Consider the following 56945-nt stretch of genomic DNA (forward strand, 5'->3'; position numbering starts at 1 on the left):
CGGCCGCCCACGCAAAACGCTCGGCTGGGAAACCCCGGCCGAGCGTCTGCGTCAACTCCTCTGAACGTCCGGCGGAGCGGTAGATCAGGCACCTGCCGCGCATGCCGGACCTAAGCTGATGGCATGGCAGCGTCAGAATGGGAACGACTCACCCGCGCCCGCGGAACCCGGCGCCTGAAGATCATCGTGCGACACATCATCCGACGTCCCGTGCTGATCACCGGCCTCGCCGGCCTGCTCATTCTGTTCAACCTGGTGAAAGACAGCTTCCCCCTGGCCTACGGCCTCGCGGCCCCGGCCGGAGCCGTTCTGATCATGGCGAGCATGGGCCGCTTTCGCACCCCCACCGAAGACCCGACACACGAAGGTGCTTCACTTCCCACCGACACCGACGGGAAGTGAAGCAAGAACTCCGCAGCCGGCGCCACACCACTACCAGCGTGTTGCAACGACCGCTGGAAACCGCCGACTCTGCTCATCGATGGTGGTGCAGCGCACACGAACGAGCCCTCCGGCCTGTTGCCAGGTCGAAGGGCTCGTTGTTCAGGGTGAGTGACGGGACTCGAACCCGCGGCATCCTGGACCACAACCAGGTGCTCTACCAGCTGAGCTACACCCACCATGACCGGCGGTTCATCCGAAGGTTTCACCGACCGGCCGAGAAAAAGTGTACAGGGTCCGAAGGGGTGCCCGCGCACGCGTTTCGGTGGGGGCGGTTCCGGAGCCGACCGGGCCCCGGTGGCGGGGCTACCGACCGGGCAGGACGTGCTTCGCGGCGATCGTGCGGGCCGTGTCCGAGTCGGGGCCGGGCTGTGGGACGAAGATCGCCTCGCGGTAGTAGCGGAGCTCGGCGATGGATTCGCGGATGTCGGCGAGGGCCCGGTGGTTGCCGTTCTTCTCCGGGCTGTTGAAGTACGCCCTCGGGTACCAGCGCCGGGCCAGCTCCTTGATCGAGGAGACGTCGACGATGCGGTAGTGCAGGTACTCCTCCAGCGTCGGCATGTCCCGCAGGAGGAAGCCCCGGTCCGTGCCCACCGAGTTGCCGCACAGCGGTGCCTTGCGCGGTTCCTTCACGTGCTCCCGTACGTACGCCAGGACCTGCTCCTCGGCGTCGGCGAGCGTCGTGCCGCCGGCCAGGACGTCCAGCAGGCCGGACGCGGTGTGCATCTCGCGCACCACCTGCGGCATCGTCTCCAGCGCCGAGTCCGGCGGGCGGACGACGATGTCGACTCCTTCGCCGAGCACGTTCAGCTCGGAGTCGGTGACGAGGGCGGCCACCTCGATGAGCGCGTCGTCCGACAGCGAGAGGCCGGTCATCTCGCAGTCGATCCACACCATGCGATCGTTCATGTGTCTCACCTTACGGCCCGTGACAGCCGTACGGCCCGGTCCTGCACCAGGGTGATCACGGCGTGATCGGGTGCGGGACCGGGCCGTACGGCCGGTACGTGAACTACACCACTACGCGGCACACGGCTGCCACGCTACGGCGCGCTGCGCTGGCCCGGCAGGCGGCCCGTCGCGTACAGCTCCGGCTTGGCGCCCTCCGTGGACATGGACGCCGACGGTGCCAGGGCGCTCGCCGCGGCCGTGCGCCGCGCCTGCAGCGGTACCGGCGCGTGCTCCGGCGCCATCGGGGACGGCCCCGGGACGCCGTGCGGTCCGTCGTGGTGGTCGCCGGGCTTGTCGTTCTGCGGCCGCCGGGCCCGGTACGCCGCCCGGTACGCCGCCGGGGACGAACCCAGCTGCCGCCGGAAGTGCCCGCGCAGCGCCACCGGCGAACGGAAGCCGCAGCGGCCCGCGACCTCGTCCACCGAGTAGTCCGACGTCTCCAGCAGACGCTGCGCCTGCAGCACGCGCTGAGTGATCAGCCACTGCAGGGGAGCGCTCCCGGTGAGCGAGCGGAACCGGCGGTCGAACGTACGACGGCTCATGTACGCCCGTGCCGCGAGCGTCTCCACGTCGAACTGCTCGTGGAGGTGCTCCAGCGCCCAGGCGACGACCTCGGCGAGCGGGTCGGCGCCGATCTCCTCGGGTAAAGATCGATCGAGGTAGCGCTCCTGGCCGCCCGATCGACGGGGTGGTACGACGAGACGCCGGGCCAGGGCCCCTGCCGCCTCGTTGCCGTGATCTGTCCGCACGATGTGCAGACAGAGATCGATTCCGGCCGCGGTACCGGCCGAGGTGAGTACGTCCCCGTCGTCCACGAAGAGCTCTCGTGGGTCGACGTGGACGGACGGATAGCGCTTGGCCAGCGTCGGCGCGTACATCCAGTGCGTCGTCGCGGGCCTGCCGTCCAGCAGGCCGGCGGCGGCCAGCACGAATGCGCCGGTACACAGGCCGACGATGCGGGCACCCTCTTCGTGCGCTCGGCGCAGTGCGTCGAGCGCCTCCTCCGGCGGCGGTGAGGTGATCGAACGCCATGCGGGCACGACCACCGTGCCCGCCCGCGAGATCGCCTCCAGGCCGTTCGGTGCGGTGAGTTCCAGGCCCCCTGTGGTCCGCAGCGGGCCTTCCTCGCCCGCGCACACCAGCAGGCGGTAGCGCGGTACGCCGGCGTCCTGGCGGTCGATCCCGAACACCGACAGTGGTATGGAACTCTCGAAGATGGGACCGCCGCTGAACAGCAGCACCGCGACGATCTCCTTGCGGCGTCGCCCGGACAGTTTCCGGGCCGCGGCTTCCGGCGCGGCGGTGGAGTCGTGGCTCATACTGCTAAGCCCCCCTCGGTGGTCGCGGCTCCTCGGTTGTGTCGCTCCTGCACGTTTCCCCTTGGTCCTGCACGAGTCCCCCGCCGTAAGACAGTCATGATCGAATCTACTGTGTCCCGTGGTGCCGGCGTGACCAGATCGCCAACCGGCACATTGTCGACATGGCAACTTGGCGTAAAGCATTCGATCACGAAGCGTTGCACTCGCGGGCCGCGCAGGGAAGTGCGCCTTGTCCCAGTGGCCGGTCCACGTAGGGTGCGCGAGGCCCCAGGACCCCTTTCAGTGCAGGTCGAACGGGGGGTGGAGGGGTGCTCGACCAAGGAACGCGCAGGTGGCCGAAGTTGGCTGAAAAGATACGGGGGTGTGCGCGGAAACCGGTCAGTCGACCGGCGTACTCATGCCGGAGTTCCGTCCGCCCCCGTGCGCCCCTGAGGTCGAGTGCCCGCGTCGGCCGCGCGCGGAGGTGCGATCTTCGGCCATCGAACGGGCGGCGGCGGCGCGGGAAGCGTGGGCCGCTCCGCGCTCGGACTGGCGGAGCAGGGCGCGGCATACGCCGGTGACCGCGGCGAGGCCGAGGGCCGCGCCCGTCGCGCCGGCGAGCGAGGTGCCGTACCAGACGAGGACGACCGGGACGAGAACGCAGCTGAACGCCGCCCAGCGGACCACGTCCGTGGCGGTGTCGGCGGGGACGGGCGCGGGGGCGGGGCGGCGCCGGGATCGAGCCCCGGCGGTGCCGTCGGGTCCGGCTTCGGCCTCGGGGGCGGGGACAGGGGGCGGACGGACTGGGGCGCGGTGGTGCGGGGTGCGGTCCGGTGTGCTGTGCGGTGGGCGGGCACTGCGGGCTCCCTCCTGGCTCCCTCGGGGTCGGCTTACGGGGGTTCAACGCGTGTTCGACCCGTCGGTCACTGGTGCTGCCTGATCGGGTTGTCGTCGATGCTGCCTGATCGGATTGCCGTCGGCGCTGCCCCATCGGGCCCCGTCGGTGCCGCCCGCGCCCGGCAGCCGCCTTCCTGTCCAAACCGGCTGTACGTGGCAGCAACCATTGCGTTACGGGGCTGTGCTCGTGCATGCTCCCTGGAACCCCGCGCAGCCGGTGCGGGGTCTGGGCGGAGGAGGCGTGCGGTCGTACCCTTGGGGGTATGGGGTTGGGAAGATGTTTCCCGGACACGGCTCCGCCGCGCACCGACGTCCCATCCACGTCGTCCCATCCACGAGGATCCGAACGCCGAGACACCCATGGCCGGTCACGAATTCTTCGACTCCGCGGACCGCAAGCGTCGGCCCGTCGCCGATCCCACGGCGGCAGAGCCCCTTGCGGCGGAAGAGGCGCGTCCTTCCTGCGACCCTGCCTTCAAGCACGGCGTCGTCGTCGGCTTCGACGGTTCGACGTCCAGTGAGCGTGCCCTCGCGTACGCCGTGGGCATGGCCCGCCGCTCCGGTTCGGGCCTGATCATCGTGCACGTCGCCAACCGGCTGCCCACGACCGTGTGGGCCGGTTGCGAGCCGCCCGTCTTCGTCGACGTACCCGATCACCGGACCGAGGTCCTCGGGCTGGAGCTCGCCTGCGCCGACTACCTCGTCGAAGTGCCCTGGATCCTCGTCGAGCGCGGTGGCGACATCTGCCACGAACTCGAAGAGGTGGGGCGGGAGTACGAGGCCGACGCGATCGTCGTCGGGTCGACGCACGGGATCGTCGGGCGGATCTTCGGGTCCGTCGCCGGGCGGCTCGCCAAGCGGGCGCAGCGCCCGGTCATCGTCATTCCCTGACCAGTTCGAGTTCGAGTTCGAGAACGCGCAAGTCTACTGGCGCGTAGGGGTGTTTGTGGCCTTGTGAAGGGCATAACCCGCGTGATGCCGCACGGAGTGGTGTGACGGCCACGGTAGTTGGCAGCGGCGCCGGGATGTTGGGCGACCCCGGCGTCATGGAACGGACCCCCTTGTGAGCGGTGGCATCACGTGGGGGTCCGTCTTCGTCGTACGGCCTCTTTACTCGACGGTGACCGACTTGGCGAGGTTGCGCGGCTTGTCGATGTCGCGGCCCAGGGCCAACGCCGTGTGATAGGCGAGGAGTTGGAGGGGGATGCCCATCAGGATCGGGTCGAGCTCGTCCTCGTTCTTGGGGACGACGATCGTCTGGTCGGCCTTCTCCTGCTCCTGGTGGGCGACGGCGAGGATCTGGCCGCTGCGGGCCTTGATCTCCTCCAGGGCGGCGCGGTTCTTCTCCAGCAGGTCGTCGTCGGGGACGATGGCGACCGTCGGGAGGGCGGGCTCGATGAGTGCCAGCGGGCCGTGCTTGAGCTCGGAGGCGGGGTAGGCCTCCGCGTGGATGTAGGAGACCTCCTTGAGCTTCAGGGAGGCCTCACGGGCGACCGGGTAGCCCCGGACGCGGCCGATGAAGAGCATCGAGCGGGCCTCGGCGTACTGCTCGGCCAGCTTCTTGATCTCCTCCTCCTGCTCCAGCATCTCGGAGATCTGGGCGGGGAGCTTGCGCAGGCCCTCGATGATCCGCTTGCCGTCGCGGACGGAGAGGTCGCGGGTGCGGCCCAGGTGCAGCGCCAGCAGGGCGAAGGCGACGGTGGTGTTGGTGAAGCACTTGGTGGAGACGACGCAGACCTCGGGGCCCGCGTGGACGTAGATGCCGCCGTCCGCCTCGCGGGCGATCGCCGAGCCGACCACGTTCACCACCCCCAGCACCCGCGCGCCCTTGCGCTTCAGCTCCTGGACGGCCGCCAGCACGTCGTAGGTCTCGCCGGACTGGGAGACGGCGATGTAGAGGGTGTCGGGGTCGACGACCGCGTTGCGGTAGCGGAACTCGGAGGCCGGCTCGGCGTCCGCGGGGATCCGGGCCAGCTCCTCGATCATCTGGGCGCCGATCATGCCCGCGTGGTACGAGGTGCCGCAGCCGAGGATCTTGACGCGGCGGATCTGGCGCGCCTCACGGGCGTCCAGGTTGAGGCCGCCGAGGTGCACGGTGGAGAAGCGGTCGTCGATCCGGCCGCGCAGCACGCGGTCCACGGCGTCGGCCTGCTCGTGGATCTCCTTGTGCATGTAGGTGTCGTGGCCGCCCATGTCGTACGAGGCGGCCTCCCACTCCACGGTGGTGGGCTCGGCCGTGGTGCGGGTGCCCTCCGTGGTGTAGGTGCGGAAGTCGTCGGCCTTGAGGGTGGCCATCTCGCCGTCGTCGAGGGTGACGATCTGGCGGGTGTGGGCGACCAGAGCGGCTATGTCCGAGGCGACGAACATCTCCTTCTCGCCGATGCCGAGCACGACGGGGGAGCCGTTGCGGGCGACGACGATCCGGTCGTTGAAGTCGGCGTGCATCACGGCGATGCCGTAGGTGCCCTCGACGATCCGCACCGCCTGGCGGACCTTCTCCTCCAGGGTGGTGGCCTGGGAGCGGGCGATGAGGTGGGTGAGGACCTCGGTGTCGGTCTCGGAGAGGAACTCGACGCCGTCCGCTTCGAGCTTCTTCCGCAGCTCGGAGGCGTTGTCGATGATGCCGTTGTGGACGACGGCGACCTTGTTGTCGGCCGACATGTGCGGGTGGGCGTTCACGTCGGACGGGGCGCCGTGGGTGGCCCAGCGGGTGTGGGCGATGCCGGTGGTGCCCTTGAAGCGCGCGGGGACCTTGGCCTCCAGGTCCCGGACCCGGCCCTTGGCCTTGACCATCTTCAGGCCGGCCGTCTTGGGCGAGGTGACGACTATGCCCGCCGAGTCGTAGCCCCGGTACTCCAGGCGCTGCAGGCCCTCCAGGAGCAGCGGCGCCACGTCGCGCTTGCCGATGTAACCGACAATCCCGCACATATATACGTATCCCCTAGCTGTGGATGTTCAGCCGTAGACGATGCGGCGCAGCTGCCTGAGCGTGAGCTCCGGTGGTGCGACCGCCCGGTATTTCAGGTCCGCCTCGATCTGTTCGAAGATCGTCGCGTTGACCAGACCCTGGGCCTGGAGCTCGCGGTGGCGGCGACGGACGAACTCCTCGGTCGTCTCGTCGAAGTAGGCGAGCACGTCCTGGATCACACGCAGCGCCTCGCCCCGGCTGAGGGGCGAGGATCGCGTCAGGTGATCAACGAGTTCGTCGTGCACTCGGTAGATCCTGGGGTACCGGAGGGCGTTTCGCAAGAATCCTGCCCGATATCGGGCAGGATACTGTTACCGACCCTGAGGGTACGCTGAACGTGTTATGAGGGGCTGCTCGTGCGCCGTCCACCGGGAGGCTCGTGTCTCGTCGCCTGAGGCGACGACTTTTGGACACCATGGACATTTCTCGGACCCCGGCGGCGGTATGCCGCGCCAGGTGACCCCGGTGACCGGGCGGGCGGTCCTCGCGCACGTCAGAGGCGTTTGAGGACCGCCTGCTTGGCCAGGGCGAACTCCTCGTCCGTGAGCACTCCGGACCGGTGGAGGTCGCCCAGTTCGCGCAGGCGGCGCAGCAGGGCGTCGTGGTCCTCCTCCGGGGCGGGCCGGTCCGCGGCCGGCGCGGGCGGCTGCTTCGGCGCCGGGGTCGCCGGGTGTGGGAGCCGCGCCTGCACGGCCGCCGCGACCAGGGCCATCAGCGGGTCCTTCTTGAAGCCCCACAGCTCCACGGAGTTGGGGTCGTACTTGGGCGGGGCCTTGGTCGGCGCGTTCCGCACGGTGAAGCGGAGGTAGCCGTTCTCCAGGCCGACCGAGGGGTGCCACTCGACGCCCGCTATGTCCGCCAGGGAGAGCGTGCGCGCCCCGGCGGCGGCCTTCGCGTCCTCCGTCTTCCAGTTCCACTCCAGCCGTACGTGGTCGCCGTCGAAGCTCGCGGTGCCGTCCCCGGCGGAGACGGAGAGCGGGACGGCCGGACCGGCGAGGAGGTAGGAGTCGACCGCGTCGGTCGGGACCTGGTCCAGGAGCAGCGCGTTGCGGATCTCCTCCACAAAGTACTCGGCGACGCCGTACCGGTCGGCGTCGACGCTCAGCTGGTACGGGTCGTTGGTGTCGGTGAGTAGTCCGCCGGTGGCCTGGAGGAGCGGGTCGGAGCCGTCGCGCAGCCGGAGCCGCAGCCGCCCGGACCTCCTGCCCTGCTCGAAGGAGATGCCCGCCAACGCGCCCAGCGGGACGGCCAGTTCACCCAGGGTCTTGCGGAGCAGGCTCACGCTCTTGTCGCGGCCGGGGGTCAGCCGCAGTGTGTCGCCGTCGAAGGTCCACGTGCCGTCCTGTTGGAGGATTTCCGCCATGCGGGGATTCTTTCACCGGCCGCGGGAAGAGGTGGTCTAGACCTGGAGGGGGTGGAGAGGCGATGGTGGGGAGCGCACCGTTCGATACGTGGAGGGAGCTCGTCGTGAGATCGCACCACAGGTCGACCCGCCTTCTCGGCTCGCTGCTGGTGGTGGCGGCCGGGATCTTCGCCGTGGGAGCCGCACCCGTGTCCGAGAACGCCCCTGCCGACGCCGCCCCCGTCCCGCTCGGGCAGGTGATCCCGGCCCCCGCCTCGGTCCGGGCCGACGGATCGCCGTACCGGCTGACGAGCGGTACACGCATCGTCGTGGACGGCGGGCCCGAGGCCCGTCGGGTGGGGGAGTACCTCGCCGGGATCCTGCGGCCCTCGACGGGGTACCGGCTGCCGGTCACCGAACGTCAGGAGGCCGGAATCCACCTCCGGTTGGCCGCGGGGGAGACGGGTCTCGGCCAGGAGGGCTACCGGCTGCGGAGCGGGAGGTCCGGCGTCACCCTCACCGCCCGCGCGCCCGCCGGGCTCTTCCACGCCGTCCAGACCCTGCGCCAACTGCTGCCCGCCGCCGTCGAGGAGGACTCCGTGCGGCCGGGCCCCTGGCTGATCGCGGGCGGCACGATCGAGGACACCCCGCGCTACGGCTGGCGCGGCGCGATGCTGGACGTCTCCCGCCACTTCTTCACCGTGAGCCAGGTCAAGCGCTACATCGACCAGTTGGCGCTCTACAAGTTCAACAAGCTGCATCTGCACCTCTCCGACGACCAGGGCTGGCGCATCGCGATCGACTCCTGGCCGCGTCTCGCCTCGTACGGTGGCTCCACCCAGGTCGGCGGCGGCCCCGGCGGCCACTACAGCAAGGCCGACTACCGCGAGATCGTCCGCTACGCGGCCTCGCGCCACCTCGAAGTCGTCCCCGAGATCGACATGCCGGGCCACACCAACGCGGCGCTCGCCTCCTACGCCGAGCTGAACTGCGACGGCGTCGCGCCCCCGCTCTACACCGGCACCGAGGTCGGCTTCAGCTCCCTGTGCGTCGACAAGGACGTGACGTACGACTTCGTGGACGACGTCGTACGGGAACTGGCCGCGCTGACACCGGGGCGGTATCTGCACATCGGCGGCGACGAGGCGCACTCCACCAGCCACGAGGACTATGTGAAGTTCATGGACCGCGTGCAGCCGGTCGTCGAGCGGTACGGGAAGACCGTGGTCGGCTGGCACCAGTTGACCGGGGCGACGCCGACGCGGGGCGCTCTCGCGCAGTACTGGGGACTCGACAGCACGGGCGCGGAGGAGAAGGAGCGGGTGGCTGCTGCCGCGCGCAACGGGACGGGGGTCGTGCTGTCGCCCGCGGACCGGATCTACCTCGACATGAAGTACGACAAGGACACGCCGCTCGGGCTCGACTGGGCCGGCTATGTGGATGTGCGGCGGTCGTACGACTGGGATCCGGGGAGCTATCTGGAGGGGGTGCCGGGTTCCGCGGTGCGCGGGGTCGAGGCGCCGTTGTGGACGGAGACGATCGATTCCTCGGCGGATGTTGAGTACATGGTGTTTCCGCGGTTGCCGGGGGTTGCGGAGTTGGGGTGGTCGCCGGTCTCCACGCATGGGTGGGACGGGTATCGGGGAGGCTTGCTGCGCAGGGGCCGCGATGGGAGGCGTTGGGGATGGGGTACTTCCGGGCGCCCGGGTGCCGTGGCCTGCGGCGCGGTAGGGGTGGGGGTGCCTGTGTGTCGGCGGGTGCGGGTGCGTGGGGCTTCTCGCGCAGTTCCCGCACCCCTGAAAAGCCGGGGCTGCGCCCCGTGCTTTTCGGCCCGCAGGGGCCGTTGCTTTGAGGGGCGCGGGGAACTGCGCGACCAGTCCCCACCGGGCCGCAGCTGAGCGATCGGCGGGACAGCGACGGGCACCTCGGAGGACCGTACTCCGAGGTGCCCGTCTGTCCGGGTGGGGCCGTGCCGGGGGCTACAGGCCCGCGATGGGGTTCCGCAGGGTGCCGATGAGCTGCAGCGCGCCCGCCGGGTCGGCCAGGTCGACCATCTGCTTGTTGTTGCGCAGCTGCAGGCGGTTGAGGCAGGACAGCGCGAACTCCGGGGCGAACATGTCGTACTGGGCGAACTTGTCGGCGAGTTCGGGCATCGCGTGCTGGTAGTCGCGGACGGTCTCGGCGACCGTGCGCCAGAAGTCCTCCTCGTCCAGGACGCCCTCCTCGGCGAGGTTCGCGGCCAGGAAGCGGAAGAAGCAGTCGAAGACGTCCGTGAAGATCGACAGGAGCTTCTTGTCCTCGGGGACGTCCACGCGGAGGCGTTCGACCGTCGGCGGGAGCACCGCGTCCGGGTCCATGACCGCGATCTCCTCGGCGATGTCCTTGTAGATCGCCCGCTCGACGACACCGTCCTTCAGGACGAGGATGACGTTCTCGCCGTGCGGCATGAAGACGAGGTCGTAGGCGTAGAAGCTGTGGAGGAGGGGGGTGAAGTAGGCCCGAAGGTAGCGGCGGAGCCATTCCGTGGGGGTCAGGCCCGAGCGGGCGATCAGCGCCGCCGCGAAGCCCCTTCCCTCGTGGTCGACGTGGACCAGGGAGGCCATCGTCGCCAGGGACTCGCCCTCCTGGAGGGACGACACCGGGCTCTCGCGCCACAGCGCGGCCAGCATCTTGCGGTACGGGGAGAACTTGTCGGTGGCGGCCTCGTACTCCAGGTGCCGGTAGCCGACGGCCGCCCGCTCGCGGATGATCGACAGGCCGGTGGACTTCAGGACCGGGTCGTTGTCGATGAGGCCGGCCAGCCAGTCGTTGATCGCCGGGGTGGCCTCCATGTACGCCGCCGACAGGCCGCGCATGAAGCCCATGTTGAGGACGGAGAGCGCCGTCTTGACGTAGTGCTTCTCGGGGGCCGAGCTGTTGAAGAAGGTGCGGATCGACTGCTGGGCCACGTACTCGTCGTCGCCCTCGCCGAGGCACACCAGGTTCCGCTGGGCGACCTCGGCGGCGAAGGCGACACTGAGCTTGTTCCACCACTGCCAGGGGTGGACGGGGATGAAGAGGTAGCCGGCGGGGTCCAGCTCCAGCTCCGTGAGGACGGAGTGAAAGCGGTCGACGGTCTCCGCGCCCAGCTCGTCCCGGAGGAACGCCTCGTACTCGATGCCGACGCCCGCCGTGAACGCCGCCCGTGAGCGGTGCGCGGCCAGCCAGACCAGGCGGACGGGGCTCGCCGTCTCGGGGGCGTACGACAGGTACTCGTGGACGCCGAAGCCGAGGCGGCCGTTGTTGGCGACGAAGCAGGGGTGGCCCTCGGTCATCCCGGTCTCGATGGCCTGGAACCCGGCGTCCACCAGCTCGGCGACCGGCGTCTGCGGCTTGGTGAGCTTGTAGCAGGTGCCGGCCAGGGTGGAGGAGATCTCCTCCAGGTAGACCGGGAGGATCTCGTCGCTCAGGCCGAGGGACCGCTTCAGCTCGATGAAGAAGTCCAGGGCGGCCAGAGGGAGGTCGACGCCGTCCCGTCGACGGGTGATCGAGTCGGCGTCGACCTGCCAGTGGTCGAGGGCGCGTCGGACGGCGGTGAACCCGTAGCGGGTCGCGCCGTCGTCGCTGCGGACCTCGAAGCGGCCGTCGGCGGTGGCCTCCGGCGTGATGAGCCGCTCGTGGGCGAACTCGGCGAGGGCCTTGCGGATGAGCAGGCGGTTGGCCCGTGCCCAGCGGTGGGGGGACAGATGCGCTACGGCGTCGGACAGGGTCATACGGCTACTCCTCGGGCAGCCAGGCTCTGGCTGCGAAAGAACTGCTCTCGCGTGCAGAAGCTCAGCAGTGCGCGCTTCTCCGGCTTGTCGATCTCGCGGTCGGGGACGAAACCGACGACTTCGTTGAGGGCGTGGACCGCCTTGTTGGACACGTCCGGCTCGACGACGACCCGGTGGGTGGCCGGGTCCTCGAAGAGGTGCGCCATCACGGCGGTGATGACGGACCGGGTGAAGCCGTGCACCGGGGTGTCCGTCGGCGGCACCAGGAAGTGCATGCCGACATCGCCCGGCTCGGGCTCGTACAGGCCGACGAGTTCACGGTGGGCGGGGTCGTACTGCTCCATGAGGAACGCGGGTTCGCCGTCCAGCAACCCCAGCAGGGCGTGGTGGTACGGGTCGGCCGCGATCTCCATGTACGCCCGCTCGACCTCCTCCAGCCGGGCGTCCTGCATCATCCAGTACGCCGCCTTGGGGTGCGTGACCCAGCGGTGCAGCAGCTCGGCGTCGCTCAGCGGGTCCAGAGGGCGGAAGGTGAAGTGCTCACCACCGGTGTCGCTGACGGGGCTCATACGGCGAACTCCTGGAACGCGATGGTCTTCTCGACCGGGTAGTACTCGGAGCCGAGCAGCTCGCGGATGATGGACGCGTTGCGGTACGCGCCCATGCCCAGGTCGGGCGAGGTGATGCTGTGGGTGTGGACGCCCGCGTTCTGCAGGAAGACCCCGCGGCCGGTGGTGTCGATCGCGTAGTTGCGGGCCACGTCGAAGCGGCCGTGGCCGTCGAAGACGAGCCGGTCGTTGATCGGGGAGAGGAAGGCCGGCGGCCGGTAGTGGTAGCCGGTGGCCAGGATCAGGCCCTCGGTCTCGATCTCGAAGTCCTTGCCCTGCTCGTCCTGGCGCAGACCGAGGGTGTACCGGCCGTCCTCGTAGGTGGCGCTGTTGAGGGACGAGTTGGTGAGCAGCCGGGTCGGGACCGGACGGCCGCCGGCGGTGACGTTCTTCTGGTAGAGCAGGTCGAAGATCGAGTCGATCAGATCCCCGTTGATGCCCTTGAACAGGCCCTTCTGCTGCTTCTCCAGCCGGTAGCGGGTCTCCTCGGGCAGCGCGCGGAAGTAGTCGATGTAGTCCGGGGACGTCATCTCCAGCGTCAGCTTGGTGTATTCGAGGGGGAAGAACCGCGGGGATCGGGTGACCCAGTTGAGCTGGTAGCCGTGGGCGTCGATCTCGGAGAGGAGTTCGTGGTAGATCTCCGCGGCGCTCTGGCCGCTGCCGACGATCGTGATCGACTTCTTCGACCGCAGCTCCGCCTTGCGGTGCATGTACTGCGCGTTGTGGAAGAAGTCGCCGCCCAGGTCCTGGCAGGCCTCCGGGATGTACGGGACGGTACCGGTGCCGAGGACCAGCCGGCGGGCGCGCAGGACGTCCCCGTCGGCCGTGCGCACGGCGTACACGTCGTCCTCGTACGTCACCTCGGTCACCGTGGTGCTGAAGCGGACGTTGTTCAGCCGGCCGGCGGCCCAGCGGCAGTAGTCGTCGTACTCGACCCGCAGGGGGTAGAAGTTCTCGCGGATGTAGAACGAGTACAGACGGCCCGAGTCCTTCAGGTAGTTCAGGAAGGAGTACGGGGACGTCGGGTCGGCGAGGGTGACCAGGTCCGACATGAACGGGGTCTGGAGGTGGGCACCGTCGAGGAACATCCCCGAGTGCCACTCGAAGTTCGGCTTCGAGTCCAGGAAGAGCCCGTCGAGTTCGGCGATGGGCTCGGTGAGGCAGGCGAGGCCGAGGTTGAAGGGTCCCAGTCCGATGCCGATGAAGTCGTAGGTTTTCACAGCTGTTTTCACGGCGGGTTCAGGAAGCGACGCGGTCAAGGGATTCTCCCAGGTACTGCTCGGCATGGCCGGCGATCAGATCGAGCACGGTGGCGATGTCCTCGGCCGTGGTCTCGGGGTTGAGCAGGGTGAACTTCAGGTAGTGGCGACCGCCGACCTTGGTGCCCGCGACCACGGCGTCGCCGGAGGCGAACAGGGCCTTGCGGGCGTACAGGTTGGCGCGGTCGATCTCCGCCGGGTCGGTGACGGCCTCGGGGATGTAGCGGTAGACCAGCGTGGAGAGCCGGGGCTCGACGACGACGTCGTAGCGCGGGTCGGCGGCGAGCAGTTTCCAGCCCTCCTCCGCCAGGTCGCAGACCTCGTCGAAGAGCTGGCCGATGCCGTCGGCGCCCATGGTGCGCAGCGTCATCCACAGTTTGAGCGCGTCGAAGCGGCGGGTGGTCTGCAGGGACTTGTCGACCTGGTTGGGGATGCGCTCGGTGACCATACGGCGCGGGTTGAGGTACTCCGCGTGGTAGGTGGCGTGGCGCAGGGTGCTCCCGTCGCGGACCAGGACGGCGGACGAACTCACCGGCTGGAAGAAGGACTTGTGGTAGTCCACGGTGACGGAGTCGGCGCGCTCGATGCCGTTCAGCAGGTCGCGGCGCTTGCGGGAGACGAGCAGGCCGCAGCCGTAGGCCGCGTCGACGTGCATCCAGGTGTCGTACCGGTCGCACAGCTCGGCAATCTCGGGCAGCGGGTCTATGGAGCCGAAGTCGGTGGTGCCGGAGGTGGCGACGACGGCCATGGGGACGAGGCCGTCGTGCCTGCAGCGCTCCAGCTCCCGGGCGAGTGCCAGGGTCTGCATGCGCTTGTCGCCGTCGACCGGGATGGAGACGACCGCGTCCTGGTCCAGGCCCAGCAGTTTCGCGGACTTCTTCACGCTGAAGTGGCTGACCTCGGAGGCGAAGATCCGCAGTGTGGCGGTGCTGTCGGTCTTGGCCTCCTCCCGGGCGAGGAGCAGGGCCTGGAGGTTGGACTGCGAGCCGCCGGAGGTGAAGACGCCGTCGGCGGCGGGACCGAAGCCGATGCGTTCGTTGGTCCAGTCGATCAGTTTGCGCTCGATCAGGGTGCCGCCGGCCGACTGGTCCCAGGTGTCCAGGGAGGAGTTGACGGCGGAGAGGACGGCCTCGCCGAGCACGGCCGGGATGACGACCGGGCAGTTGAGGTGGGCGAGGTAGCGCGGGTGGTGGAAGTAGACCGCGTCGCGCAGGTACACGTCCTCCAACTCGTCGAGGACGGCGGCCGTGTCGTGCAGCGGCTTGTCGAGGTCGATCTTCTCGATGCGGGGAGAGAGGGCATCGACGGTGACACCGGTGAACGGTCGTTCGGTGGTGGCGAGTTTGGCCGCCACCCGCTCCACGCCTTCGGTCACGGTGCGGCGGTACCGCTCCGCGGTCGTGTCATTGAGCAGGTGCGAGCGCATGGGGAGGTCCTCCGAGCGGGGCGGTCCGGGTGGGACGGAGAAGTGAGTGGGGGTGACATCACCTCGTCCAACTTAGGTAAGCCTAACCTAATTAACATGAGGGGACTCCGGGCTCGTCCGTGACCGTGGTCACTTCACTGACTCTGAACACGCCAGTGGGGCCGACTCCGGTCCTCCGGCGTCTCCGCTGCCGCGAACTACTCGCCGCGCTCCCGCAGCTGCTCCTCCGTCAGACCCTCGCGCCAGTACCCGACGAAGGTGACGCGTCGCTTGTCGATCCCGCGCTCCCGCACGAGATGACGGCGCAACTCCTTCACCCGGCCGGACTCGCCGGCGATCCAGGCGTACGGCACCTCGCTGGAGGGCAGTCGGGCGGCGCGGATGGCGTCGAGGGCGGTGGGCGCGCCCTCGCTCCGCACGAGCCAGGTGATCTCGGCGTCGGCCGCGGTGGTCAGGTCCTGGATGTCCCCCGCGTGGTGGACCTCCAGCCAGACCCGGGCCGGGGTGCCGGCCGGCAGCGACTCCAGGATCGCGGAGGCGGCGGGCAGTGCCGTGTCGTCACCCCAGATCAGCACCAGATCGGTGTCGACCGGCGGACGGAACCGGATCGCCCGGTTGTCGGCGATCGCGGGCCCGAGCAGGACGACCCGGTGGCCGGGAGCGGCTTGGGAAGCCCACCGCGAGGCTGGCCCGGCGGGCACGGCCGCGCTCGGCTCGACCCCGTGCAGCACGAAGTCGATGTCGATCTCGACGGTGTCCCCGTGGGCGTCCGCGCGGAGCCCCCGCAGGGTGTACGAGCGCATCACCGCCCTTACGTCGTCCGGCAGTTCCCGCCACGCCTGCCACCAGCCGTCGCCCAACTCGTGGGGGACGGCCGGGACTTCCTGCCCCGGGTGCGGCAGGAACAGCGACAGTGACTGGTCGTGGCCGTCGGAGTGGAAGAACCGCAGATCGTCCCCCGCGAACGAGACACGCACGAGAGACGGCCCCAGCCGCTCCGTCCGCACGACCTGAAGAGAGAAGAAACGGAAGGGGGCGGCTACGGCCGTCGTCATGGGGGCTCCTGGGTAGGGGGCGGGAGCGTGTGGGGGTTCGTGGGCGGGTGCGGGTCCGGTGGGGGCTGGTCGCGCAGTTCCCCGCGCCCCTGAAAAAGCAGGGGCTGCGCCCCGTGCTTCTTCAACGGCCCGCAGGGGCCGTTGCTTTGAGGGGCGCGGGGAACTGCGCGAGAAGCCCCACCGGACCCGCAGTCACCCCCCGGGCCTCAGCCCTGGCTGACCTTCTTCGCCTTCTCGATCGCCTCGGCCAGCTCCTCGAGAAGCGGCGCGCACTTGTCGTAGGACAGGATCGGCTCGGGGTTGCGCCCGATGACCTGCCCGGCCTTCACCGCGGGAAGCTTCTTCCACGTCGCCTCCTCGATCGCGTCCGGCTGGATCGCCGACGTGCGGTTGTCCATGATGATGACGTCCGCGTCGTACTTGTCGACGTTCTCCCAGCTGAGGTTCTCGAACCAGCCCCCGCTGGCCTTCAGCGCGGCGGCGCTCGGCTCGACGAAGTTCACGCCGAGGGCCTTGAAGTACTCCAGGTCGATGGAGAGGTTCGAACCGGAGACGTAGAAGATGTCCTGGCTGGCGGAGCCGGCGAGCACCTTGACGTCGGGCTTGGCCTTGGTAGCCGCGCGCAGCCGGGCGGCCGCGTCCTCGAACCGCTTCTTCGCGGCGGTGATCTTCTCGGACCCCGTGTCCGCGCCGAGCGACTTGGCCAGCTCCAGCATGCGCTGCAGCGGCTCGGTCAGCTGACGGTCGTACACGGAGATGCCGACGCTCGGCGCGAGCTTGGCGATCTTGTCCTTGGATGCCTCGGGCACGTACCAGAGGGTGCCGGCGTCGTCGAACAGCGTCGTGATGAGGACGTCGGGGGCGAGGGCGGCGTACTTCTCGACGTTGAACTCGTCCCAGACGTTGCCGAGGATCTCCACCTTGCTGATGTCGAGGTCGCCGGCCTGGACGTCGGCCTTGCCGTCCGTCGTCTTCGTCGGGCCGAAGACGCCCTTGACGCCGATGCCGTAGTCGTGGAGTGCGGCGGCGACACCCACGAACGCGACGATGTTCGACGGCGCCTTGTCGGTCTTGACGGTCTCGCCGCGGTCGTCCTTGAACGACCAGGGGCCCTTCGCGGCGGCCGTCTCCTTGTCGGAGCCAGTGCCGCTGCTCGTCGAGCTCTCGTCCCCGCAGGCGGCGAGCACGGCGCCGAGACCGAGTGCGCCACCGGCGGCGAGGATGCCACGGCGGGTGAGGTGAGCGGCTCTGGCGTTGGACATGTGTATGGCTACTTTCGAACGGGGCGGAGTGCCGCCCGAGGGCGAGTTCGAAGGTAGGTTAGCCTAACCTCATCAGTTGTCCAGGGGGTGGTTCCGGGTGATGGAACGCCGGGGTCCACTGCCGTTGCGGCCTTTGTGTTTCCTGTGAATCGAAGGTTGGGTGGGCGCGCGGGATGGCGAGACCCCCTGAATCGGTCACTCGCCTCGCGAAAGGGAAGGTCTGCCTCGAACGGTCCCGGGCTCGGTTGCGGCCCCAACTTCCCTCGGTCGATGGGCCTTTGGGGCCCCCTGGTGTTCGGGCAATCGAACATCCCCGTCCGTCAGTGGCCGAAAATAACTCATCTTGCGTGCATGCTCGCCCGGCGGTTCGGCCGAACGCCAAGTGGGAGTCACCCACCTGGCGTCGGCTCAAACGTTGTGTATGTCACCGGCGTCCGTGGGCCGGAGCCGCAGGAGGAACCGACCCCGGAACCCGGCCGCTCGGCGCCGGTGGTTCAGCTGAGGGCTTGGTAGCCGCTCCAACCGCCACCCAGATCCCTGAGGGGCAGGTCGCCCTTGGAGATGCGGGGAACGAACCACAGGTGGCCCGTCTCAAGAACGGTCCACAGGTCTGGTACTCCGTCGTGGTCGGCGTCTCCGGGAGAGGTCACCAGTGGGGCCCTCCCGGTGGTGAACCCGTATCCAGTCTTGATCTTGGTCGACTGGTCCGCGAGACCGTCACCGTTGTCGCCGGTGCCGGTGTGGATGTAGAGGTCGCCGGTCTCGGTGTTGCGGGAGATCAGGTCGACCCGCTCGTCCCCCCACACATTGCCGGGGGCGATGAGCGTGGACTTCGCCCAGCCCTCGGTGCCGATCAGCAGGGGTTCCCGGTCGCTGTCGAGTCGGTTGTCGGGCGCTCCGAAGTAGAGCCACAGCAGGTCACCATTGCGGACCAGGAGGGGGTCTGTACGGTCCGCTCATTCCTCGACCCGAGCTCACTCTGCCGAACCTGCGACAGGCCGTCGCCACGGTTGTCCCCTCCCGGCTTCCCGAGTTCTTCGAGGACCTTCAGACGGCCTTCGTCAGAGCCGGGGACGAGGACAGCGTCGTGCCGATCCGGATGTTCTACCGGCAGTGGGCCGTCGTCGTCGAGATCGAGCGGCACCCCGGGACCGCCCGCCGCCTGCACGCCGCCGAACAGGCCATCAGCAGTCCGGATCCCGTCGGGCGGGAGCGCGCGATCCGTGAAGCCGGTGACATCGTGCGCGCCGCGCATCGTGAGGTTGCCGGTGGCTGACTGGCACTGGGAGCCGTTCTGCGACGATCTGCTGGACGGTCTTCCCGAAGCCGCCCGTGCCGAGACCGAGCGGCTGGCCAACGAAATCGCCGTACGCGAATCCATGGTCTTTCTGTAAGGGGCCGCCTACACCGGACCGGGGCCTGGCGTGCGCACCGAGAGCCGAGGTCTGCTCATGCTCACCTACCTGACGGACGTGCGGGGCGAGCGGGTCGTGCTGGTGCAGGTGAGCTGGTTCGGCTGACCTCGCGGGTGAACGCGGGAGATATCACCCTGTCAGCCCCAACTCCCGTGCGATCAGCATCCGTTGCACCTCGCTCGTGCCCTCGCCGATCTCCAGGATCTTGGAGTCGCGCCACATACGGGCGACGGGGTACTCGTTCATGAAGCCGTAGCCGCCGTGGATCTGCGTGGCGTCACGGGCGTTGTCGACGGCGACGGTGGAGGAGTACAGCTTGGCGAGGGCCGCCTCCTTCTTGAAGGGTTCACCGGCGACGAGGCGGTAGGCCGCGTCGCGCCAGGAGAGGCGGGCCGTGTGGGCCTTCATCTCCATGTCGGCGATCTTGAACTGGATCGCCTGGTTGGCGCCGATCGGCCGGCCGAAGGCGTGCCGCTCCTTCGCGTACTTCACCGACTCGTCCACACAGCCCTGGGCGAGGCCGGTGGCGAGCGCCGAGATGGCGATCCGGCCCTCGTCGAGGATGCGCAGGAACTGGGCGTAGCCGCGGCCCTGTTCGCCGAGGAGGTTCTCCGCCGGGACCCGGACCTCGGAGAAGGACAGTTCACGTGTGTCCGAGGCGTTCCAGCCGACCTTGGAGTAGGGGGCGGCCACCGTGAACCCGGGGGTGCCGGACGGGACGATGATCGAGGAGATCAGCGGCTTGCCGTCCGGGGTGCGGCCGGTGACCGCCGTGACCGTGACCAGCCCCGTGATGTCCGTGCCCGAGTTGGTGATGAAGCACTTGCTGCCGTTGATGACCCATTCGTTCGTCGACTCGTCCAGGCGGGCCGTCGTCCGGGTCGCCCCCGCGTCCGAGCCGCCGTCCGGCTCGGTCAGGCCGAACGCGCCCAGCATCTCGCCGGAGCAGAGCCGCGGCAGCCACTCCTCCTTCTGCGCCGGTGTGCCGAAGAGGTGGATCGGCATCGCGCCCAGGGAGACCCCGGCTTCGAGGGTGATCGCCACGGACGAGTCCACCCGGGCCAGTTCCTCCAGCGCGATGCCGAGCGCCAGGTAGTCGCCGCCCATGCCGCCGTACTCCTCGGGGAACGGCAGTCCGAACAGCCCCATGCGGCCCATCTCGCGCACGATCTCGTAGGGGAACTCGTGCCGCTCGTAGAAGTCGCCGATCTTGGGCGCGACGACCTCGTGCGCGAACTCCTCGACCGTGCGGCGGAGTTCTTCCAGCTCGGGGGAGAGGCGGTGGTTCATGAGACGTCAGTGCTCCTTGGGTCCTCGTGGCCCTTGTCGTCCTCGTGGGACAGGGCGCGTACGGTGCGGGACGGGCTGGGTCGGCCCAGGTGTTCGGCCATCCACGCGCTGGTGGCGACGAGACGGCCGAGGTCGACGCCGGTGTCGATGCCGAGTCCGCGCAGCATCCACACGAGGTCTTCGGTGGCGAGGTTTCCGGTGGCGGACTTCGCGTACGGGCAGCCGCCGAGGCCGCCCGCGGAGGCGTCCACGGTGGTGACGCCGTGCTGGAGCGCCGCGTAGGTGTTGGCGAGGGCCTGGCCGTACGTGTCGTGGAAGTGCACGCCGAGCTTCTCGACGGGGACGCCCGCGGTGAGTTCGGTCAGCAGGGCCCGGACATGGCCCGGGGTCGCCACCCCGATCGTGTCGCCGAGACTGAGCTCGTCGCAGCCCATGTCGAGCAGGGCGCGGCAGACCCGGGTGACCTGGGGGACCGGGACCGCGCCCTCCCAGGGGTCACCGAAGCACATGGAGAGGTAGCCGCGGACGTGGACGCCCTCGGCCTTCGCCCGTGCCACCACCGGTGCGAACATCGCCAGTGCCTCGTCGACCGTGCGGTTGAGGTTGGCCTTGGCGAAGGACTCGGTGGCGCTCGCGAAGACGGCGACGCGGCGGGCGCCGAGCGCGAGGGCGCGGTCGAGGCCGCGCTCGTTGGGGACGAGGACGGGCAGGGCCACCCGCAGGTCGCTCACGAGCGGGAAAAGGGCCTCCGCGTCCGCCAGTTGGGGCACCCACTTGGGGTGGACGAAGCTGGTGGCCTCGATCGTGGTGAGCCCCGCGTCGGCCAGGCGGCGGACGAACTCCGCCTTGACCTCGGTGGGCACGGTCGACTTCTCGTTCTGCAGGCCGTCCCGGGCGCCCACCTCGTGGATGCGGACGCGGGCCGGCAGGCCGGCCTCGGGGACCGTCATGGGCAGGGTCACCGCGCCACCTCCTCGCGCTCCTCGTGCTCCTCGTTCTCTTCGTGGGGCGCGACGACCGCCAGCACCTGGTCCATGGCGACGGTCGTGCCCGGTGCGACGTCCAGCTCGGCGACCGTCCCGGCGTGCGGCGCGGAGACGACGTGCTCCATCTTCATCGCCTCCACCACCAGCAGGCTCTGACCGGCGGTCACCTCGTCCCCGACGGCCACCTTCACGACGGTGACGGTGCCGGGCATGGGGGCGGTGAGCGAGTCGGCGCCGGCGTGCGCGGACCGGCTCAGGGACGCCGCCACGGGGTCGTGGTCGCGCACGTGCCAGGCGTGGCCGTCCCGGCCGATCCAGTCGGCGGCGCGGTGGAAGGTGTGGCGGACACCGTCCAGCGTCACGGCGACCCGGTCGTCGGTGACGGTGTGGGTGCCGCGCGGGCGGTGGGTGACGGGTTCGAGTCCCGTCACGCGCAGGTCGAAGGCCGGCGGCAGGGGTTCACCGCCGAGACGCCACCCGTTCGGGACGGAGAAGGGGTCGGTCCAGCCGCTCACGCGAGGCCGCAGCTCGTCGAGCCGTACGGCCGCCGCCGCCTCGTACACCGCCTCCGGGACCTCCGCGGAGACCAGCCCCTCGACCTCACGCTCCACCAGTCCCGTGTCCAACTCGCCCGCCACCACCGCCGGGTGGGCCAGCAGCCGCCGCAGGAACCCCGCGTTCGTCTGGACGCCGAGGGTGACCGTCTCCGCGAGGGCCGCCCGGAGCCGGCGCAGGGCGGTGGCGCGGTCGGGGCCGTACGCGATGACCTTGGAGAGCATCGGGTCGTACAGCGAGCCGACCTCCGTGCCCTCGCTGAGGCCGGAGTCCGTGCGGACGCCGTCGCCCTGGGGCTCGCGCAGCCGCAGGATCGTGCCGCCCGAGGGGAGGAAGCCGCGCGCCGGGTCCTCGGCGCAGAGGCGGGCCTCGACCGCGTGCCCCGTCAGCGTCACGTCCTCCTGCGCGAAGGCGAGCCGCTCGCCCGCCGCGACCCGCAGCTGCCACTCCACCAGGTCGACACTGGTGATCAGCTCGGTCACCGGGTGCTCGACCTGGAGGCGGGTGTTCATCTCCATGAAGTAGTACGAGGACGGGTCGCCGCCGGGGACGATGAACTCGACCGTGCCCGCGCCCGAGTAGCCGCAGGAGCGGGCCGCCTGGACGGCCGCCTCGCCCATCGCCGCACGGGTCGCCTCGTCGAGCAGGACGCTGGGCGCCTCCTCGATGATCTTCTGGTGGCGGCGCTGGAGGGAGCACTCGCGCTCGCCGAGGTGGACCACGCCCCCGTGGCCGTCGGCGAGGACCTGGATCTCGATGTGCCGGGGGCGGTCGATCCACCGCTCCACCAGCAGGGTGTCGTCGCCGAAGGAGGCGCGGGCCTCGCGCCGGGCCGCGGCGATCTCGTCGGCCAGCACGGCCGTGTCCCGGACCAGCCGCATGCCCTTGCCGCCGCCGCCCGCGCTGGGCTTCAGCAGCACCGGCATGCCGATCTCCCGTGCGGCGTCGGCGAGTTGCCCGTCGGTCAGACCGCTGCCGCTGGAGCCCGGCACCACCGGCACGCCGGCCGCCCGGACCGTCTCCTTGGCGCGGATCTTGTCGCCCATGAGGGAGATGGCGTCGGCGGGCGGACCGATGAAGACCAGGCCGGCGTCGGCGCACGCCCGCGCGAAGGCGGCGTTCTCGGCGAGGAAGCCGTACCCGGGGTGGACGGCCTGCGCGCCGGTGCGGGCGGCGGCCTCCAGCAGCCGCTCCGCCGACAGGTAGCTCTCGGCGGCCGGCGGCGGGCCGATCCGTACCGCCGTGTCGGCCTCGCGGACGTGCCGGGCGTCGGCGTCCGCGTCGGAGTACACGGCGACGGAGCGGACGCCGAGCGCGCGGAGGGTGCGGATGACGCGGACGGCGATCTCGCCGCGGTTCGCCACCAGTACTGTCTCGAACATCTTCGTCCGTCCCCTCACATCCGGAAGACGCCGAACTGGGGGTCACCCAGGGGCGCGTTGGCACAGGCGGTCAGGGCGAGGCCCAGGACCTGGCGGGTGTCGAGGGGGTCGATGACCCCGTCGTCCCAGAGCCGGGCGGTGGCGTAGTAGGCGTTGCCCTGGCGCTCGTACTGGGCGCGGATCGGGTCCTTGAAGGACTCCTCGTCCTCGGCCGCCCACTCCTCGCCGCGTGCCTCCAACTGGTCCCGCTTCACGGTCGCCAGGACGGACGCGGCCTGCTCGCCGCCCATCACGGAGATCTTGGCGTTCGGCCACATCCACAGGAAGCGCGGCGAATAGGCCCGGCCGCACATCGAGTAGTTGCCCGCGCCGTACGAGCCGCCGACGACGACCGTCAGCTTGGGGACGCGGGTGCAGGCCACCGCCGTCACCATCTTGGCGCCGTGCTTGGCGATGCCCCCGGCCTCGTAGTCCCGGCCGACCATGAAGCCGGAGATGTTCTGCAGGAAGACCAGCGGGATGCCGCGCTGGTCGCACAGCTCGATGAAGTGGGCGCCCTTCTGCGCGGACTCGGAGAAGAGGATGCCGTTGTTGGCGACGATCCCGACCGGGTGCCCGTGGATCCGGGCGAAACCGGTGACCAGGGTCTGCCCGAACTCCGCCTTGAACTCCGCGAACCGCGAGCCGTCGACGACGCGCGCGATGACCTCGCGGACGTCGTACGGGGTGCGGGAGTCGACCGGCACGGCGCCGTACAGCGTGTACGGGTCGACCTTCGGCTCGACGGCCGGCTCGACCGACCAGGGCAGCGGGCCCCGGGCGGGCAGGGTGGAGACGATGGTCCGCACGATGCGCAGGGCGTGGGCGTCGCTCTCCGCGAGGTGGTCGGTGACCCCGGAGATCCGCGAGTGCACCTCGCCGCCGCCCAGCTCCTCGGCGGTGACGACCTCACCGGTGGCGGCCTTCACCAGGGGCGGGCCGCCGAGAAAGATGGTCCCCTGCCCCCGGACGATCACGGCCTCGTCGCTCATGGCGGGGACGTACGCGCCGCCCGCCGTGCACGACCCCAGCACGGCGGCGATCTGCGGGATGCCCGCGCCCGACATCCGCGCCTGGTTGTAGAAGATCCGGCCGAAGTGCTCCCGGTCGGGGAAGACCTCGTCCTGCATGGGCAGGAAGGCGCCGCCGGAGTCGACCAGGTAGAGGCAGGGCAGCCGGTTCTCCAGGGCCACCTCCTGCGCGCGCAGGTGCTTCTTCACCGTCATCGGGTAGTAGGTGCCGCCCTTGACGGTGGCGTCGTTGGCGACGACCACGCACTCGCGGCCGGCGACCCGGCCGATCCCGGCGATCACCCCCGCCGCCGGTGCCTGCCCCTCGTACATCCCGTCGGCGGCCAGGGGCGCCAGCTCCAGGAACGGGGAGCCGGGGTCGAGGAGGGTGTCGACCCGGTCGCGCGGCAGCAGCTTGCCGCGCGCGGTGTGCCGGGCGCGCGCCTTCTCGCCGCCGCCGAGCCGGGCGGCGGCGAGCTTGCCGCGCAGCTCGTCCACCAGCGCGCGGTGGGCCTCCTCGTTGGCCCGCCAGGCTTCCGACGCGGGATCGGCCGCGCTGTGAAGCTCCGGTGCCTCGTGCATCCTGCGAACCCCTCACCTTGTTAATGAGCGTTAACGCATTTCCTTCAGGTTAACGACCGCTAACCTCCCTGTCTAGAATTGCTCCCATGACCACCAGAACCGAAGCCCCCACCCGTCGCGAGCAGATCCTCAAGGAGGCCGCGCGGCTCTTCGCCGAGCGCGGCTTCCACGGCGTCGGCGTCGACGAGATAGGCGCCGCCGTGGGGATCAGCGGTCCCGGTCTCTACCGGCACTTCGCCGGCAAGGACGCGATGCTCGCCGAGCTGCTGGTCGGCATCAGCGGGCAGCTCCTGACGGGTGCGAAGCGGCGGCTGGCGGAGGCCGACGGGGGGCCGGCCGAGGCGGTCCTCGACTCGCTCATCGAGGGGCACATCGACTTCGCCCTGGACGACCGCCCCCTGATCACCCTGCACGACCGTGAGCTGGACCGCCTGCGCGACAGCGACCGCAAGCTGGTCCGCCAGCTCCAGCGCCAGTACGTCGAGCTCTGGGTGCAGGTGCTGCGCGAGGTTCACCCGGGCCTCGCGGAGCCCGCCGCCCGCTCCGCCGTGCACTCGGTCTTCGGCCTGCTGAACTCCACGCCGCACCTGGGCCGCCCCGGTTCCCTGCCGGGCCGCACGGCCACCGCGGAGCTGCTGCACCGGATGGCACGGGGGGCGTTCGGGGCCGCTGCTGCGCAGGAGTGACGAGCGTTACGGGGGGAAGGGTCTGGACGGGGTTCCCTACCCGCCGGTACGGTTGCCTGAGCAAGCGCTTAGCCGACTCGGATGCGTCCGGTGGGGCGCTGGGCACATCCGAAAGCACTCAGGTGGAGGTGACGGCGTGCGCCGTACGGTGTTCAACGAGGATCACGAGGCGTTCCGGGAGACCCTCCGTGCCTTCATCGAGGCCGAGGTCGTGCCCGTCTACGACGAGTGGCTCGCCGCGGGCCAGGCGCCGCGCGAGTTCTACTACAAGCTCGCCGAGCTCGGCGTCTTCGGCATCCGCGTCGACGAGGAGTACGGCGGCGCCGGCATCGACTCCTACAAGTTCGAGGCCGTCCTGTACGAGGAGACCGCCCGCGCGGGCATCACCTTCGGCGGCTCCGGCGTGCACGTGCTGCTCGGCCTGCCCTACATCAAGCTGCTCGCCACCGACGAGCAGAAGAAGCGCTTCCTGCCGAAGTTCTGCTCCGGCGAGGAGATGTGGGCCATCGCGATGACCGAGCCGGGCACCGGCTCCGACCTCGCGGGCATGCGCACCACCGCCAAGCTCTCCGAGGACGGCACGCACTACGTCCTCAACGGCGCCAAGACCTTCATCACCGGCGGCGTCCACGCCGACCGCATGATCGTGTGCGCCCGTACGTCCGCCCCGACCAAGGAGGACCGCCGCCACGGCATCTCCCTCTTCGTCGTGGACACCAAGGCCGAGGGCTACTCGGTCGGCCGCAAGCTCGACAAGCTCGGCCTGAAGACCTCCGACACCGCCGAGCTGGCGTTCGTCGACGTCAAGGTGCCCGTCGAGGACCTCCTCGGCGAGGAGAACAAGGGCTTCTACTACCTCGGCCACAACCTCGCCTCCGAGCGCTGGGGCATCGCCTACGGCGCCTACGCGCAGGCCAAGGCCGCCATACGGTTCGCCAAGCAGTACGTGCAGGAGCGCGTCGTCTTCGGCCAGCCCGTCGCCGCCTTCCAGAACACCAAGTTCGAGCTGGCCGCCTGCCAGGCCGAGGTCGACGCGGCCGAGGCCGTCGCCGACCGCGCCACGGAGGCCCTCGACGCCGGTGAGCTGACGCCCGCCGAGGCCGCCAGCGCCAAGCTGTTCTGCACCGAGGTCGCCCACCGCGTCATCGACCGCTGCCTCCAGCTGCACGGCGGCTACGGCTTCATGAACGAGTACCCGATCGCCCGCCTGTACGCGGACAACCGCGTCAACCGTATCTACGGCGGCACCAGCGAGATCATGAAGACGATCATCGCCAAGGACATGGGTCTGTAGGGACCGGGTCTGTAAAGCACCGGAAACCGCTGCACAGTACAACTGACCCCATGAGTCAGCCCGCACTTCAGTCTCTCCTCGATCTGCTCGACCTGGAGCAGATCGAGGAGAACATCTTCCGCGGCCAGTCCCGGCCCGCCATCGTCCCCCGGGTCTTCGGCGGCCAGGTCGCGGCCCAGGCGCTGGTCGCCGCCGGCCGGACGGTCCCCGCCGACCGGCTGCCGCACTCCCTCCACGCCTACTTCCTGCGCATCGGCGACGCCGGCGCGCCCATCGTCTACACCGTGGAGCGGATGAACGACGGCCGCTCCTTCACCGCGCGCCGCGTCGTCGCCGTCCAGCACGGCCAGCCGATCTTCGCCCTCTCCGCGTCCTTCCAGCGGTACGAGGACGGCCTCGACCACCAGGCCCCGATGCCCGCCGCGCCCGACCCGGAGACCCTGCCGACCGCCGAGCAGCTGCTCCCGGCGTACGGCCTCGACCCGGCCGTCGTGGAGAAGACGCTCGAAGCCCGCGCCGCCGTCGACCTGCGGTACGTCGACGACCCGCCCTACGGCCGCTACGGCGAGCCCCGCGAACCCCACTCCCAGGTCTGGTTCCGCGCCAACGGCAAGCTCGATGACGACCCCCTGCTGCACGTCGTGCTCGCCACCTACGTCTCCGACATGACGCTGCTCGACTCGATCCTGCTCGCGCACGGACGCGGCGGCTGGGCCGTCGGGGACGTCGTCGGCGCCTCGCTCGACCACGCCATGTGGTTCCACCGGCCCTTCCGCGCCGACGAATGGCTCCTGTACGACCAGGAGTCACCGTCGGCGGCGGCCGGCCGGGGCCTCGGCCAGGGCCGGATCTACACCCAGGACGGCCGGCTCGCGATCTCCGTGATCCAGGAGGGTGTCGTCCGCGTCCCGAGGGGGCGGCCGAAAGAGCCGGCGGAGCCGAGGGAGCCGGCGCAGCCGGGGGAGCCCGGGGCTACTCCCCGCTGAGCCCCGCCTGCTCCAGCAGGTACGCCGACATCGGGTCGTAGTGGCGCGGGCTGACCACGTGGTCGTCCAGGGGCACCACGACCTGGAGGGTGCCCTCGGACTCGCCGAGGAAGAGGGCCGGGTCGTTGGAGTCCGCGTACCCGACGGAGTCGATGCCGAGCTGGCCGGCGCAGCCCGCCCACCCGTGGTCGGCGACGACCAGGTCGGGCAGCGGCAGCCCGGCGCCCTCCAGGCCCCGCAGGATGGCGCGCATCGGCTCGGGGGAGTGGGTGTGCCACAGGGTGGCGCCGTGTTCGAGGACGGCCACGTCCGCGAACTGCATGACGTACCCCTCCTCCGTCTGCAGGCCGTCCGGGATGACGACGATCTCGCAACCGGCCGCGCGCAGTGCCCGCGCGGTCTCGTTGTGCACCTGCAGCAGGCCGCCGGGGTGCCCGGTGGCCAGCAGCACGCGCTGCCCGCCCTCCGCCGCCTTGCGCAGCCGCGCCGCCATGCGATCCAGCGCGTCGACCGTCAGATCCGGGTCGATGGTGTCCTGGCCGTAGCGGTACCCCGGGTCGTCGTTCACGCCGACGCGCTCCGCCATCACGGCCAGCACGTCCTGCTCGTCGCTCCAGCGGTCCCCGAGCTCCAGGCCGAGCCAGTAGTGGCGGTTGCCGTTGGCCAGTTCGCGGTAGTGGGAGAGGTTGTTCTCGCGCGGCGTGGCGACGTCGCCCGCGATACGCGTCCGTACGAGGTGCTCGACGAGCTCGGCGCGGCTGGGGGTCCCGGGTATCGGCATGCGTCCATTGTGAGGCAGACGACAGCGGGAGTCGCGGGCGTCCCGCCCGCTGCGACCCGCGTCACTCCGCACGGCGTTCGGCGAGCACCGCCTCGACCGTGGCGATCCGTAGGACGAGGTCACCGGCGGGAACGTCGACCAGCTCGTGGCCGTAGGCGCGGTACGTGTCCTCGTGGACCCGCTCGAACTCCAGCGACTGCCGGAAGTTGATGCGGCGTGCGGCGGTGGGTTCGCAGAACCCCAGGTTGCGGACGAAGAACACCTGCCGTTCGTAGACGCCCTGGGTGGTGACCCGTTCGACCTCGGCGGTCAGCGCCGACGACGGCACGCGGCCCTGGTAGGTGGCGAGCGCGAGGGTGCACAGCGGCGAACGGTCGTACAACTGCACGGCGTCGGCCGTCGGGGCCGTCAACTGCCGCCGCTTCTGCAGCGCGACGATCCCGTCGACGAACGATTCCCGGGTCCACGGCTCGTCCTCGCCGCGCGCCTGCGCCCATGCGATGACATCGGTGGCGGCCTCCTCGACGACCGTGTGACCGCGTGCGGCCAGGCCCCGCAGGAGGGTCGTCTTGCCCGCGCCGGGAGTGCCGGTGAGTACGTATCTGCGCATGCCGCCCAGGCTAGGTTCCCCTCGGCCGCGCCTGCTCGCCGCACGCGGCTCTCGTCTCACCCGTCCCGCAGCGCGAACCACAACTCCATGCGGACGTCCGGGTCGTCGAGGTCCGCCGCCAGCAACGTGGCGCAGCGGGCGATGCGTTGGCGGACCGTGTTGCGGTGGACGGACAGGGCGACGGCCGTGCGGTCCCAACTGCCGTGCAGGGACAGCCAGGTGCGCAGGGTCTCGGTGAGCGCGGCTGCGCCGGGGGCGGCGGTGACCGGGGCCAGCAGGGCCTCGGCGTGGGCGGTCGCCTCGTCCGGCGGCACGAGTTGGGCCAGCGTCGTCGGGAGCCCGTGACGGGCCAGCGCCGTCCGGGTGGCCCTGGCGCGGGCCAGCGCGCGGGCCGCCTGCACGTCGGCGACGGGCCACGCGTGAGGTTCGGCGGGGGCGCTGACGCCGCAGATCCAGCCCGGCTGCTCGGAGATCTCGCGGTCGGCGGGGACGAGGACGCGTACGACGTCGCCGTGGGCGTCGACCAGGGGCGAGCCGAGAGCGGCTCCGAGCGAGGCCGCGGCGAGGGCCTCCGGCCGGGGGGTGCCGTCGGTGAGGCGGGCGTGGACGACGTGCCAGTGGGTGCCTGGGCCCAGGAGGGGCGCGGCCTCCTGCGGTTCGGCGCCGAGCAGGAGTCGGACCAGGGCCGAGGTGCGGGCCGCGCCGGTGCCGATCTGGCGTTCGCCGGTGAGGAGGGAGAGGAGGACTGCGGCGACCGAGGCGATGGTGTGGTCGCCGGGGGCCCGGTGCGCGGTGGCCACGCCGAGGGTGAAGCCGTTGCCTCCGGTGGTGAGGGCGTAGGCGGCGAGGTGGGTGCCGTTGACTGTGTCTGTGGCGGAAGTGGGGGTGGTGTGCGCGGGGAGGGGTGGGGGATTGGGGTGCGTGGGGCTGGTCGCGCCCACGCGGCGGAGCCGCATATGACGCGGCCCCGCGCCCCTGTCGGGGCCTGGGCGGACCACGGTCGCCAGGGCTGTCAGGCCTTGGTGGACCGCTTCCCCGGGCTCGCGTCCCGCCGACGCCAGTTCCGTGCCGTCCGGGCCGTACAGCACGACTCGGCCCGAGACCCGGCGGGCCAACTGGCGCAGGACCGCGTGGACCGGGTCCGGGCGGGACGCGGCTGCCGCCAGGGCCTGCTGGGCCTCCGTCACGCGGCGGAGCTCGGCGTGGCGGCCGAGGGCGATCAGCTGCCAGACCGCGCGGGCCACGCCCGAGAAGGTCGTCCGGGGCGGGACCTCGATCAGGGGCAGGTCGTAGGAGTCGCAGGACGCGACCAGGGCTCTGGGGACGCTGTCGTGGACGGGGGCGACGCCGAAGCCGAGGGCCGCGCCGCCCGCCGCGACGATGCGTGAGACGTAGTCGTCGAAGTAGATGCCCGACCCGGCCGCCTCCGGGATGTGGACGCCGGCCGTGAGCAGCAGCTCGCCGCCGAGCAGATACGGGTACGGGTCCGACATCTCCGAGGTGTGCGCCCAGTGGATCGCCGTGCCCGAGTCCACCGGCCCGGCGATCTGCCGCAGGCCCAGGTCGTCGCGGGCCAGCAGCGCGGAGAGGAGGACGGGCGGGTGGGAGGGACCGCCGGGGCCGGTGGGACGGACGGGTCCGGCATGGTGTGCGTTCCTTCCATCCGGCACGGCTCGAATGGATGAAACGTACACTTCGCAGTCGCTTTCCGGCCACCTAGTGTCAGTGCCCGTCACCCGCCACCGAGCGTGCGCGAAGGAGGCCTCTCACCATGGCCGTCGACTACACCGTGATCGTCCTCTATCTGGCCGGAATGCTGGCCATGGGCTGGTGGGGCATGCGCCGCGCCAGGTCGAAGAGCGAGTTCCTGGTCGCCGGGCGCCGGCTCGGCCCCACGATGTACTCCGGCACCATGGCGGCCATCGTCCTCGGCGGCGCCTCCACCATCGGCGGGGTCGGGCTGGGCTACCGGTACGGGCTGTCCGGCGCGTGGATGGTGTTCACCATCGGGCTGGGGCTGCTCGCCCTCTCCGTCTTCTTCTCGGCCCGGATCGCCCGGCTGAAGGTCTACACGGTCTCCGAGATGCTCGACCTGCGCTACGGCGGCCGGGCGGGCGTGATCTCCGGGCTCGTCATGTGGGCGTACACCCTCATGCTGGCCGTCACCTCCACCATCGCCTACGCCACGATCTTCGACGTCCTGTTCGACATGAACCGCACGCTCGCGATCGTCCTCGGCGGCTCCATCGTCGTCGCCTACTCGACGCTCGGCGGCATGTGGTCGATCACGCTGACGGACATGGTCCAGTTCGTGGTGAAGACGGTCGGCGTGCTGCTGCTCCTGCTCCCCATCGCGGTCGTCAAGGCCGGTGGGTTCGGTGAGATGCGGGACGCGCTCCCCACCTCGTACTTCGACCCGCTGGGCATCGGCGGCGAGACGATCTTCACCTACGTCCTGATCTACACGTTCGGCATGCTCATCGGACAGGACATCTGGCAGCGCGTGTTCACCGCCCGCAGCGACCGGACCGCCGAGTGGGGCGGCACGGTCGCGGGCACCTACTGCCTGGCGTACGCCCTCGCCGGCGCCGTCATCGGCACGGCGGCCAAGGTGCTGTTCCCCGACCTGGCCAACGCCGACGACGCCTTCGCGACCGTCGTGAAGGAGGAACTCCCGCTCGGCGTAAGGGGGCTGGTGCTCGCCGCCGCCCTGGCCGCCGTGATGTCGACCTCCTCCGGCGCGCTCATCGCCTGCGCCACCGTCGCCAACAACGACATCTGGTCGCGGCTGCGGGGGCGGACCGCCGACGGCGACCACGACGAGGTGCGGGGCAACCGTGCCTTCATCCTCGTCATGGGGCTCGCCGTCATCGGTACGGCGATCGCCCTCAACAACGTCGTCGAGGCGCTGACGGTGGCGTACAACCTCCTCGTCGGCGGACTCCTCGTGCCGATCCTCGGCGGGCTGCTGTGGCGGCGCGGCACCGCTCAGGGTGCCCTCGCCTCGGTGGCCGTCGGCGGCCTCGCGGTCGTCGGCCTGATGGCGTCCTACGGCATCCTCGCCAACGAGCCCGTCTACTACGGCCTGCTCTCCTCCCTGGTCACGTACGTCGCCGTCTCCCTGGCGACCCCGGCGACCGACGCCGCCGTGCTCGACGCCTGGCGCGAGCGTCTGGCCGGGCGGACCCCCGAACTCGTGACCGAACCCGTACCGACTCACCAGTAGAGTCGTCAGCAAGCAGCACATACGCGACGAAGCGTAGGAAAGAAGGCTTCACCCCATGAGCAGTGCCCAGACGCCCCGCGGCCCCGTCGACTCCTCCCGTGTCCCCCGGTACGCCGGGCCCGCGACCTACGCCCGGCTGCCGCGCCTGGACGAGGTGGGCCGGGCCGACGTCGCGGTCGTGGGCGTGCCCTTCGACTCGGGTGTCTCCTACCGGCCGGGCGCCCGCTTCGGCGGCAACGCGATCCGTGAGGCGTCCCGGCTGCTGCGCCCCTACAACCCGGCCCAGGACGCCTCCCCCTTCGCCCTGGCGCAGGTCGCGGACGCCGGTGACATCGCCGCCAACCCGTTCAACATCAACGAGGCGGTGGAGACGGTCGAGGCGGCCGCGGACGAGCTGCTCGGGACCGGGGCCCGGCTGATGACCCTCGGCGGCGACCACACCATCGCCCTGCCGCTGCTGCGGTCGGTCGCCAAGAAGCACGGCCCGGTGGCGCTGCTCCACTTCGACGCGCACCTCGACACCTGGGACACGTACTTCGGCGCCGAGTACACGCACGGCACCCCGTTCCGGCGGGCGGTCGAGGAGGGGATCCTGGACACGTCCGCCCTCTCCCACGTGGGCACGCGCGGACCGCTGTACGGCAAGCAGGACCTCACCGACGACGAGAAGATGGGCTTCGGCATCGTCACGTCGGCGGACGTGATGCGGCGCGGGGTGGACGAGATCGCCGACCAGCTGCGCCAGCGGATCGGGGACCGCCCCCTCTACATCTCCATCGACATCGACTGCCTCGACCCGGCCCACGCGCCGGGCACGGGGACCCCGGAGGCGGGCGGCATGACCTCCCGCGAACTCCTTGAGATCCTGCGGGGCCTCGCCTCCTGCCACCTGGTCTCCGCCGACGTCGTCGAGGTGGCGCCCGCGTACGATCACGCCGAGATCACCGCGGTGGCCGCCTCGCACACGGCGTACGAACTCACCACGATCATGTCCCGGCAGATCGCCGCGGCCCGTACGGGGAACGCGGGCGAGTGATCCGCGACAAGGAGAAGAAGGAGAAGGCAGCGCAGTGACCCACGACCACGACCTGGTACTCCGCCCGTCGGCCGCCCAGACGGAGGCCGCGCTGAACCCTCCCCCCGGCCGCAACGGCGGGGACCTGGTCGTGGAGACGCTGGCCGGGCTCGGCGCGACGACGGTCTTCGGGCTGCCCGGCCAGCACGCGCTCGGCATGTTCGACGCGCTGCGGCGCTCGGATCTGCGCTACATCGGCCTGCGGGTGGAGAACAACGCCGGGTTCGCGGCGGACGCGTACGGCCGGATCACCGGGGAGGCGGCGCCGCTGCTGCTGTCGACCGGGCCGGGCGCGCTGACCTCACTGGCCGCGCTCCAGGAGGCCGCGGCGGCCTCGGCCCCCGTCCTGGCGATCAGCAGCCAGGTCCCGACGGCGGGCCTGGGCGGCGGCCGCCACGGCTATCTCCACGAACTCACCGACCAGTCGGCGTCGTTCCGGGGTGTGGTGAAGTCCGTCCACACCGTCCGCACCCAGTCCCAGATCCCGTCCGCGATCGAGGCGGCCTGGAAGTCGGCGCTGTCGGCCCCCCACGGCCCGGTGTGGGTGGAGATCCCGCAGGACGTGCTGCTCGCCGAGACGTCGATCCCGGTGGTGACGGTCGGCGACGCCTTCCCGGAGGAGCTGCCGCCGCGCCCCGAACTGACCGCCGTGGCCGCCCACTTGCTGTCGTCCGCCGCGCGCCCCGCGATCATCGCGGGTGGTGGGGTCGTCCGGGCGGACGCCTCCGGCAAGCTGCGGCAGCTGGCGGAGGTGCTTCAGGCGCCGGTGGTCTGCACGCCCGGCGGCAAGGGCGCGTTCCCCTGGACGCACCCGCTGTCCCTCCAGTCCTGGATCGAGGACCGCCACACGACGGACTTCCTGGAGGACGCGGACGTCCTGCTGGTCGTCGGCTCGGGCCTCGGCGAACTCTCCTCCAACTACCACACGTTCAAGCCCCGGGGCCGGGTGATCCAGATCGAGGCGGACCTCGGGAAGCTGGAGTCCAACCACCCCGCGCTCGGCATCCACGCGGACGCGCGCCTGGCGCTGACGGCGCTGCTGGAGACGATCGAGGGGACGCGGGAGGACGAGTCCGCGTCGGAGCGGGTGCGGGAGGTGCTCGCACGGGTGCGGGAACGCATCGACGGCCAGCAACTCACCCTCGAACAGGACCTGTTGGCGTCCATCCGGCGGGCTCTTCCGTCCCGCGCGCCCTCCTTCTGGGACATGACGATCCTGGCGTACTGGGCCTGGTCGGCGTTCGACCCGAAGGGCCCCAACACCATGCACTCGGCGCAGGGTTCGGGCGGCCTCGGCTACGCGTTCCCGGCGGCCCTCGGTGCGGCGGCGGCCGACCCGACCGAGCCGGTGCTGGCCGTCTCCGGCGACGGTGGCGCGCTGTACTCGATCGCGGAACTGGCCACGGCCCGGCAGTACGACCTCGACGTCACCTGGCTGATCGTCGACGACGGCGGGTACGGGATCCTGCGCGAGTACATGACGGACACGTTCGGGGAGACCACCGGCACGGAACTGACCCGGCCGGACTATGTGGCCCTGGCGGAGTCCTTCGGCGTCCCGGGCACCCGGACGACCCCCGAGACCCTCGCCACGGACCTGACCAAGTCCCTTGCCACGCCGGGCCCTTCGGTAGTCGTCCTGCCGACGGTCCTGAGGATGTTCGCGCCGACGCATCTCTGACGCACACGCACATGTGACGCACATCACTGAGTGAGAGGTGGTGATTCCCTCAGGGAATCGCCCATGTGTCCGGCTTGATCCTCCTTCCCGGATTCGCAGGCGCCGCTTTAGCCGCGCGCTTTCGCGAGGTAGGCTGCCCGGCTGACGATCAGGAAAGCGGAAAGTGCCTCTGACGCGTAAATAGGAGCAGGTCAGGAGGGGTGTGGGCAGGGCTGGGTGCCCGGTGGCTGTGGAGGCCGTCGGGTGTCCGGGCTCGGGGCGGTCAGGCTGGGACGTACAGTCCGGCCGCCGACAGCCAGGTGACCGTGGACATCGATGGCGTGCTGATCCTCGCACACTCCGAGAAGCAGGACGCCACCGTGACCTGGAAGAAGACTTTCGGCCATCACCCGCTCGTCGCGTTCGTCGACCACGGGCAGGCTGGGTCCGGAGAACCAGTGGCCGCCCTGCTGCGGCCCGGCAACGCAGGCTCCAACACCGCCGCCGACCACATCGAAACCGCGAGGCTCGCCCTGGCGCAACTGCCCAGGCACCTGCGGCAGGGCTGGCAGACGCTGATCCGCACCGACTCCGCCGGCGGCACCCACGCCTTCCTCGACTGGCTCTCCGAACCGGGCCGGTGGCTGTCGTACTCCGTCGGAATGACCATCACCGACACCCTCCACCAGGCCGTGCTGAAGATCCCGAAGAATGCATGGACGCCGGCCTACGACGCGGGCGGCACCGAGCGGCCCGGCGCCTGGGTCGCGGAGATCACCGACATGCCCGACCTGAGCATCTGGCCAAAGGGGATGCGGCTGATCGTCCGCAAGGAACGCCCGCACCCCGGCGCCCAGTTGCGCTTCACCGACCTCGACGGACTGCGGCTGACCTGCCTCGCGACCAACACCACGGGCGGCCAGCTCGCCGACCTCGAAATGCGCCACCGCCGCCGGGCCCGCTGCGAGGACCGCATCCGAAACGCCCGCGACACCGGCCTGCGCAACCTCCCTCTGCACGACACCGCACAGAACCAGATCTGGCTGGAGATCGTCTCCCTCGCACTCGACCTCCTCGCCTGGATGCCGATGCTCGCTCTCACCGGCGACACCCGCCCCTGGGAACCCAAGAAGCTCCGCCTGCGCCTGTTCTCCGCCGCCGCCCAACTCGTGAACACCGGCCGCCGACGCTGGCTCCGCTTCACCACACGATGGGCCTGGACCGACGAGATCACCCGGGCAATCGACCAGCTCAATGCCTTGCCGAGCCCCGGCTGACCAGCCACCGACCTGCACCACCACACCGGGAACGTGGAACCCGGCGCCCACCTGACGCGACACTCGGGCGGGCCAACCTGCCCCAGCCGGGAAAAGACTGCACCTCACAGACGCAGAGTCCCCGTGCACACCGCCGAGGACTCATGAACGATCGAGGGTAACTTCAAAAACGAGGCACCAGGACATTGAGAGTGTTGAGAACGAGCGAGGTACCGAGGGCGGGTTCATTGTCCATGAACTGGGGGTTCCTGTTACTCCAGGATCCGTCGGGACGTTGCAGTGAGCGCAAGTGGGAAGCCATCTCGTTGGCCCAGGAATGCTCGCGGTCGTCGGCGGTGAGCAGCGTCTTGACCTCCAATTCATGTAGGCATTCCGCCATGAGCCACAGGTATAGGTACAGGCCCGCCTGACTCGGGTCACCATGTCGGTCGGGAACGATTTCCACCGTATCGCCGCGATCGGCGAAATGAAAACCTCTGGAGGACTTTAGTCGGGTCGCGGGCACGCTAGAACCCTGCGTGTCGGGATCATCGGTGACCGTCATGCTGGGATGCCCCTCAGGCCAGCGCGGTGACTGGTCAAAATCAAAGTTGAGTGCGTCGGCGTATCGCGCGTGTTCGCTGACGGTGTAGTATTGACGGAGCCAGTCGAGAGTGATCGTCACCTCCGGTGATGAATGGGATAGTCCCGCCCCGAGATAGATAAACATTCCCTGCAGTGTGGCGAGTCCGGTGGATATGATTGGGGTCAGGTTCTGGCCCACCGCTTCCCGCGCCTCGGAGTGCCGCCGAAAGCGGTCCAGGGTTAGAAGCATTCCTCCATCGCCGGAAAGGCAGAACCTGTTGTCGGCGAGATACTCCTGGACGTCTGGACGATTGTTGATCAAGGGAGTGTTGTGACAGCAATGGACGTAGTCCACCATCTCCCTCCAGAGGGGGTCGCTGGGTGCGACCCCCGCGTACCGCAGAGCCGCCGCAGCAAACATGGTATCGGTTATCGAGGGCCCACCCATGGTGACTTCTCGGTTCGGGTGGCTAGGGGTACTGAACACCCCTGTTCTCCCCGCGCCGAAACCACCGCGGTGCATTCCCTCCTTCTCCTGGCACCCCCTGAAGTAATCGACCGCCTTGGCGATCTGGGCGGCGTATCGCTCCCTGTCTACGGCGCACAGTAGCCACGTCCCCATACCGGTGGCCGCAGGACGGTACAGGTGCCGGCTGGCTCCCTCACCGAATGCCCCATCCTCCAGCTGCTCGCCCGCCAGCCACTCGGCGGCCCGTTCGGTGGCCGCCCGATCAATGTTCAATAGTGCCAATCCGGACAACGCGGTGACGAAAACGCTCGGATCCGGCCCGCCGGCTTTAAGGCGCAACCCCCACGCTCCGGATGAGCCTTGATGCCTCAGCAGCCAGTCGCCGGCCCTTTTCCTCATCTCCCGGATGGACGCGGAACCCACTGAACTCACCACATCTAGTGTCACTAATCGATTCCTTTGTCTTGTCGTTGTCGGTGAGGTTGGCGGACCTCGGTGTGAACCCAGCGGTCCAGGCGAACGGTTTCGCGCCGGTGTTCCCAGCGGTGACGTAGTTGTTGATCGCGCTGGTGAGGCGGGTGACGGCGGTGAAGGTGCCGCGTCGTCGCATGGCTTGCCGGGCGGGTCCTGAACCAGATCGCGACTTTTTCGCCCAAACCGTGTAGAGCATCCCCGGTCGGGCCGTACTAGGTGACGAGCCGAATTTGGCGAGGCTCTACCGCCCCGTCCATCGTCGCTGACAGATGTCTTGGACCCTGTCGAGAAGTGCTCGGGCATGGTTTTCCATCCATTGCAATTCCGCACCCAGGAACTCTGCGCGTTCGCCCGCGAATGCTATACCGACGATGGCCACGACGTCCCCGTTCTCGTCGTGTACCGGTAGTGCCACGGCGGCCTGCGCATTCACCGCCCGCGCCCCCGGTCGGACAACACCGCTGTCATCCGTCTGGATATTGCAGGACTGCACCGCCACCCCCCGCTCCAAGGCCAGCCCTGCCATGCCCTTGCCCCGAGGCACAAACGCCGTAACCTCCCGTACCTTCGGCGGCAGGTTGACGGCGGCAGCCAGCGCAACGCCTTCGCCTTGGCGCACATGAACAGAGCCGGCCACGCCGCCGTACGTTCCGATGAATTCCCGGAGCCAACTCTCCATCTCAGTTTCATCTGTGATCATGGTGGCCTCCTTCTGTCTGTGCCCGGAAAGGTATATGCCAGCGATCGGTTCAGGAACTCGTTGAGCGGTCCGGTTCTCCAATGGTTTGTTTGACCCGTTCGGCGAGTGAGCCGCTCGACCGCGTCACCGTCAGCCGCAGCCACAAGCTCCAGAACGATCCCATGGTCAATCACCTCATCTCTTCTTGTCGGAATTCGAGAGGAGGGCTTCCCTGGAATTCAGAGTTGCACAAGGGAAGCCGAAGTTCCAGGGGTTCCTTGAAGTTTTAAGATCTCATATCGGCCATTTCTGTGCGATTCGCTCCACCCGGCCGCCCCGCTTGAAGGGCATACGGGAATCCTGAGATCTAAATTACGCCAAAAGAATGATTTTGAGCCATGCCCATATGTCTATCCACCCGTGACCCGGGAGGCGGCCTGCCCCTGTACGGCGTGGCCCTGCGGGACGCGATCCGGCGCCGGAGATCTTCCAGCAGCTCGTGCGCTGCGTCACTCGACCTCGTGGCCAATGCCCGCGTCGTCGACGTAGGCGCGCTCGGCGCGGTACAGGCACCGGCCTGCGCGTACGGGGGTGTTCGTGGGTCTCGCCGCTCACTCCGGCCGGGCTGGGCATCAGGTGGAGAACGGCGGCAGTTCCGGCCCGGTCCCCACCGCCTTCTCCAGCGCGATGTTGATCAGATCGGCCGGGCGGTTCTTCGTCGCGGCCTCCTTGCGGACCGACTCCTCGGCGATCCGGCGGGCCCGCGCCCGGTGGTACGTCACGCCCACCCGCCCGCGCACCTCCGTACGCTGCCGCTCGGCCGTCGGCCCGTCGCCCGCAACGCTGTGTGCCCTCCGGCAGCTCTACCGCGCGACGGGCGAAGTCGACCACCATCCCCGGGTACTCGTCCGCCTTCGGCCCGTGTATGCCTCTGAGCGGGACTTCGTGTATGCGAAGGGTTTCGACGCGCTGCGGGGACTTGAATGGAATCGTTTCGACCCGCTGCGGCTTCCTGTGGCGTGAGGGTCCAAAGGATCTGCCGGCGGTGCCGCGCGAGCGAGACGGCAGGCTTTCCTGGGTGATGACTCACGCGGACTGACGGCGGCCATGACACACAGCCGTCGGCCGTGCTGGCGCCCTTCTCGTTCTTGTTCGGCTCGAGAGCGGAGTGTCGGCACGGAAGGGGGAAGCGCTCGCTGATGGATGGAGCGGGTCAGGTGTGTGTCAGGGGCGGAGGCGGGCCGTCAGGCCCTCGAAGTAGCCGCGGTGTATGGCCGGTAGGTCCACCTCGTCCGGGTCCAGGAGCCAGAGGAGGTGGGCGCCCTCCAGGAAGGCGGCGACCTCCGTGGCCAGTGCCGTCGGGTTCACGTCCGGGCGGGCGGTGCCGTCCTTCGTCGCGCGGGTGAAGAGGGCCGCCAGGTGGGCGCGTAGGGCGCGGCCCCGGTCGCGGAACCAGGTGTGGAGGGTGGTGCCTGGTTCCAGGTTCTCGGCCGTCAAGGTGATGTGCAGGGCCGCGAGTTCGCGTTCGGTGGCTGCCGTGTGTTCGGCGTCGCGGACGAACCACGCGAACGCCTCGGCGAGGGTCGGTTCCGAGGTCGGAGTGGCCGACAGGCGGGCCAGCGCGCGGCGGTCGGCCTCCTCCAGGACCGCCTGGACCAGGCCCTCCTTGCTGCCGAAGTGGTGGATGAGGGCGGACGGGGTGACGCCTGCCCGTTCGGCGATCGCGGCGACGCCCGTGCCGCGTACGCCCTGCTGGGAGAAGAGTGTGATCGCTGCGTCCACCATCGCGCGGCGGCGTTCCACGCCCCGCCTCTGCACTTGTCCCTTGACTCCGGCCATGGTCATCAGGGTGCCGGGTGGGGTGGCGGGGCGTCCACTTCGAAAAGGGCGTGCGGGATCCGGGTCCGATCATTATCTTGAACGACCATGCAGGAAAATAGAGAGAGGGACGACGTCGTCCTGGTCGGTCGTGAGCGGATCGTTCCCGTGGACGGCATCGAGTTGTGGGCCGAGCAGTTCGGCGCTCCCGAGCATCCGGTCGTGCTGTTGGTGATGGGCGCGCAGGCGCAGGGTGTCCAGTGGAACGACGGGATCGTGCGGCGGCTCGTCGAGGGCGGGCGCCGAGTCATCCGCTACGACCACCGCGACACCGGGCGGTCCTCCGTCGTCGACTTCGCCGAACGGCCGTACACCGTCGCCGATCTGGCCTCGGACGCGCTCGCCGTGCTGGACGCGTTCGGTGTCGAGAAGACGCATGTCGTCGGGGTGTCGCTGGGCGGGATCATCGCGCAGCGGATCGCCGTCACCGATCCGGAACGGGTGCTGACCCTGACGAGCCTGTCGTCACAGCCCCTGGGCACGGACACGGCGGCCGCGGTGAGCCGGGTCATGGCGGGGGAGCCCCCGGCGCCCGGTGAACTACCCCCGCCCAGCGCCGAGTTGCTGGCCGCGCTCGCTACCACCTTCCCCGATCCGAGCGCCGGCCTGGAGGAGCACCTCGCCCTGCGGCTGCCGCTGTGGCGGGTGCTGCACGGGTCGGTGCTGCCGTTCGACGAGGAGGAGTACCGGGCCTTGGAGCGGCGCGTGTTCGAGCGGGCGAGTGATCTGGCGGCCGGGTTCAATCACACGCTCGCCGGGGCCGCCGGCGGGGATGACACGGCGGCCCTGGCCTCGGTCGCCGCGCCGACGCTCGTCCTGCACGGCACCGAGGACCCGATGTTCCCGCCGGCGCACGCGGAGGCGACGGCCGCCGCCGTGCCGGGGGCCCGGCTGGTCATGATCGAGGGGCTGGGGCACAGCCTGCCGAGGGCGATGGACGCCCGGCTGGCCGAGGAGATCCTGCGGCACACGGGCTGACACAGCTGGCACAGGGCCCGGCGCAGGGCCTGGCACGTGGCCCGGCACACGGCCTGACGGCCGCTCGCCGACGTGATGCGGCGCGCGCACCCGGCACCTCCGGGCGCGCGCCGCTACCGCCTCAGCACGGAGCTGCACGCTCAGCGCAGAGCCGCTCCGAACATCGCGTCCGTGACCGGGCCCGCCACGTCGCCGGGGCCGAAGGCCAGGGCCGACGTGGTGGTCAGGCCGGTGGTGGTGCCGGGGAGGACCCAGACGGCGCCGTTGTCGCTGTTCTCGGCGGGGGCGCCCACGGCCAGGTCGGGGTGACCGTTGCCGTTGAAGTCCAGCAGGGCCGTCGTGGTGCCGAACTTGTCCTCCGCCTCGGCGACCCCGGGGACCCCGGCGGTGTTCTGGTGGAAGACCTTGGTGCCGGCGCCCGTGACACCGGAGGCGGTGCCGGGGACGAGGGCGACCGAGCCCGCGTTGGTGATGTCCGTGACGTCCTCGTAGGCGATGCCGAGGGCGATGTCGGCGTACCCGTCGCCGGTGACGTCGGCGACCGAGACCGCCGAGCCCACCAGGTCGCCGTCCTCCTGCGCGCCGGGGAAGCCGGGCAGGCTCTGGTCGAAGGTCTGGACGTTCGACTCGGACGTGCCGGTGGGCGAGCCGTAGGCCACGCGGACCTGGTCGGACCAGCCGTCCGCGCCCACGACCACGTCGTCGTAGCCGTCACCGTTCACGTCGCCGATGCCCGTGCCCGCCGGGTCGCGGCTCGTGTCGTCCCCGGGTGTGAAGCCGCGGGTGAAGCCCGAAGCGCCGCCCAGGAGCAGGCGGTTGCCCCACGTGCCGTCGCCCGTGTAGTGCCACTGGACGATGTCGTCCCGGCCGTCGCCGTTGACGTCGCCGACCTGGCCGGAGACGACCGGGCCGGTGATGGAGGACGGGCCGTTCTCACAGCCCCCGCCGGTCGCGCAGGACGCGTCGTCCTCCTCCCAGCCCCACCACAGGGACTTGTCGAGGAGGTTCAGTACGGCGGCGGGCTTGCCCGCGCGGGAGATCGGGCCCTTCCACAGGGCCGCCGGCGCGCCCTCGGGGTCGTCGCCGCCGACGGACTGCGCGGAGAACAGCGCGAGGTCGGTCTTGCCGTCGCCGTCGAAGTCGCCCGCCTGCGGGGCCGCCCCGTACTGGGCGATGCTCGTCCCGCCGGTCAGCCCGGTCGCCGAACCCCAGAGGATCACCGAGCCCGCCGTGCCGCCCGCGATCACCAGGTCGCCGTAGCCGTCCCCGTCCAGGTCGCCCTTGGTGAAGGTCGAGCCGAAGCGCTGGTTGGCGGTGGCGGAGCCGGGCACACCGCTCGTCGAGCGGCTGATCAGCTTCTTCTTGGTGGGGGAGATGCCGCTCTTCGAGCCGTACAGGACGGCCACGTAGCCCGCCTTGGCCTTCGAGGACACTGTGGCGTTCGGGGCGCCGACGACCAGGTCGGCGTACCCGTCACCGTTGAAGTCGTCCGCCACGCCCACCTCCGCGGGGGCGGCCGAGGCCGTGCCCAGCGACAGCGCGGTCAGGCCTCCGGCCAGCAGTACCACCGCTGCCAAGGGGGCGCTCACGCGTGCCGTACGGGTGCGTCGTGCTGCTGCTCGTGCTCGTGACATGCACGTGCCTTTCGGGTCGGTGGAGATCCTGCTCCGGCGGGCGGCGGGCGGAACCGCCGCGTCCATGTAGTCCGACTCGACAAGGAGTTCGTCGGTTGTGCGTCCGAATGTCATGAGTACGTAACTGAACGGCGGACCCCCGGCCCGTGCGGTCCGGGGGCTCACCGTGCTCACCGCGCTCGGCGTGCGGCTACCAGATCGCCTCGACCCACTCCGGGTGGTCGATGAACGGGTTCCGGTTGCCCTGGTAGTTGCTGTGGATGAGGTCGTTGCGGCGCTCCTCGAAGGAGTCCGGCGGGTCCTCCTCGTTCCAGGCCTTCAGGACGGACAGGCGGCCGTGGAAGCGGGTGCCGCCGTTGTTGACGGAGTCGTTGGGCTCCAGGTTGGGCCAGCCGTCGTCGCCCTCGTACCGGACGGCCATGTAGAGGATCATGCGGGCCACGTCGCCCTTGACCGCGTCCCGGGGCTCGAAGGAGTTCGAGTCGACGAGACTGCCACCGCTGTTGGTGAAGCTGCTGCCGCCGTTGTCGAAGTCGAGGTTGCCGCGTCGGGCGTTGACCGCCACGTCCTCGGGGCGCAGGTGGTGCAGGTCGGTGCCGGGGCCGGCGGAGGTGCCGAAGTCGCCGTGCGACTGGGCCCACACGTGCTCGCGGTTCCAGTTGCCGGAGCTGCCGCCGTTGAGGGACTTGCTGCGCGAGATGCCGCTGTAGAGCAGCTTCACGTTGTTGCTGTTGTTGGGGTCCTGGTCGGTGACCTTCAGCGCGTTCCAGACCGCCGAGTACGAGATGGTCGTGTGACCGTCGATGATCGAGTGCAGCGAGGACTTCAGGGCCGTACCGGACTTGCCGATCGCGCTTGCGTAGTACGTGTCGTCGTACGCGGTCGTCGTCGCCGAGGCGGGGGTGGCGGTGGCTGCCGGGAGGACGATACCGACGAGCACGGCCGACGTCGCGAGAGCGACCGACTTCCAACTGCGTATCCGCGCAGCGGGCATGAGGGGTGTCCCTTCCCAGAGGGCCGCGCAGGAAGAGGAGTTGCTTCGGGGAGCCTCGTTCTACGCGGGTTGACTGTGTGGGTAACCGAGAGATTGGCATGGACGGGTCAGTCGAGGTGTTACAAGTGGAAGGCGATCCGATGACGATTCGGCCAACGGGGCAACCCTCGTGCCTCAACTCCCCTTCACCTGCCTCGATTCAAGGGGAGACCCTCATTGACGTGCGAATTTCGGCGTGCTGGGCCGGTGAGCGGTCTTGCGTAGTTGTCGGGTGCAGAGCAACCTCAACGGGGGATGAACGGTCTTCTTCAGGGGGGTGACGTCTGGCGTGATCCCGGTCTGCCGACCGGCCCGCCCACCTGCACGCCCCCACCTGCACGCCCACCTGCCCGTCGACTTGTCCGTCCGTCCGTCCGTCCGATCGTTCGTCCGCCCGTCCGTTTGCGGGTCCATTCCGTCCCGCCCGTCCCGCCCGTCGTCCACCCGTCGGCGCCCACACCGGAAAGCCATGTTGCCCACCAAGAAGAGACCCGACCGCTCGCACGAGACGACGGCCGGATAATTGATATCCATGTTCTCGCGGGTGCTCCCGCGAATACGCAGCACGGTCGCGTCCGACAAGTGGCGCCGACCGAAGGTGATTCTGTGGACCGCGGCGGTGGTCGTGGGCATCGGATTCATGCTCGCGCTGGAGGTCGCCGCACGGGGATACGGTGTGCCGGGGCCGATCACCAATCAGGCGAGCGAGGTGATATTCGCCCCGAAATCAGGGCCGTTGCTCTACGCCAGTATGGCGTTGACGATGGTGGTGCTCACCTGGCGCGAACGGTTCATCGCGACGGGTGTCGCCGCCGGAATCGATATCGTCTTCTTTCTGGTCCGATGGCTTCTCGACGCCAAAATGATGTTCGGCAACGGCGCGCTGTGGGTGATCCTGGGCTGCGCGGTCGTCGCCGTCACCCGCCGCACCGGCCGTGAACGGGCGCTCCTGCTGAAAGGCGTCGGGCTCGGCCTGCTCCTGGTCGCCGGCCGCAAGACGGGCGACGCCTGGCTGCTGATCACGTCCAAGACGCGGCCCATGGTGCTCGACCAGTACCTCGCCACCGCCGACCACGCGCTGGGCAATCCCTCGTGGCTGGTGGGCCGGCTGGTCAGGGCCACCGGACCCGTCGGCACCCATCTGCTCGACTGGGTCTACATCCAGCTCGCGGTGGCGGCGGTCATCGTGACGCTCTACCAGCTGCGGCACGTGGCGGCCGAACGCCGCTTCCCGCGCCACCACCTGGTGCGCACCTTTCTGGTGATCGGCCTCCTCGGGCCGAGCATCTACATGATCTTCCCGGTGGTCGGACCGGTCTTCGCCTACGGCACGGGCGCGTTCGGCACCGGGGGCGAGCACTGGGCGCTGGCCAACATCTGGCCCGACAGGCCACCGTCACTCACCACGCCGCATCCGATGGTGTACGACGAGATCACCCCGCGCAATTGCATGCCCAGCCTCCACACGGCGTGGGCCACCGCGATATTCATCCACTCGCGCCGGGGCCCGCGCGCTCTGCGATACGCGGGAACCTTCTGGCTGATCGCCACGCTTTCCGCGACGCTGGGATTCGGATATCACTACGGCGTGGATCTCATCGCCGGTGTCGTCTTCACCCTCACGATCGAGGCGGCGCTGCGGACGTACGACCTCGGCTGGGACCGGGCGGGAATCGTGCTCGTCGTCCACGGTGCGGCCGTATTCGCGGGGCTTCTGCTGGCGTATCGCTATCTGCCGGTGGAAATGGCCCGACACCCGTGGGTGTACGGGCCGCTTCTCCTTATGGTGATGGGCTCGGTCGTATACGGCTACGTTCGTGTCGACCGACGCTGGACGCCGGAAGCCGCGTCGCCGCGACAGCCGGAGCGGCGGGCGGAACGGCATCCCGAGCTGGTGTGAGCGGGCGGGAACAACGGGCGGAGGGAGCGGCGGGCCCGGCGAGGGCTCAGCCCTTGAGCCGCTCCCGCAGCTCGTCGACATCGGTGAGGAACCATGTCTGACGGTTCCGGTTGCACTCCCGGACGAAGTCGCGCAGGGCCGAACTGGCCTCCGTGTGCCGGGAGATGTCGCCGACGACGGCGAGACCGACGCGGTACTGCACGAACTTCTGGATGATGTCGCCCGCGACGCGGGTGCTCAATCGGAAGAACCGCTCGTCGAACCGCTCGACGGGGACGGCGACCCACGCGGCGCCCTGGTACCCGGCATCACCGATGAGGTCCAGGGCGTCACCCTCACCCCCGATCACCCCACCCTCGGCGTCACACATCAGCACGGGCACGTCGTGGATCGTCTGCAGGGTGGTGGTCATGGGGCGAGGCTACTGTCACTTCATCAGCGTGTCGTGGGCGGCGTACGCGGCGGACTGGGTGTGGTACCCCGAGAGGAAATCGAGCTGGGAACTCGTGTCCAGATAGTCGGGGAACCTGCCGCCGGGCGGAACGAAGTCCGCTATCGCGCGGAACACCCCGCCGGCGGCCTTCCCGTGCTTGGGACCACGGGTGTGCGCGGCGAGCAACTGCTCACCCGCCTTCTTCAGCTGTTCACGCAACGCGGGGCCGGGACGCTGCTTGGCCTGGCTCAGGAAGCTGTCGTTCCCCAGCCGCCGGTCGCGCTTGCCGATGGCCTGCAGTGTGTGCAGCGTCGCGTAGAGCTGACCGCACAGGTAGGCGGGGGAGGGCTGTGTGTCGGCCAATCCGGCTCTCCTTCTCCATCGGGCCCGACGGGCTTCTGCCTCCCTCCCTACCCCGACCCGGGGACAACGGAACTGGGGGCAGGGGAACGGGAGGCAAGGGAACTGATGTACAACTATCGATCGTCGTCGCGAGTCGACTGTGGTGAATCCGTCAGAAGCGGGTTCCAGTCGCACAGGGGGATGGGACAGGTTTGATGACTCACCGGATATCGGGGGTATCCCGGGTGTCGCCGGCGTCCAGGTGGACGCGTGTGGTCGCGGCGGGGCTCGGGGCCGGCATGGTCCTCACATCGGCGGCGGCGGCGTTCGCGCCGGCCGCGGTCGCCGCACCGCAGGTCACGTGTACGTCAAAGCAGGCCGGACTGGCCGAGAAACTGCGGAAGGACATCACGGCGGCGCTCGCGAAGCGCAAGGGCACGGTGGCGGTCGGCCTGTACGACCGGGCGACCGCCACCACCTGCACACTGCGCGGGGACACCGCCTTCGACTCGGCCAGCGTCGTGAAGGTGACCGTGCTCGCCGCGCTGCTGCACGACGCCAAGAGGACGAACCGGTATCTCACCGACCGTGAGACCAAGCTCGCCACCGCCATGATCACCAAGTCGGACAACGCCTCCACCAGCACCCTGTGGAAGCAGCTCGGCGTCAAGAAGATCAAGGCGTTCCTCACGGCCGCCAAGATGACGCAGACCAAGCCCGGCGCGAACAACTACTGGGGCCTCACCCAGATCACCGTCCGCGACGAGCAGCGGCTGCTCGCCCTGCTCACCGCGAAGAACACGGTCCTGAGCGACAACGCGCGCGCGTATGTCCTCAAGCTGATGAACAAGGTCGTCCCCTCGCAGCGCTGGGGCACCCCGGCCGGGGCGCCCTCGACCGTGAAGGTGCACGTCAAGAACGGGTGGCTGTCCCGCGCCACGCACGGCTGGCGGGTGCACAGCGTCGGCACGTTCAACGGCGGCGGACGGGACTACACGATCACCGTCCTCACCCACGGCAACCCCGACATGCAGTACGGCGTGAACACGATCCAGGCCGTCTCCAAGGCCATCCACAAGGATCTCGTGCCCGTCCCGAAGAGCTCCTCGGGCACGGCGAGCGTGCAGCGGTACGAGCCCACGGATCGGCCGCAGGAAGCGACGGTGCCGGTGCCGGAGGGCGCCTCATAGCTCGGGGTTGCGGGCGCGTCGGCGGCTGCGGGCCCGGTGGGGCTTCTCGCGCAGTTCCCCGCGCCTCTGGAAAGGCAGGGGCTGCGCCCGCTGCCTTTCCAGAGGGCAGCGCCCGATGACATCCGGACGTTCACCGCGAGGCCATCCGCGGCTCACCGGCGTCGCCCTACCGTGACGCAATGCCTCTGAGAAGCCTCGTCGCGACCCTCACCGCCGGTCTGGCGGCGGCGGCCACCACGCTCGCCGCCGCCGGACCCGTCCACGCCGACTCGGCGCGCGGCCACGCCTGTTCGCCGACCGTGTCGATCGAGAAGCACTCCGACGCCCTCGACAAGACCACGTACGCGGGCACCTTCGTCGGGAACCTCTCCGGCCTCGCCGTCGACCGCGACGGCTCGCTCCTCGCGGTCTCCGACCGGTCGGCCCTCTTCACGCTCGACCGTCGCACCCTGGCGCCGAAGGGCGTCCTGCCGCTCGCCACGCAGAGCGGTGCCGCGCTCGACTCCGAGGCGGTCGCCGTCGACCGGGACGGCACCCTCCTCGTCGCCTCCGAGACCGAGCCGACCGTACGGCGCTACGACCGGCGGGGGCGGATCCTGGGCAGCCTGCCCGTGCCCGACGAACTGGCGGTCGCCCCGGCCGGCCGGGCGGTCGCCAACCAGACCTTCGAGGGGCTCACCCTCCTGCCCGGCGGACGCACCCTGCTCGCCTCGATGGAGGGCACCCTCACCGGGGACCCCGCCGGCGTGGTCCGCCTGCAGACCTGGCAACGGCACGGCGGCGCAGGGGAGTTCAGGCTCTCGGCGCAGTACGGCTACCGCGTGGACACCGGCCTCGGGGTCGTCGAGGTGGCCGGCCTCCCGGGTGGGCGGCTGCTCGTGCTGGAGCGCGGATTCACCGCCGGGGTCGGCAACACGGTCCGCCTCTACGCCGCCGACACGCGCCGCGCGACCGATCTTCGCCGCACGACCGCCACCGGTCGGACGAGCAGCACCCCTCGCGTGACCGACACCGACGGCGTGCGGCTCGTCCGCAAGACGTTGCTCGCCGATCTCGTGGACTGCCCCAGCCTCGGCGCCACGGCCAAGCAGCCCCAGCCGAACCCGCTGCTCGACAACATCGAGGGCATGACCGTCACCGGGGCCGCACGGCCCGGCGGGCGGCTGGACGTGCTGCTGGTCAGCGACGACAACCAGAACACCGTCCAGACCACCCGCTTCTACTCCCTCTCCCTCTCGCTCCCCCTCCGGATCCGGACCGCCTGAGGCACGCCTCCCGCCTCCGCCACCGGCGTCGGGCCGTCAACTCCGCTGTTCGCAGCCGCAGTCGGTCGTCGCGCCGTCCTCCAACAGCCCGCTCTTGGCCGTGAGATAGGCGAGCTGGGCACGGCTGTTGCTGCCGAGCAGGTCGCCGACCTTCTTGAGGTGGCTGGCGACGGTACGGGGGCTGATGCCCAGCCGGCTGGCGATGGCGGCGTCGGTGTAGCCGTCGACCATCAGGCGCAGCACATGCAGCCGGGTCTCGTCGGTCAGGAGCGCGGGGCGTTGCTGGTCCTGCTCGTAGACGACCGGCCTCGCCCGTTCCCAGGCGTACTCGAAGGCGGAGACCAGGAAGTGCACGACGCCGGGGTCGGTGACCTTGAGGGCGTGGGTGCCGTGGTCCTTGCCCATGTCGGGGATGAACGCCACGGACCGGTCGCAGATGATCATCCGGTCGAACACCTCGTCCACCGTGCGTACTTCGACGCCCAGGTCGGTGACCTGCTTGATGTAGTCGAGGGTCGGTCCGTGGGCGCGGACGGTGTGCTGGTAGAGCGTGCGCTGCTTGACGCCCTTGCGGTGGGCCTCCAGGGTGCGCGGCAGGGCCTTGACCAGGACCTCCTCGGGGCGCCTGCCGCCCGGGTGCGCGGTCAGCAGCTCGATCCGCGTGCCCCGGATCGCCTCGTCCAGCGCGGCGGTGATCGCCGGCGCGGGGGTGAGCCGCTGGGAGGACTCGCTCTCCTTGCGGCGGGCGGTGCGGTAGACGCTCTCCGCCTGTGACATCGAGGCCCGTACGGCGGCCAGGGCCTGCTGCTGCTCCAGGATCAGCCGCTCCCTCGGGTGGGCCAGCGCCGCCGTCGCCACCGAGGGCGGGATCGGCACCAGCGCCTCCGGGTCGTCCACCGCCGGGGCCACGAGCCCGAACGCGCGCACACAGCCGGGCGCCTCCGCGGCCGTGGCCCTTCCCGCCCGCAGCGCGGTGCGATAGAACTCGATGCCCGCACCGCACACCTCCACGAGGGAGCCGTCGCCCCCGGGTATGTCCGACTCACCGCACATGCCATCCCCCTTCAGAATCCTGCAGTGCACGATCATGACCCCTTCAATCACTTCCGGCAACCGGCCGACCACGGCATGCTCTTCGTGTGGACACCGGCGAAGAGCCGAGAGTCCGAGAATTCTTCTGGGGGGAACGGGAAATGAAGTACATGCGCAGAATGGCCGGGGCGCTCGCGTTTGTAGCCGCCGCGGTGCTGACCCTTTCTGTCGCCGCCGAGACGGCCGAACGCACCACGGTCGCGAGCGCCCAGGCGTCCAACGCGCCGGGCGACCCCGGCTGGCCCTGAGTCGAAGACGCCGACCTGCTCAACGCGGGTAAAGCGTATGCATGACGCGCGTAGTGGGCCCGCGAAGCGCGCGTGGCGATCGCACAGCGCTCATCCTGCGCTCACGCTGCGTTCGTATGGCGTAGGGGCGTCGCGCTGTACTTGACGGAACGTCAAGTGACTTGCTGACCGTGCGAGTTAGCAAAGAAAGCGGTTCACGGGAGAGCCGTCCGGCCGGGGCGGGATCCCATTCGGGGGGCCGTCGAGATCCATTCCATGTCCGGTGAATTCCTGCTGCCGGTTCACGGGTTCCGGCAGCTGGTTTTACAGTGAACGAACGAGGGAGTCCAAGGAAATGACCACCGCCATTGCCGCACCGAAGTGCTTGGTGTGCGACACCGAATTCGAGGTCCAGGAGGACTGGGAAAAGGGGGAGATCACCGAGTGCACGGCCTGCGGCCAGGAGCACGAGGTGGTCGAGCGGTCCGCCGCCGGCGCCCGGCTCGACCTCGCCCCCGAGGTGGAAGAGGACTGGGGCGAGTGACGACCGCCGATCAGGTCCTGCTCTCGGTGACGATGCTGCGGCCCGAGGAGAAACTGCTCCTCGGGGCGCTGCGGGCCGAGGGGCTGACGGCCCGGCCGTTGCTGATGGAGGATCTGGCGGAGGTCGTGGCGGGCCGCACCGGCGGCCCGCCCGCTCTCGCCGTGATCCGCAACCTGTCCCACCGGGACGCCATCAGCGTCTCCCGGCGGCTGGAGTACGCCGGGGTGACCACCCTCAACCGGTCCTCCGTCATCGAGGCCTGCAACGACAAGGGGCTGCAGTCACTGCTGTTCACCCGCCACGGCATTCCGCACCCGGTCACCCGGCATGCCTTCAGCTACGACCAAGTGCGCTCCGCCGTCGACGAGTTGGGGATACCGGCCGTCGTCAAGCCGGTGAGCGGCTCGTGGGGGCGGGGGGTCACCAGGATGGCCAACGCGGAGTGTGTCGAGGCGTGGGCCGGGGCGGGAGTCCGCCGACGCGGGCGGGAAGCTGTTTCCCGTGGTCGTCCAGGAGTACGTCGACAAGCCGGGGCACGATCTGCGGGTCGTCGTGGTGGGGCGGACGCCCGTGGTGGCGATCCAGCGGGTGTCGGAGGACTGGCGGACGAACACGCATCTGGGGGCACGGGTTCAGCGGGTCGAGGTGACCGCCGAGATCGACAAGCTGTGTCAGCAGGTGGTGGATGTGCTGGGGCCCGGGCTCTACGGGGTCGACCTGGTGGAGGACCGGGCGGCGGGGGAGCTGTTGGTCCTTGAGGTCAACGCGAATCCGGAGTTCGCCAAGTCGTCCGCGGAGCATGGGGTGGATGTGGCGGGGTTGTACGCGGCGTATGTGGCCGAGCAGGTGTCGCTGACCGCGGCCGCCGTCTAGCGGGGTCTTCTTCGCCCCCGCCGCCCCTACCCGTCCCTCCCCGGGGGCTGCACCCCTTCGACCTCCGTCTGACCGCCCGGTGGGGCTTCTCGCGCAGTTCCCCGCGCCCCTTGAGGGCCTGCGGCCACTCAGGGGCGAAAGCACGGGGTGCAGCCCCGGCTTTTCAGGGCGGCGGGGAACTGCGCGGCCCGCCCTACCGGGCCGCACCCCACCCCTCTTCACGCAATCGCATCAGAGAGGCCTACGTCCTATGGAACTGTTCGACACCGCCACCGTGCTCACCCGGGTTCTGACCTCGGGTGTGGTGATGAGCATCGAGAAGAGCGACCGGGAACTGCCCGGTCTCGAACGGCTGTTGACGAAGAAGACGCGGCGCAGCAAAGCCGTGCTGCTCAACAGCCGGACAGGGGCGATACACGCCGCGCTGGCCGGTCAGGGGATCGGCCACGGCGACAGCGTCGCCCTCGCGGAGCCGGACGCGGAGACCGCCGCGTTCCTGGCCTGGCTCGGCGTGCGCGTGACGTCGTACGACGAGCCCGTCGCGTACGACTACCTCGCGCTGGACCCGGCCAACGCCGACCGGCTCGGCGAGTTGGCCGCGGGGGCCACCGCGCCGGCGCTGGTCGTCGACCTGACCGGCCTCGGCTTCGGTCCGGCCGCCGCCGTGCTCACCGACGACCCGAAGCTCTGGGCCCGCGCCGAGCGGCTGAAGATCTTCGGCGCCTACGACCTGCGCACGATGTGGACGCAGGAGGAGGCGGACGCCGACCTCGTCCCCGGCGTGCAGTTCAACTACCGGCTCAGCCCGCTGGTCGCCGCCTGTGTGCGGATGGCCCTGACCCAGGCCGTACAGAACCGCCCCGCCGCGATCTCCGGAGCGAACCAGTCATGATCACTGATTTCCCCAACTCTCCGCTGCCGCTGCCGAATCCGGCGGACCTCGACGACGAGCTCGCCGCCCTGGGCGGCGCCGAGATCATCCCCAAGGCGCTCCGCCGCACGCTCTTCCCGGTCATCACCAAGGAGGACGTGTTCAACCTGATGCTCGCCCAGCGGCAGGCGCCCGAGAAGGTCGTCGCCGACTTCGCCGAGGCCTACCGGGCGTACGTGGGCGCCGGGTTCGCGCTGCCCACCGCCAGCGGCACATCCAGCCTGCACATGGCGCTCGTCGGCGCCGGGGTGCGGCCCGGTGACGAGGTCATCGTGCCGGCGTTCACGTTCATCGCCACCGCGCAGGCGGTCGTCGCGGCCCACGCCGTCCCCGTCTTCGTCGACGTCGACCCGGTCACGTACTGCATGGACCCGGCCGCCGCCGCTGCCGCGATCACCGAGCGGACCCGCGCGCTCATGCCCGTGCACGTCCACGGGCTGCCCGCCGACGTCCCCGCGCTGCGCGCGCTCGCCGACCGGCACGGCATCGCCCTCGTCGAGGACGCCTCCCACGCCCACTCCGCGAAGATCGGCGACCGGGTCGCCGGCTCCTTCGGGGACGCTGCCGGGCAGAGCCTGATGGCCGACAAGAACTTCCCCCTGGGCGGCGAGGGCGGCATCGCCTTCTTCGCCGGGGAGGCCTCGTACGAGCGGGCCGTCGCCTATCTCGCCGAGCACGGCATCGACTACGGGATGTCCTGGGTCGCCGCCGCCTTCGGCAGCAGCCAGCTCAAGCGACTGCCGTACTACGACGAGATCCGCGCCCGCAACGCCGCGCTGCTCGGGGACGCCCTGCGCGAGACCGGGCTGTTCACGCCGCCGCACGTGCCGGACGGGCACGTCCACGCGTACAACATGTACCGGGTCACGCTGCACCCCGAGGCCGTCGGCCTCGACGACCTGCCCGTGTACGCCGTCAAGGAGGCCGTGCACGAGCTGCTGCTCGCGGAGGGCGTGCCGGCCCGCGAGTGGCAGAACACGCCGATCCCGTGCCACCTGCCCTTCCGGCACCGGGACGGGTTCGGCAACGGCTACCCCTTCAGCCTCAACCCGGGCGCCGTGCGCGACCACCGGCCGGAGGACTTCCCCGTCACCCTCGGCATGCTCGACTCCACCCTCGTCCTCTGCCGCGAGCTGCGCTCCCCGGTCGAGTACGAGCGGATCCTGAGGTACGCCGACGCCTTCCGGAAGGTCGCCCGCCGCCCGGACGCCATCCGCAAGCTCGTCCAGGACCGCGACTACGTCCGGCCGTACGAGAAGGCGGCCCGCCTTGGCTGACATCCAGAATCCCGAGCGGATCCGGGTAGCCGTCGTCGGGGCCAGTGGCTACACCGGGGGCGAGGTCATCCGGCTGCTCCTCGAACACCCCCACGTCGAGCTGGCCTTCCTGTCCGCCGAGCGGGCCGCCGGTGCCTCCATCGGCAGCGTGCACCCGTGGCTGCGCAACCACCCGAAGGCGGGCGGGCTGAAGTTCCGGCCGCTGGCCGAACTGGCGGAGACCGACCCCGTGGACGTCGCCTTCGGCTGTCTGCCCACCGGGGCGCTGCCCGAGCGGCTGCCGCTGATCGCGGCCCACGCCAAGCGGGTGCTGAACCTGGGCGGCGACTTCCGGCTGCGGGCCGAGGACGAGGTGCGGGCGCACTACCCGAGGACGGCCGAGCACCCGCCGCTGGAGGACTTCGCCTACTACGTACCGGAGTTGAGCGGCGACGTGCCCGAGGGGCGGTTCGTGAACCTGCCCGGCTGCATGGCCGTCACCACGATCTACGCCCTGTACCCGCTGTTCGCCGGCGCCGAGCCGCTGGCCACCGACCGGGTCGTCGTCGACGCCAAGACCGGTTCGACCGGCGGCGGCCGCAACGGCGGCGAGCCGCCCGCCGAGCGCAGCGGGAACTTCCGGGTGCACAAGCTGTACGGGCACCGGCACGCGCCCGAGGTCCGGCAGGCCATCGCCGACTTCACCGGTGCGGCCGTGGACCTGCGCTTCTCCACGCACAGCCTGGACGTGGCCCGGGGCATCCTCGTCACCGCGTACGCCGAACTCCAAGGCGGCGTCACGTCGTTGGACGTCAAGCGAGCCTATGCCAAGGCGTATGTCGGCAAGCCGTTCGTCCGGGTCCGCCCGGCGCCGAAGGCCCCGCAGGACTTCCCGATGCTGAAGGCGGTCGTGGGCTCGAACGTCGCCGAGGTCGCCATCGCCGTCCAGGGCGGGCAGGTCGTCGCCGTCGCCGCCCTGGACAACCTGATCAAGGGCGCGGCGGGCCAGGCAGTCCAGGCGATGAACCTGATCCACGGCTTCGACGAGACCGCCGGCCTGCCGACCACGGCGGTGTCCCCATGACGACGCAGATGGAACGACCGGTCATGACCCCACCGATCCCCGCGGCTGCGGCTGCGGCCGGGGCCGCAGCCCCCGACGCGCGGGCCGCGTCCCTCTCGGCCCCCGCCCCGCCCTCCGTTCCACCCGCCCCCTCTACGTGGTCAGGCTGGCAGCGCCACACTCGATCGCGGCACCATCCACAAGGAGCTCGCCGATCTGGTGGCCCGGGGCGCCCGGGTGCTGCTCGTGGCCGGCGGGGCCACCGGGATCGAGCGGCACTACGCCGCGATCGACCGGCCCATGCCGCACCTGCGGCTGGCAGGCGGGGACTCCGTGCGGTACTGCCCGCCGGAGGAGATGCCCCACCTGGTCGACGCCTACGAGCGGGTGACGCTGCCCGCCGTGGAGCGGGAGCTGCGCGCGCTCGGGCTCAGTGTGTTCACCTCCGTCGCCGCGCGCGGCGGGCTGGTCAGCGGCAGGGCCAACCGGCCGCTGAAGGCGGTGTCCGGCGAGGGCCGGACCCTGGTCGTCCGCGACCACCGGGCCGGTGTGCCGACGGGCGTCGACGTCGACGGCCTGACCGCGCTGCTGGAGGCGTACGACGTGGTCTGTCTGGCGCCGCCGGTCGCCGACCCGGCGGGCGGCGCCCCGCTGAACGTGGACGCCGACGTGCTCGCCGCCGTGCTGACCGGCGCGCTCGGCGCCGACCATCTGCGGCTGGTCACCGGCACCGCCGGACTGCTGACCGACCCGTCCGTCCCCGACTCCACGCTGTACGACGCCTATCCGGGCGAGGGCGCGAAGTACGCGGGCGGCAGGATGCGGCAGAAGGTGCGGGCCGCCGAGATCGCCATGAAGGACAGCGGCGCCGACGTCGCCATCACCGGCCCGCACACGATGGGCGTACCGTCCGGCTGGACCCGGTTCTGGCGCACGAAGGAACCGGCGGCCGACCTCGGGCTGCTCACCCGGGTCGCCTGTGTGCCGTCGGTGTCGCGGGACGAGGCCGAACTCGCCGCCTACCTGGCCGAGTGGTGCCGGGAGCGCGGCATCGACGCCCATGTGGACGAGGTCGGCAACCTCGTCGCGACCCGGGGCGACGGCCCCCGGCGACTGCTGCTCCTCGGTCACCTCGACACGGTTCCGCACCACTGGCCGGCCGAGTGGCGCGAGGGCGAACTGTGGGCGCGGGGCAGCGTCGACGCCAAGGGCAGCCTGGCGAACTTCCTGGAGGTGCTCGCCCACGCGGACCTCCCCGAGGACGCCCAGCTGCGCGTGGTCGGCGCGGTCGAGGAGGAGATCTCCTCCTCCAAGGGCGCCTTCCACGTCCGCGACCGGTACCCGGCCGACGCCGTCGTCATCGGCGAGCCCAGCGGCTCGGAGACCCTGACCCTCGGCTACTTCGGGCTGTTCAAGCTCCGGATCACGGCGTCCGTGGCCAGCGGCCACTCCGCCGGGATGGACGCCGTGTCCGCGCCGGACCACCTGATCGACGTCCTCGGCCGGATCCGGGCGTCGGTGCTCGCCGAGGCGCCGGAGGCGCTCAGCGCGGTCATCGACGCCCGTGTGGAGAACGGGCGCGAGCGCTCGACCGCCGTCGGGATCCTCAACTTCCGGGTGCCGCCCAAGGTCGACGTGGCGGCGCTCACGGCCGCCGCGCTGGGGCACGCCGCCGACGACGTGCGCGTCGACGTGCTGCGGGCCACCCCCGGGCACGCCGGCGGCCGGTCGAGCGCCCTGGTCAAGGTCTTCACCCGGGCCTTCGCACAGGCCGGGATCAGGCCCCGCTTCGTGGTGAAGAAGGGCACGTCCGACATGAACACGCTGGCCACCACCTGGCACGACGTCCCGATGGTGGCGTACGGCCCCGGCGACTCCGCCCTGGACCACACCGACGAGGAACGCATCGACCCCATGGAGTACCGCACCGCCCGCAGCCTGCTCGCCGACGCGGTCCACCGCTGGTTCACCCTGCCCGCCGGACCCGAGGGGAGCCGACGATGACCA

50 protein-coding genes, 1 tRNA gene and 5 pseudogenes (2 of these 56 running past the window's edge) are annotated in these 56945 nt (G+C 70.2%); 26 read left to right on the forward strand and 30 right to left on the reverse strand.

Annotation, left to right across the window (positions count from 1 at the left end):
* Positions 1-64: pseudogene (locus tag E4N62_RS01250) on the forward strand (IS30 family transposase); its annotated part reaches 74 nt to the left of the window's first position; the annotation flags it as partial.
* Between the two features lie 146 nt (positions 65-210).
* The gene (locus tag E4N62_RS01255; RefSeq protein ID WP_230211541.1) at positions 211-402 is read left to right on the forward strand and encodes a hypothetical protein; all 192 of its coding nucleotides are present in this window, start codon (positions 211-213) and stop codon (positions 400-402) included.
* A 145-nt stretch (positions 403-547) separates the two neighbouring features.
* Here E4N62_RS01255 and E4N62_RS01260 read toward each other — a convergent pair.
* The 4 genes from E4N62_RS01260 to E4N62_RS01275 form a co-directional block, all read right to left on the reverse strand.
* Positions 548-620 (reverse strand) — tRNA-His (locus E4N62_RS01260).
* Positions 621-747: 127 nt separating this feature from the next.
* Entirely contained in the window at positions 748-1350 is a 603-nt protein-coding gene (orn, locus tag E4N62_RS01265) for an oligoribonuclease (protein ID WP_184893722.1), read from the reverse strand.
* Positions 1351-1484: 134 nt separating this feature from the next.
* A complete protein-coding gene (locus tag E4N62_RS01270; protein WP_230211542.1) occupies positions 1485-2711 on the reverse strand; it encodes a helix-turn-helix domain-containing protein in 1227 nt (408 codons plus the stop codon).
* Between the two features lie 378 nt (positions 2712-3089).
* Complete coding sequence (locus E4N62_RS01275) at positions 3090-3377, reverse strand: hypothetical protein (protein WP_230211543.1); 288 nt, start codon at positions 3375-3377, stop codon at positions 3090-3092.
* Between the two features lie 570 nt (positions 3378-3947).
* Here E4N62_RS01275 and E4N62_RS01280 point away from each other — a divergent pair.
* Positions 3948-4478, forward strand: a complete 531-nt coding sequence (locus E4N62_RS01280) for a universal stress protein (protein WP_230211544.1) — start codon at positions 3948-3950, stop codon at positions 4476-4478.
* Between the two features lie 219 nt (positions 4479-4697).
* Here the strand turns inward: E4N62_RS01280 and glmS are convergent, their stop codons facing one another.
* The 3 genes from glmS to E4N62_RS01295 all read right to left on the reverse strand — a co-directional run bounded on the left by glmS (position 4698) and on the right by E4N62_RS01295 (position 7918).
* Positions 4698-6515 carry a glutamine--fructose-6-phosphate transaminase (isomerizing) gene (gene glmS, locus E4N62_RS01285; protein WP_184893728.1) on the reverse strand — a complete coding sequence of 606 codons (1818 nt, stop codon included), beginning with the start codon at positions 6513-6515 and terminating at the stop codon, positions 4698-4700.
* Positions 6516-6542: 27 nt separating this feature from the next.
* Entirely contained in the window at positions 6543-6800 is a 258-nt protein-coding gene (locus tag E4N62_RS01290) for a hypothetical protein (protein ID WP_230211545.1), read from the reverse strand.
* A 248-nt stretch (positions 6801-7048) separates the two neighbouring features.
* Positions 7049-7918 (reverse strand): DUF4429 domain-containing protein, encoded by an 870-nt coding sequence (locus E4N62_RS01295; protein ID WP_230211546.1) that lies wholly within the window; start codon positions 7916-7918, stop codon positions 7049-7051.
* 62 nt (positions 7919-7980) lie between these two features.
* Here E4N62_RS01295 and E4N62_RS01300 point away from each other — a divergent pair.
* Positions 7981-9628: pseudogene (locus E4N62_RS01300) on the forward strand (beta-N-acetylhexosaminidase).
* Positions 9629-9876: 248 nt separating this feature from the next.
* On the opposite strand, the gene E4N62_RS01305 reads toward E4N62_RS01300, so the two are convergent.
* The 7 genes from E4N62_RS01305 to E4N62_RS01335 form a co-directional block, all read right to left on the reverse strand.
* On the reverse strand, positions 9877-11649 hold the full coding sequence (locus tag E4N62_RS01305) for an IucA/IucC family siderophore biosynthesis protein (protein ID WP_230211547.1): 1773 nt from the start codon (positions 11647-11649) through the stop codon (positions 9877-9879).
* Positions 11646-12218 (reverse strand): GNAT family N-acetyltransferase, encoded by a 573-nt coding sequence (locus tag E4N62_RS01310; protein WP_230211548.1) that lies wholly within the window; start codon positions 12216-12218, stop codon positions 11646-11648. Before E4N62_RS01310 ends, E4N62_RS01305 begins: the two co-directional genes overlap by 4 nt.
* Complete coding sequence (locus E4N62_RS01315; RefSeq protein WP_374116900.1) at positions 12215-13477, reverse strand: lysine N(6)-hydroxylase/L-ornithine N(5)-oxygenase family protein; 1263 nt, start codon at positions 13475-13477, stop codon at positions 12215-12217. The genes E4N62_RS01310 and E4N62_RS01315 overlap by 4 nt, the downstream gene beginning before the upstream one ends.
* A 19-nt stretch (positions 13478-13496) precedes the next feature.
* Positions 13497-14942, reverse strand: a complete 1446-nt coding sequence (gene desA / locus E4N62_RS01320) for a lysine decarboxylase DesA (RefSeq protein WP_230211550.1) — start codon at positions 14940-14942, stop codon at positions 13497-13499.
* 197 nt (positions 14943-15139) lie between these two features.
* Positions 15140-15997, reverse strand: a complete 858-nt coding sequence (locus E4N62_RS01325) for a siderophore-interacting protein (RefSeq protein ID WP_230211551.1) — start codon at positions 15995-15997, stop codon at positions 15140-15142.
* A 206-nt stretch (positions 15998-16203) separates the two neighbouring features.
* Positions 16204-17259: an ABC transporter substrate-binding protein gene (locus tag E4N62_RS01330; protein ID WP_230211552.1), complete on the reverse strand. Its 1056-nt coding sequence runs from the start codon at positions 17257-17259 to the stop codon at positions 16204-16206.
* A 494-nt stretch (positions 17260-17753) separates the two neighbouring features.
* Complete coding sequence (locus E4N62_RS01335) at positions 17754-18065, reverse strand: hypothetical protein (protein ID WP_230211553.1); 312 nt, start codon at positions 18063-18065, stop codon at positions 17754-17756.
* Positions 18066-18346: 281 nt separating this feature from the next.
* Here E4N62_RS01335 and E4N62_RS01340 point away from each other — a divergent pair, with 281 nt between their 5' ends.
* Positions 18347-18535: a hypothetical protein gene (locus E4N62_RS01340; RefSeq protein WP_230211554.1), complete on the forward strand. Its 189-nt coding sequence runs from the start codon at positions 18347-18349 to the stop codon at positions 18533-18535.
* Positions 18528-18653, forward strand: coding sequence for a hypothetical protein (locus tag E4N62_RS47780; RefSeq protein ID WP_268268898.1), 126 nt, complete (start codon positions 18528-18530; stop codon positions 18651-18653). The genes E4N62_RS01340 and E4N62_RS47780 overlap by 8 nt, the downstream gene beginning before the upstream one ends.
* Before the next feature lie 150 nt (positions 18654-18803).
* Here E4N62_RS47780 and E4N62_RS01345 read toward each other — a convergent pair whose 3' ends face one another.
* From E4N62_RS01345 to E4N62_RS01360, 4 genes are read right to left on the reverse strand one after another with little or no spacing between them, the layout of a single operon-like run.
* Entirely contained in the window at positions 18804-19964 is a 1161-nt protein-coding gene (locus tag E4N62_RS01345; RefSeq protein WP_230211555.1) for an acyl-CoA dehydrogenase family protein, read from the reverse strand.
* Entirely contained in the window at positions 19961-20926 is a 966-nt protein-coding gene (locus tag E4N62_RS01350) for a hydroxymethylglutaryl-CoA lyase (RefSeq protein ID WP_230211556.1), read from the reverse strand. The genes E4N62_RS01345 and E4N62_RS01350 overlap by 4 nt, the downstream gene beginning before the upstream one ends.
* Positions 20923-22887 carry a biotin carboxylase N-terminal domain-containing protein gene (locus E4N62_RS01355; RefSeq protein WP_230211557.1) on the reverse strand — a complete coding sequence of 655 codons (1965 nt, stop codon included), beginning with the start codon at positions 22885-22887 and terminating at the stop codon, positions 20923-20925. The genes E4N62_RS01350 and E4N62_RS01355 overlap by 4 nt, the downstream gene beginning before the upstream one ends.
* Before the next feature lie 14 nt (positions 22888-22901).
* The gene (locus tag E4N62_RS01360; protein WP_230211558.1) at positions 22902-24518 is read right to left on the reverse strand and encodes a carboxyl transferase domain-containing protein; all 1617 of its coding nucleotides are present in this window, start codon (positions 24516-24518) and stop codon (positions 22902-22904) included.
* Between the two features lie 86 nt (positions 24519-24604).
* Between E4N62_RS01360 and E4N62_RS01365 the strand changes: the two genes are divergently transcribed.
* From E4N62_RS01365 to E4N62_RS01375, 3 genes are all read left to right on the forward strand, one after another.
* Entirely contained in the window at positions 24605-25204 is a 600-nt protein-coding gene (locus E4N62_RS01365) for a TetR/AcrR family transcriptional regulator (protein WP_230211559.1), read from the forward strand.
* Between the two features lie 136 nt (positions 25205-25340).
* Positions 25341-26498: an acyl-CoA dehydrogenase family protein gene (locus E4N62_RS01370; RefSeq protein WP_230211560.1), complete on the forward strand. Its 1158-nt coding sequence runs from the start codon at positions 25341-25343 to the stop codon at positions 26496-26498.
* Between the two features lie 50 nt (positions 26499-26548).
* Positions 26549-27484 (forward strand): acyl-CoA thioesterase II, encoded by a 936-nt coding sequence (locus E4N62_RS01375; protein ID WP_230211561.1) that lies wholly within the window; start codon positions 26549-26551, stop codon positions 27482-27484.
* Here the strand turns inward: E4N62_RS01375 and E4N62_RS01380 are convergent.
* The 3 genes and pseudogenes from E4N62_RS01380 to E4N62_RS01390 all read right to left on the reverse strand — a co-directional run bounded on the left by E4N62_RS01380 (position 27471) and on the right by E4N62_RS01390 (position 30538).
* Positions 27471-28265 carry a phosphatase gene (locus E4N62_RS01380; protein ID WP_230211562.1) on the reverse strand — a complete coding sequence of 265 codons (795 nt, stop codon included), beginning with the start codon at positions 28263-28265 and terminating at the stop codon, positions 27471-27473. The genes E4N62_RS01375 and E4N62_RS01380 overlap by 14 nt on opposite strands.
* Positions 28266-28326: 61 nt before the next feature.
* Positions 28327-28875 carry an AAA family ATPase gene (locus tag E4N62_RS01385; RefSeq protein WP_230211563.1) on the reverse strand — a complete coding sequence of 183 codons (549 nt, stop codon included), beginning with the start codon at positions 28873-28875 and terminating at the stop codon, positions 28327-28329.
* Positions 28876-28931: 56 nt separating this feature from the next.
* A pseudogene (locus E4N62_RS01390) lies at positions 28932-30538 on the reverse strand (PucR family transcriptional regulator ligand-binding domain-containing protein).
* 108 nt (positions 30539-30646) lie between these two features.
* Between E4N62_RS01390 and E4N62_RS01395 the strand changes: the two are divergent.
* From E4N62_RS01395 to E4N62_RS01410, 4 genes and pseudogenes are all read left to right on the forward strand, one after another.
* On the forward strand, positions 30647-32101 hold the full coding sequence (locus tag E4N62_RS01395) for a sodium:solute symporter (protein WP_230211564.1): 1455 nt from the start codon (positions 30647-30649) through the stop codon (positions 32099-32101).
* A gap of 55 nt (positions 32102-32156) precedes the next feature.
* Positions 32157-33137, forward strand: coding sequence for an agmatinase (gene speB / locus E4N62_RS01400; RefSeq protein ID WP_230211565.1), 981 nt, complete (start codon positions 32157-32159; stop codon positions 33135-33137).
* Between the two features lie 34 nt (positions 33138-33171).
* Positions 33172-34857: a thiamine pyrophosphate-binding protein gene (locus E4N62_RS01405; protein WP_230211566.1), complete on the forward strand. Its 1686-nt coding sequence runs from the start codon at positions 33172-33174 to the stop codon at positions 34855-34857.
* A gap of 266 nt (positions 34858-35123) precedes the next feature.
* A pseudogene (locus E4N62_RS01410) lies at positions 35124-36113 on the forward strand (IS1380 family transposase); the annotation flags it as partial.
* 163 nt (positions 36114-36276) lie between these two features.
* On the opposite strand, the gene E4N62_RS01415 reads toward E4N62_RS01410, so the two are convergent.
* The 4 genes from E4N62_RS01415 to E4N62_RS01430 form a co-directional block, all read right to left on the reverse strand.
* On the reverse strand, positions 36277-37578 hold the full coding sequence (locus tag E4N62_RS01415; RefSeq protein WP_230211567.1) for a prenyltransferase/squalene oxidase repeat-containing protein: 1302 nt from the start codon (positions 37576-37578) through the stop codon (positions 36277-36279).
* A gap of 283 nt (positions 37579-37861) precedes the next feature.
* Positions 37862-38320, reverse strand: coding sequence for a GAF domain-containing protein (locus tag E4N62_RS01420; RefSeq protein ID WP_230211568.1), 459 nt, complete (start codon positions 38318-38320; stop codon positions 37862-37864).
* A 611-nt stretch (positions 38321-38931) separates the two neighbouring features.
* Positions 38932-39087 carry a hypothetical protein gene (locus tag E4N62_RS01425; RefSeq protein ID WP_230211569.1) on the reverse strand — a complete coding sequence of 52 codons (156 nt, stop codon included), beginning with the start codon at positions 39085-39087 and terminating at the stop codon, positions 38932-38934.
* 436 nt (positions 39088-39523) lie between these two features.
* The gene (locus E4N62_RS01430) at positions 39524-40138 is read right to left on the reverse strand and encodes a TetR/AcrR family transcriptional regulator (protein WP_230211570.1); all 615 of its coding nucleotides are present in this window, start codon (positions 40136-40138) and stop codon (positions 39524-39526) included.
* An 87-nt stretch (positions 40139-40225) separates the two neighbouring features.
* On the opposite strand from E4N62_RS01430, the gene E4N62_RS01435 reads away from it, so the two are divergent.
* Complete coding sequence (locus tag E4N62_RS01435) at positions 40226-41155, forward strand: alpha/beta fold hydrolase (RefSeq protein ID WP_230211571.1); 930 nt, start codon at positions 40226-40228, stop codon at positions 41153-41155.
* A 140-nt stretch (positions 41156-41295) separates the two neighbouring features.
* Here the strand turns inward: E4N62_RS01435 and E4N62_RS01440 are convergent, their stop codons facing one another.
* Both E4N62_RS01440 and E4N62_RS01445 read right to left on the reverse strand, forming a co-directional pair.
* The gene (locus tag E4N62_RS01440; RefSeq protein WP_230211572.1) at positions 41296-42789 is read right to left on the reverse strand and encodes an FG-GAP-like repeat-containing protein; all 1494 of its coding nucleotides are present in this window, start codon (positions 42787-42789) and stop codon (positions 41296-41298) included.
* Positions 42790-42979: 190 nt separating this feature from the next.
* Positions 42980-43783 (reverse strand): endonuclease I family protein, encoded by an 804-nt coding sequence (locus tag E4N62_RS01445; protein ID WP_230211573.1) that lies wholly within the window; start codon positions 43781-43783, stop codon positions 42980-42982.
* 571 nt (positions 43784-44354) lie between these two features.
* Between E4N62_RS01445 and E4N62_RS01450 the strand changes: the two genes are divergently transcribed.
* On the forward strand, positions 44355-45722 hold the full coding sequence (locus tag E4N62_RS01450; RefSeq protein WP_374116901.1) for a phosphatase PAP2 family protein: 1368 nt from the start codon (positions 44355-44357) through the stop codon (positions 45720-45722).
* 46 nt (positions 45723-45768) lie between these two features.
* Here E4N62_RS01450 and E4N62_RS01455 read toward each other — a convergent pair whose 3' ends face one another.
* Both E4N62_RS01455 and E4N62_RS01460 read right to left on the reverse strand, forming a co-directional pair.
* Positions 45769-46134 carry a DUF4180 domain-containing protein gene (locus E4N62_RS01455; RefSeq protein WP_230211575.1) on the reverse strand — a complete coding sequence of 122 codons (366 nt, stop codon included), beginning with the start codon at positions 46132-46134 and terminating at the stop codon, positions 45769-45771.
* Between the two features lie 15 nt (positions 46135-46149).
* A complete protein-coding gene (locus tag E4N62_RS01460; RefSeq protein ID WP_230211576.1) occupies positions 46150-46518 on the reverse strand; it encodes a type I-C CRISPR-associated protein Cas8c/Csd1 in 369 nt (122 codons plus the stop codon).
* Positions 46519-46796: 278 nt separating this feature from the next.
* Here E4N62_RS01460 and E4N62_RS01465 point away from each other — a divergent pair, with 278 nt between their 5' ends.
* Together E4N62_RS01465 and E4N62_RS01470 are read left to right on the forward strand one after the other, a co-directional pair.
* The gene (locus tag E4N62_RS01465; protein ID WP_230212363.1) at positions 46797-47687 is read left to right on the forward strand and encodes a serine hydrolase; all 891 of its coding nucleotides are present in this window, start codon (positions 46797-46799) and stop codon (positions 47685-47687) included.
* Positions 47688-47866: 179 nt separating this feature from the next.
* Positions 47867-48952: an esterase-like activity of phytase family protein gene (locus tag E4N62_RS01470; protein ID WP_230211577.1), complete on the forward strand. Its 1086-nt coding sequence runs from the start codon at positions 47867-47869 to the stop codon at positions 48950-48952.
* 36 nt (positions 48953-48988) lie between these two features.
* Here the strand turns inward: E4N62_RS01470 and E4N62_RS01475 are convergent, their stop codons facing one another.
* Positions 48989-50005 carry a LuxR C-terminal-related transcriptional regulator gene (locus tag E4N62_RS01475; protein WP_230211578.1) on the reverse strand — a complete coding sequence of 339 codons (1017 nt, stop codon included), beginning with the start codon at positions 50003-50005 and terminating at the stop codon, positions 48989-48991.
* 140 nt (positions 50006-50145) lie between these two features.
* Between E4N62_RS01475 and E4N62_RS01480 the strand changes: the two genes are divergently transcribed.
* The 9 genes and pseudogenes from E4N62_RS01480 to E4N62_RS01520 form a co-directional block, all read left to right on the forward strand.
* On the forward strand, positions 50146-50292 hold the full coding sequence (locus E4N62_RS01480) for a hypothetical protein (RefSeq protein ID WP_184893811.1): 147 nt from the start codon (positions 50146-50148) through the stop codon (positions 50290-50292).
* 334 nt (positions 50293-50626) lie between these two features.
* Positions 50627-50815: a lysine biosynthesis protein LysW gene (locus E4N62_RS01485; protein ID WP_046703902.1), complete on the forward strand. Its 189-nt coding sequence runs from the start codon at positions 50627-50629 to the stop codon at positions 50813-50815.
* A 32-nt stretch (positions 50816-50847) separates the two neighbouring features.
* Positions 50848-51012: pseudogene (locus tag E4N62_RS49210) on the forward strand (RimK family alpha-L-glutamate ligase); the annotation flags it as partial.
* A gap of 247 nt (positions 51013-51259) precedes the next feature.
* Positions 51260-51688, forward strand: coding sequence for a hypothetical protein (locus E4N62_RS01495; protein ID WP_230211580.1), 429 nt, complete (start codon positions 51260-51262; stop codon positions 51686-51688).
* 250 nt (positions 51689-51938) lie between these two features.
* On the forward strand, positions 51939-52580 hold the full coding sequence (locus tag E4N62_RS01500) for a degT/DnrJ/EryC1/StrS aminotransferase (protein ID WP_230211581.1): 642 nt from the start codon (positions 51939-51941) through the stop codon (positions 52578-52580).
* Positions 52577-53896, forward strand: coding sequence for a DegT/DnrJ/EryC1/StrS family aminotransferase (locus E4N62_RS01505; RefSeq protein WP_230211582.1), 1320 nt, complete (start codon positions 52577-52579; stop codon positions 53894-53896). The genes E4N62_RS01500 and E4N62_RS01505 overlap by 4 nt, the downstream gene beginning before the upstream one ends.
* Positions 53889-54959, forward strand: a complete 1071-nt coding sequence (argC, locus tag E4N62_RS01510; RefSeq protein ID WP_230211583.1) for an N-acetyl-gamma-glutamyl-phosphate reductase — start codon at positions 53889-53891, stop codon at positions 54957-54959. The genes E4N62_RS01505 and argC overlap by 8 nt, the downstream gene beginning before the upstream one ends.
* 198 nt (positions 54960-55157) lie before the next feature.
* Complete coding sequence (locus E4N62_RS01515) at positions 55158-56942, forward strand: M20/M25/M40 family metallo-hydrolase (protein ID WP_230211584.1); 1785 nt, start codon at positions 55158-55160, stop codon at positions 56940-56942.
* Positions 56939-56945 carry the beginning of a thiamine pyrophosphate-dependent enzyme gene (locus E4N62_RS01520; protein WP_230211585.1) on the forward strand. Its footprint extends 815 nt past the window's final position, so only the first 7 of its 822 coding nucleotides appear in the window; it begins with the start codon at positions 56939-56941; its stop codon lies beyond the right edge, outside the window. Before E4N62_RS01515 ends, E4N62_RS01520 begins: the two co-directional genes overlap by 4 nt.

The organism is Streptomyces sp. MNU76, from assembly GCF_020982545.1.
In the GTDB taxonomy this organism is placed as follows: domain Bacteria; phylum Actinomycetota; class Actinomycetes; order Streptomycetales; family Streptomycetaceae; genus Streptomyces.

Excerpts from the sequence above, each read along its gene's own strand:
- E4N62_RS01445 (WP_230211573.1), bottom strand. The coding sequence starts at position 43,783 with ATGCCCGCTGCGCGGATACGCAGTTGGAAGTCGGTCGCTCTCGCGACG.
- E4N62_RS01480 (WP_184893811.1), top strand. The coding sequence starts at position 50,146 with ATGAAGTACATGCGCAGAATGGCCGGGGCGCTCGCGTTTGTAGCCGCC.
- E4N62_RS01305 (WP_230211547.1), bottom strand. The coding sequence starts at position 11,649 with ATGACCCTGTCCGACGCCGTAGCGCATCTGTCCCCCCACCGCTGGGCA.
- orn (WP_184893722.1), bottom strand. The coding sequence starts at position 1,350 with ATGAACGATCGCATGGTGTGGATCGACTGCGAGATGACCGGCCTCTCG.
- E4N62_RS01470 (WP_230211577.1), top strand. The coding sequence starts at position 47,867 with ATGCCTCTGAGAAGCCTCGTCGCGACCCTCACCGCCGGTCTGGCGGCG.
- E4N62_RS01360 (WP_230211558.1), bottom strand. The coding sequence starts at position 24,518 with ATGCACGAGGCACCGGAGCTTCACAGCGCGGCCGATCCCGCGTCGGAA.
- E4N62_RS01455 (WP_230211575.1), bottom strand. The coding sequence starts at position 46,134 with ATGACCACCACCCTGCAGACGATCCACGACGTGCCCGTGCTGATGTGT.
- desA (WP_230211550.1), bottom strand. The coding sequence starts at position 14,942 with ATGCGCTCGCACCTGCTCAATGACACGACCGCGGAGCGGTACCGCCGC.
- E4N62_RS01430 (WP_230211570.1), bottom strand. The coding sequence starts at position 40,138 with ATGGCCGGAGTCAAGGGACAAGTGCAGAGGCGGGGCGTGGAACGCCGC.
- E4N62_RS01500 (WP_230211581.1), top strand. The coding sequence starts at position 51,939 with ATGGAACTGTTCGACACCGCCACCGTGCTCACCCGGGTTCTGACCTCG.
- E4N62_RS01435 (WP_230211571.1), top strand. The coding sequence starts at position 40,226 with ATGCAGGAAAATAGAGAGAGGGACGACGTCGTCCTGGTCGGTCGTGAG.
- E4N62_RS01475 (WP_230211578.1), bottom strand. The coding sequence starts at position 50,005 with ATGTGCGGTGAGTCGGACATACCCGGGGGCGACGGCTCCCTCGTGGAG.
- E4N62_RS01440 (WP_230211572.1), bottom strand. The coding sequence starts at position 42,789 with ATGTCACGAGCACGAGCAGCAGCACGACGCACCCGTACGGCACGCGTG.
- E4N62_RS01450 (WP_374116901.1), top strand. The coding sequence starts at position 44,355 with ATGTTCTCGCGGGTGCTCCCGCGAATACGCAGCACGGTCGCGTCCGAC.
- E4N62_RS01325 (WP_230211551.1), bottom strand. The coding sequence starts at position 15,997 with ATGACGACGGCCGTAGCCGCCCCCTTCCGTTTCTTCTCTCTTCAGGTC.
- E4N62_RS01345 (WP_230211555.1), bottom strand. The coding sequence starts at position 19,964 with ATGAACCACCGCCTCTCCCCCGAGCTGGAAGAACTCCGCCGCACGGTC.
- E4N62_RS01280 (WP_230211544.1), top strand. The coding sequence starts at position 3,948 with ATGGCCGGTCACGAATTCTTCGACTCCGCGGACCGCAAGCGTCGGCCC.
- E4N62_RS01365 (WP_230211559.1), top strand. The coding sequence starts at position 24,605 with ATGACCACCAGAACCGAAGCCCCCACCCGTCGCGAGCAGATCCTCAAG.
- glmS (WP_184893728.1), bottom strand. The coding sequence starts at position 6,515 with ATGTGCGGGATTGTCGGTTACATCGGCAAGCGCGACGTGGCGCCGCTG.
- E4N62_RS01395 (WP_230211564.1), top strand. The coding sequence starts at position 30,647 with ATGGCCGTCGACTACACCGTGATCGTCCTCTATCTGGCCGGAATGCTG.
- E4N62_RS01295 (WP_230211546.1), bottom strand. The coding sequence starts at position 7,918 with ATGGCGGAAATCCTCCAACAGGACGGCACGTGGACCTTCGACGGCGAC.
- E4N62_RS01310 (WP_230211548.1), bottom strand. The coding sequence starts at position 12,218 with ATGAGCCCCGTCAGCGACACCGGTGGTGAGCACTTCACCTTCCGCCCT.
- E4N62_RS01505 (WP_230211582.1), top strand. The coding sequence starts at position 52,577 with ATGATCACTGATTTCCCCAACTCTCCGCTGCCGCTGCCGAATCCGGCG.
- E4N62_RS01420 (WP_230211568.1), bottom strand. The coding sequence starts at position 38,320 with ATGATCACAGATGAAACTGAGATGGAGAGTTGGCTCCGGGAATTCATC.
- E4N62_RS01330 (WP_230211552.1), bottom strand. The coding sequence starts at position 17,259 with ATGTCCAACGCCAGAGCCGCTCACCTCACCCGCCGTGGCATCCTCGCC.
- E4N62_RS01385 (WP_230211563.1), bottom strand. The coding sequence starts at position 28,875 with ATGCGCAGATACGTACTCACCGGCACTCCCGGCGCGGGCAAGACGACC.
- E4N62_RS01380 (WP_230211562.1), bottom strand. The coding sequence starts at position 28,265 with ATGCCGATACCCGGGACCCCCAGCCGCGCCGAGCTCGTCGAGCACCTC.
- speB (WP_230211565.1), top strand. The coding sequence starts at position 32,157 with ATGAGCAGTGCCCAGACGCCCCGCGGCCCCGTCGACTCCTCCCGTGTC.
- E4N62_RS01270 (WP_230211542.1), bottom strand. The coding sequence starts at position 2,711 with ATGAGCCACGACTCCACCGCCGCGCCGGAAGCCGCGGCCCGGAAACTG.
- E4N62_RS01485 (WP_046703902.1), top strand. The coding sequence starts at position 50,627 with ATGACCACCGCCATTGCCGCACCGAAGTGCTTGGTGTGCGACACCGAA.
- E4N62_RS01375 (WP_230211561.1), top strand. The coding sequence starts at position 26,549 with ATGAGTCAGCCCGCACTTCAGTCTCTCCTCGATCTGCTCGACCTGGAG.
- E4N62_RS01355 (WP_230211557.1), bottom strand. The coding sequence starts at position 22,887 with ATGTTCGAGACAGTACTGGTGGCGAACCGCGGCGAGATCGCCGTCCGC.
- E4N62_RS01465 (WP_230212363.1), top strand. The coding sequence starts at position 46,797 with ATGGTCCTCACATCGGCGGCGGCGGCGTTCGCGCCGGCCGCGGTCGCC.